This window comes from Mesorhizobium sp. B2-6-1 (assembly GCF_006440475.1).
Lineage (GTDB): Bacteria > Pseudomonadota > Alphaproteobacteria > Rhizobiales > Rhizobiaceae > Mesorhizobium.
On record NZ_VFUH01000005.1, the window covers coordinates 57,444 to 113,219 of the forward strand.

A 55,776-nucleotide genomic window follows, 5' to 3' on the forward strand; every position below is an offset into this window, starting at 1 on the left:
GCCGACCTGAAGACGGTCGAAGGGCTGCTTTCGGATGTTCCGGAAGCTTCGGTCACCATCTACCGACTGGCCTCCGGCCTGCGTGACGGCCAGCCGGGCGACGGCGAGTTCCGGCTCGCGCAGTCGATCAAGCCTGGCGCTGAGCCAGGCGCGCGCTGGTATCGCGCCCGCGCCCGCGCTTTCAGCGTGCCGGGCCAGCGGCCGCCGATGCTCGCCTGGCAACTTGCCGACATTTCGCAGGAACGCGCCGAGCAGGAGCGTTTCTTCCTGGACCTGCAGAAGGCGATCGATCATCTCGACCACGCGCCCGCCGGCTTCTTTTCCGCCGACCAGGAAGGCCGCGTCACCTATATCAACGCCACGCTCGCCGAATGGCTGGGCATCGACCTTGCCAGCTTCACGCCCGGCGCCGTCTCCCTGCCGGAGATCGTCGCCGGCGACGGCATGGCGCTGGTGCGCTCGGTCAAGGCCGACCCCGGTACGACGCGCAACGCGGTCATCGATCTCGACCTCACGACAATGACGGGCGAGGCGCTGCCGGTGCGCTTCATGCATCGCGTTTCAGCCAGCCGCGAAGGCCTCAACGGTCCGACGCGCACGATCGTGCTCAACCGCACGCAAGGCGAGGACGCCTCGGCGGACCTGCGCGCTTCGGAAGTGCGGTTCACCCGCTTCTTCAACTCGACGCCGATGGCGATCGCCGGCGTCGACGCCAGCGGGCGCATCCTGCGCACCAATGCGCCGTTCCTTTCGCTGTTTTCGTCGGTCGTAGACCGGGACGCCGTCGACCGCCGCATGCGGCTCGACACGGTCATCCACGAACGTGACCGCCCGGCCTTTGCCGCGGCCTTCGAAAAGGCACGGCAGCGGCAGGCCGATATCGAGCCGATCGATACGCTCCTGCCCGGCAATGAGGAGCGCCACATCCGTTTTTACGTCAATGCGGTCGCCGACGGTACAGGCGGCGAGGGGGCCGAGGAGTCGGCCATCGTCTACGCCGTCGAGACGACGGAGCAGAAGGCGCTCGAAGGGCAGATGGCGCAAAGCCAGAAGATGCAGGCGGTCGGCCAGCTTGCCGGCGGCATCGCGCACGACTTCAACAATGTGCTGACCGCCATCATCATGGCGTCTGATCTGCTTCTGACCAACCATCGGCCGTCGGACCCATCCTTCCCCGACATCATGAACATCAAGCAGAATGCCAACCGGGCAGCCTCGCTGGTGCGGCAGTTGCTGGCCTTTTCGCGCAAGCAGACGCTGCGGCCGGAAGTGCTGAACCTCACCGACGTGCTCGCCGATCTCAGGATGTTGCTCGCCCGTCTGGTCGGCAACGACATCAAGCTGAAGATCGATCACGGTCGCGATCTCTGGCCGGTCAAGGTCGATATCGGCCAGTTCGAGCAGGTGGTGGTCAACCTGGCGGTCAACGCGCGCGATGCAATGCCGGCGGGCGGCGACCTCACGGTGCGCACCCGCAATGTGACCGCCGAGGAGTGCAAGACCTTTCCCTACCGGGAACTCACTCCGGCGGACTATGTGGTGGCCGAGGTCGAGGACACCGGCAGCGGCATCGCGCCCGACGTGCTGAAGAAGATATTCGAACCGTTCTTCACCACCAAGGAAGTCGGCAAGGGCACCGGCCTTGGCCTGTCCATGGTCTACGGCATCATCAAGCAGACCGGCGGCTTTATCTTCTGCGATTCCGAGGTCGGCAAGGGTTCGGTCTTCCGCATCTTCCTGCCGCGCCACATCGCCGAGGCAAAGAAGGCAGGCGAACCCGGGGAAGCACCGGCAGCGGTGCCTGCCAAGTCGGCCGAGACAGGCAAGGATTTGTCCGGCTCGGCCACGGTGCTGCTGGTCGAGGACGAGGATGCGGTGCGCATGGGCGGCATGCGGGCACTGACCTCGCGCGGCTATACCGTGCACGAGGCGTCCTCCGGAGTCGAGGCGCTGGAAGTGTTCGAAGCGCTCGGCGGCAAGGTCGACATCGTGGTTTCGGATGTGGTGATGCCGGAGATGGACGGGCCGACGCTGCTCGGCGAACTGCGCAAGCGCCAGCCGGACATCAAGTTCGTCTTCGTGTCCGGCTATGCCGAGGATGCATTCGCCAGGAACCTGCCGGCGGACGCGCATTTCGGATTCCTGCCGAAACCGTTTTCGCTCAAGCAGTTGGCAACGATCGTCAAGGACATGCTGGAGTCTTAGGCCGTGAACCCATAAATCGGGAAATGGCCGAGATTGGTGGTTCCCGGAGGGCAGCTTAGGAGGCGGAATCGCCGAATAGCGGCCGTTCAGCAAATCCGAGCAGCAAGGTTTTTGCGATCTCTCGCGCCTTCGAGGCAAGCGCCTCATCCGGCAGTTCGCCGGCGGTCCAGAATGACAGGACCCCACGAAAGGCAAATGCGAGCTGCTCCGGCAAACTGCGCAGCGCCTCCTGCCTGCCGGCCGCGATCAAGCCTTCGCCCGCTCCAAGGGCCAGCGACCACAAGGTTGTGGAGTGCGCCAGGACCTTTCCGGGGGACGGGCCGGCCGTGCCGATCCATCCCATCACGGCCCGGTTTATCTCCGGCTCCTCCAACATCACCTCGACCGCGGTATCGATGGCCAACAGCACGCGGCCTGCGGCATCGGCAGGCGGTGACATCCCGGCAAAGCGCTGGGCCATCGTATCGATCCGCCGCCGCGAAAGGGCATGCATGATCGCGGCCTTGCTCCCGAACTGATTGAACGGCGTCGCGAAACTGACCCCAGCTTCGGTGGCGAGGTCGCGCATCGAGAAATCGGCCTTACCCTGTCGGAGCAACCGCTCCGCCGCATCGATCACACGCCGGCGAAGCGGCTCACCCCGCGTGGCGGTCGGAGCGACCTTGGTCTTGTTTGGTGTCATGCTGTGATCTATATCATGATATAATTCTAATCATAGCCCGGAGTGAACCATGACTTCCACCCCTAAGACATTCCTCATCACCGGTGTCAGCTCCGGGCTGGGGCGAGCATTTGCAAGAGGCGCGCTTGAAGCGGGCCATCGGGTGATCGGCACCGTGCGGCGGGAGGCCGATGCCGAGATTTTCGCCGCGCTCGCGCCCGATCGCGCCCACCCGCTCTTGCTGGACGTGACCGATTTCGAGACGGTCCCGGCGGCTGTCACCGCGGCCGAACGGCAGGCGGGTCCAATCGACGTGCTGGTGAACAACGCCGGTTACGGCCATGAGGGCGTGCTGGAGGAGTCCTCCATGGACGATCTCCAGCGCCAGTTCGCCGCCAACGTCTTCGGGCCCGTCGCGATGATCAAGGCGGTGCTGCCGGGCATGCGCGAGCGGCGTCGCGGCCATATCATCAACGTCACGTCCATGGGCGGCTTCATCACCATGCCCGGGATCACCTTCTATTGCGGAAGCAAATTCGCGCTCGAAGGCATTTCCGAAGCGCTCGGCAAGGAAGTAGCAGGCTTTGGAATTCGGGTGACGGCGCTCGCTCCCGGCCAATTCCGCACGGATTGGGCCGGACGCTCGATGGATCGCACGCCGCGCAGCATTGCCGACTATGACGCGGTCATGGACCCGATCCGCGCCGCGCGACAGGCCAAGAGCGGCAACCAACCGGGCGATCCGGCCAAGGCCGCGCAGGCGTTGCTCGTGCTGGTCGATGCCGCGAACCCGCCGGTACGGCTGTTCCTGGGCGACGACGCACTGGGGCTGGTCGACCAGAAGCTCGACGCGATGCGGAGCGAAATCAGCGCGTGGGAGGAGCTTTCGCGATCAACCAGCTTCGCATCATGAGCGCTTGGAGTGCGTCGGCTGATGAAGACGCGCCGCGCGTCTTCATCAGCCTGCAATTGGGGCGGCTCGGCCTGACCGCCGGCCGAACATCCCGCCGAAGAGCAACCAAGTGAAGCCTTGCTTCAGCGGCTCTATCGCGAGCGCAACCTGATCGAGCGGTTCTTCTCTGAGCTGAAGCACTTCTGGCGTGTCGCCACCCGCTACGACAAGCTCGCCGCCAACTTCCTCGCCATGGTCCAGCTCGCCTCAATGCGGCTGTGGCTCCGCGCTTGTGAGTCTACGTCCTAGAACAGTTCAGCTTTGATAGAGTCGCCGGCCGCTTTAACTCTTTGTTTTCGTGATATTGTCGTCCTGAAACGAAGTTTCCGTGTATTAGCGTTCCCGAATGCCTCTTGCGCAATACCGCGACAAGGCCATGATTGTGGATGAAACGGCAGGGACGAGCTGTTGACGCCACACATCGAAGCCAGCGAGGGTGACTACGCCGACATTGTGCTGTTGCCGGGCGACCCCCAGCGCGCCGAATGGATGGCCATGACATTCCTGGAGGCCCCGCGCTGCATCAACCGCCGGCGCGGGGCCCTTGGCTTCACTGGCCTGTTTCGTGGTCAGCCAATCAGCATCCAGGCGACCGGCATCGGCGGGTCCTCCTTTCTGATCTATGCGCATGAACTGCTGGACGGCTATGGCGTGCGGACCTTGATCCGTACTGGCACCTGCGGCGGGCTGACCGCTGACGTAAAACTGCGCAGCCTCGTCATCTCGCAATCGGTGCGGCCCGAAAGCGCCCGAAGCGGTCAGGTTTTCGGCCTCTATGACGCTGCAGCCGGGCCGGACCCGGCGCTGTTTGCTCGCGCATTGGCGAAGGCGGCCGAACTCGGCATCGACCATCGTGCCGGGCTGACGGCATGCAGCGACGTCTTCCACCATCCGCAGGGACGCGCCCGTTTTGCCGATGCGCAGGCAGCCGGCGCGCTGGCCGTGGACATGGAGACCAGTGCGCTCTATCGCATTTCCAGGCATTTCGGGGCCCGTGCGCTATCGATCTGCACGGTGGTCGACGATATCGACAGCGGCGAACAGACCCAATATGCAGAGCGCCAGGATCTTTTTACCGACATGACGCGGCTGGCGCTGGAAATCGCCGCCGCCGATCGGCCCGGTGCGTGATAGGCCCGCCGAGCCGCCCCAGTTCCTGATGCATTCCGAACACAAAGCCGGGGGGCACTTTTCTGGATTCTTCAGGCGGCTTCCCATTTCGGCGGCATCTGGTCTTCCATACCCGGCCGGTGGCTGCGCAGATAGAGCGCGCAGGTGGTGCGCAGCATGGAGGCGAAGTTGGGAATCTCGCCATTGATCTCGATGGCCTCGTCATAGAGTTTCGAGATGAATTTCGGCGTCGTCAGGTCCTGGCTTTCGGCGATTTCGTCGAGCAGTGCCCAAAACGTCGCCTCAAGCTGGATGCTGGTCGAATATCCGTCGATGCGGATCGACCGGTTGATCTGACGATAACCTTCGGGATCCTGGGCCGCAAATACCCTGCACATCCGACAACCTCCCACGTTCGTTGATTTTTGGCGTTGATTTTGGGTGGACAGATGCTTTTGCCGCCAGAGGCGACGCGGCCTTTGTCCCCAACAGCATTCTCCGGCAAAATCGGCTGAACAGCAATCGGACTTTCGTCCTTGCGATTGTCAGGCGAGTCGATCTTCGGAGCGTGGTAACCGGCTGCCACCATCTTTTGCCGTCGCCGCGCATAATCATCTTCGAAGCATCGAGTGGCGAGGACTGATTTGGCGAAGGCAATCCACACCATGATCCGGGTTCTCGACGAGACCCGCTCCGTCGATTTCTACAGAAATGCCTTCGGCCTCGATGTCGCCGAAAGGCTGGATTTCGACACGTTCACGCTCATCTACCTCAGCAATGCCGAGACGCAATTCGAAGTCGAACTGACCGTGAACAAGGGTCGGCAGGAGCCTTATGCGCTTGGCGATGGCTACGGCCATCTCGCGGTTTCGGTCGTCGATCTCGACGGCGAGCACGACCGGCTCGGCGCGCTCGGCCTCAACCCGAAGAAGATCGTCGAATTCAACCGTGACGGTTCGCTGATCGCACGCTTCTTCTTCATCGAGGATCCGGACGGCTACAGGATCGAGGTTCTGCAACGAGGAGGCAGGTTCCAGTAGAGATCGCGGCCGCGTGTGCGCGGCGCCAGCCAAGGCATCCCATGGATGCAACCAGCAAGCAGGGAGGAAAATATGGTCACGATCTATGAAAGCAGGCCCGGGCTTTCGCGGCGCGAGCTTCTGAAGCGCGGCGGCGTCGGAGCCTTGCTCGTCATTTCCGGCAGCGCGGTCATCAGCCCGGAACATGCCTGGGGCCTCGAAACGTCGGCGCTGAAGCCGGAGACGATGGCGACGCTGATCCAAATGGGGCGGGACGTCTACCCGCACGATCAGCTTCCCGACAAATATTACGCCATCGCGGTCAAGAGCCATGACGATCAGGCCGGCAAGGATGCCGCACATAGGGATCTCATCGAGAACGGCATCGCCGATCTCGACAAGAGGTCCGGCAAGGGCGGCTACCGGAACCTTGGTTGGGAGGATCAGCGCGTCGCAGTGCTGAAGCAGGTCGAAGCCACGCCTTTCTTCCAGGCGGTGCGCGGGGGCCTCGTCGTCAGCCTCTACAACCAGAAGGAGGTCTGGCCGGTCTTTGGCTATGAGGGCGAATCCTATTCCAAGGGCGGCTATATCGCGCGCGGCTTCGACGACATCGAGTGGCTCTGAGCCGCTCCTCTCGTCACCCAGCAAAATCGAAATCATGGGAGGAAACCATGGCAGCAGCATTTGATCTGAAAAACGACAATTTGGTCGTCATCATCGGCTCGGGAGCCGGCGGCGGCACACTCGGCAATGAACTCGCCCAGAAGGGCATCGACGTCGTGATCCTGGAGGCCGGCGCTCGCCACGAATTCGACGACTTCATCAATGACGAGTGGGACTCCTTTGCCCAACTCGCCTGGAAAGACAAGCGCACCACTTCGGGCGACTGGCGCGTAGCCAGGGATTTTCCGAACCTGCCGGCCTGGATCGTGAAATCGGTCGGCGGCTCGACCACGCACTGGGCCGGCGCTTCGCTGCGCTTCCAGGAGCATGAGTTCAAGACCGCCTCGACCTACGGCAAGGTGGAGGGCGCGAACCTGCTCGATTGGCCGGTGACACTGGCCGAGATGGAGCCTTATTACGCCAAGGCCGAAGCCAAGATGGGCGTCACCGGCACCAATGACTGGCCGAGGCTGCCGGGCAACAATAATTTCAAGCTGTTGAAGGCTGGCGCCGACAAGCTCGGCTACAAGGAATGCCACACCGGCAACATGGCGATCAATTCGGTCGAGCGTGACGACCGGATGTCCTGCCAGCAGACCGGCTTCTGCTTCCAGGGCTGCAAATGGGGCGCCAAATGGTCGACGCTCTACACCGAGATCCCGAAAGGCGAAGCGACAGGCCATCTCGAGGTGAGGCCGAACGCCATGGCCGTCAAGATCAACCATGACGCCTCGGGAAAGGTGACCGGCGTCGTCTATGCCGACAAGGACGGCAAGCTGCAGGAGCAGAAGGCCCGCATCGTCGCCGTCGCCGGCAATTCGATTGAAAGCCCGCGCCTGCTGCTCAATTCGGCTTCGAGCAAGTTCCCTGACGGCCTCGCCAATTCATCGGGGCAGGTGGGCAAGAACTACATGCGCCACACCACCGGCTCGGTTTATGCCATCTTCGACAAACCGGTGCACATGTATCGCGGCACCACGATGGCCGGCATCATCCGCGACGAGGCGCGGCATGATCCATCGCGCGGTTTCGTCGGCGGCTACGAATTCGAGACGCTTTCGCTCGGCCTGCCGTTTATGGCGGCCTTCCTCGATCCCGGCGCTTGGGGCCGCTCCTTCACCACCGCACTCGACCACTACGACCACATGGCAGGGCTGTGGATCGTCGGCGAGGACATGCCGCGCGAAGAAAACCGCATCACGCTGCATGCCGACGAAAAGGACGAGCACGGCATGCCGATCGCCGATGTGCATTTCGACGATCATCCCAACGATACGGCGATGCGCGATCATGCCTACAAACAGGCCACGGCGCTCTACGATGCGGTTGGAGCGACGCGTACTTTCCCGACGCCGCCTTATCCTTCCACCCATAATCTCGGCACAAACCGGATGAGCGAGAAGGCGGCCGAAGGCGTCGTCAACAAGCACGGCCAGACGCACGACATCAATAACCTGTTCGTTTCCGACGGCAGCCAGTTCACGACAGGCGCGGCCGAGAACCCGACGCTGACGATCGTCTCGCTGGCGATCCGGCAGGCCGATTACATCGCCAGCCAAATGTCAGCGAGAAGCATCTAGTTCCACCTCCCGACTGCCTGCTGGCGCGGAGCCCCGACCGGGGTTCCGCGCCATTTTTCTCGACTTTCAGCCCTTGGTGCAGGTCGAGGCGGTGAAGGCGCCGTCGGGCTGTCTCATGATGATGTCGAACGAGGGCGGGCCCTGACCATCCAGAGTTGCCTGAGTGAGGGACAACGAGTTGCCGCCGGCGGTGTAGCCGCCGAGCGGTCCCAGCCAGGAGATCACCCCATTTGCGTCCATCTGGTAATTGTAGCCCTGCTGGGCGGTCCCGAAGGTGACTGGGCCGGTATAGACGTTTCCCTTGATGGTGATGTCGCCGAGGTTGAGGAACATGCCGAGCAGGTAGACCTCGCAATGATAAATGCCGTCGGGCATCTTGCCGTCGCTGAAGTCGGCTCGCGCCGCCCCGGTCGCCGCCGCCAGAAACAATAGGCCGGTAGAGATGCGTGAAATTCCGGATGCCATGACGTCGCTCGGTTGAGGGGCGAACTTGCCCCATTTGTGTGCCGTACCGCAATATTTGTCGCGTGCGGCCCGCGTCCGGAGATCAAAATCTAGGCATTTGGAGAAATTGGACGAAAATTAGGCAAAAACCGTGTGCGCTGCGCAAATTTCTCTCAACCAATTTTTAACCGGCCCTCACGCTTTCTCTAAGCACGATATGTCAATCCACTGATAATATTGAGCATTAACTCCTTCCACGAAACCGCCTCGGCGATTGGCATGGGGGTTGCTTCGTAGTGTTGCGTTGCAATCAATCAGCTTGGGAGTGTCAGGCATGAGGGGTAATTTCTCGACAATAACAAAAATGTTTTCGGCGGGCGTGGTCGCTGCCGGCCTGTCGATGTCGGCGCCCGCGAAGGCGGCCGACGACACGATCAAGGTCGGCATCCTCCATTCGCTGTCCGGCACGATGGCGATTTCGGAGACGACGCTGAAGGATGCCATGCTGATGCTCATCGACGAGCAGAATGCCAAGGGCGGCCTGCTCGGCAAGAAGCTCGAAGCGGTCGTCGTCGATCCGGCGTCCAACTGGCCGCTCTTCGCCGAGAAAGCGCGCGAGCTGATCTCCAAAGACAAGGTCGCGGCGGTGTTCGGCTGCTGGACCTCGGTGTCGCGCAAATCGGTGCTGCCGGTGTTCTCGGAACTCGACAACATCCTGTTCTATCCCGTCCAGTATGAGGGCGAGGAGAGCGAGCGCAACGTGTTCTATACGGGCGCGGCGCCGAACCAGCAGGCCATTCCGGCCGTCGACTATCTGATGAGCGAGGATGGCGGCTCGGTGAAGCGATGGGTGCTGGAAGGCACCGACTATGTCTATCCCCGCACCACCAACAAGATCCTCGAGGCCTATCTGAAGGCCAAGGGCGTCGCGGCGGAAGACATCATGGTCAACTACACGCCGTTCGGTTTCTCGGACTGGCAGACCGAAGTCTCGGCAATCAAGAAGTTCGGTTCGGCCGGCAAGAAGACCGCCGTCGTCTCCACCGTCAACGGCGACGCCAACGTGCCGTTCTACAAGGAACTGGGCAACCAGGGCATCAAGGCCGAGGACATCCCGGTCATGGCCTTCTCGGTCGGCGAGGAGGAGCTTGCCGGTCTCGACACGGCGCCGCTGGTCGGCCATCTCGCCGCCTGGAACTACTTCGAGAGCGTCGACACGCCCGAGAACAAGAAGTTCATCGCCGACTGGCACAAGTTCATCAAGAACGACAAGCGCACCACCAACGACCCGATGGAGGCCCACTATATCGGCTTCAACATGTGGGTGAAGGCGGTCGAGAAGGCCGGCACCACCGATCCGGACAAGGTGATTGACGCCATGGTCGGCGTCTCGGTGCCGAACCTGACCGGCGGCTATTCGACGATGATGCCGAACCATCACATCACCAAGCCGGTGTTGATCGGTGAAATCCAGGCAGACGGCCAGTTCGAGACGGTCTCGCGCACGCCGGGTCTGGTGATGGGCGATGAGTGGTCGGATTACCTGCCCGATTCCAAGGACCTGATCTCCGATTGGCGGGCGCCTCTGTCCTGCGGCAACTTCAATGTCGCCACCGGCAAATGCGGCGGCAAGGGCACAAACTGATTCTCCCGGGCTGGACCTTCAGGTCCATGCCCATGACCGCGAGCGTCCGGACGGTTCCTTCGCCGTCCGGACGTCCAACTCAACCCTGAAGAGTCGCCTGACGCCGATGAACCTTTTCCGCGCACTTGGCCTGACACTGCTGTTCTTGCTGGCGACGCTGTCGTCATCGAGCGCCGGCGAAGCCGATCTGCGTGGCATCATCGCCAAGTTCGCCGCCGCCAAGGGTTTTTCGGAGACGGGAGCTGTCGTTCACGACCTGGCGGCGACCGGCGATCCGGCAGTGGAGCGGCCTCTTGCGGCACTCGCCGATGGCAATCTTTACATCCGCAAGATCGATTCCCTGGTCTTCGTCGGCAAGGAAGGCGGCGAACGGGTCCAGCTTTTCGACCCGCTGAGCGGTGAGCCATCCGGTGAAGCAGCCAAGGACGACATCACCAAGATCAAGGTCAACAACACGCTGCGCCGCACCATCCGCGATGCGCTGGGCACGCTGACGCTTGGCGCCAGGGATCCGGCCGTGCGGCTCGCCGCCGCCGACACCATGTTCAAGACGCCCGATTCCGCAAACATCGAGCCGCTCGACGCTGCGATCGCCAATGAGACGGTCGCCAGTGTCAAGACCTTGCTGGAACAGGCTCGTGCCGCGTCGATCCTGAGCTCGGATCGGCCGGATGCCGACAAGCTCGCGGCAATCGCCCTGATCGGCGCGCGCGGCGACCGCGATGCGGTATCGCTGCTCACCTCGGCAGAGGCCAATGCGTCGGGCGCAGTGAAGGAAGCGGCGACAGCGGCAATCGCCAACATCAATTCGACGCTGGCCCTGTGGGACGCCGGACAGAACATCTGGTACGGCATTTCGCTGGGCTCGGTGCTGCTGCTGGCGGCGATCGGGCTTGCCATCACCTTCGGCGTCATGGGCGTCATCAACATGGCGCATGGCGAGATGGTGATGCTCGGCGCCTACACGACCTTCGTCGTCCAGCAGGTGATCCGTACATCCTTTCCCGGCCTGTTCGACTGGTCGCTGGTGATCGCGCTGCCGCTCGCCTTCCTGGTCGCGGGGCTTGTCGGCCTTGCCATCGAGCGCGGCGTTATCCGCTTCCTCTACGGGCGGCCGCTGGAGACGCTGCTGGCGACATGGGGCGTTTCGCTGATCCTGCAGCAGGCAGTGCGCTCGATCTTCGGGCCAACCAACCAGGAGGTCGGCAATCCCTCCTGGATGTCGGGTTCGTTCGATGTCGGCCAGCTTGCCATCACCTGGAACCGGCTCTGGATCCTGGTCTTCGCGCTTAGCGTCTTTGCCGTGCTGCTCTATGTGATGAAGCGCACCCCCTGGGGCCTACAGATGCGCGCCGTCACCGCCAACCGCCGCATGGCCGCCTCCATGGGCATCAGGACGCCATGGGTCGACGCGCTGACCTTCGCGCTCGGCTCCGGCATTGCCGGCATTGCCGGCGTGGCGCTCAGCCAGATCGACAATGTCTCGCCCAATCTCGGCCGTGGCTACATCATCGACAGTTTCATGGTCGTCGTCTTCGGCGGCGTCGGCAATCTGTGGGGCACGCTGGTCGGCGCCTTTTCGCTGGGCATCGTCAACAAGTTCCTGGAACCCTATGCCGGCGCCGTGCTCGGCAAGATCGTCGTGCTGGTGCTGATCATCCTGTTCATCCAGAAGCGCCCGCGCGGCCTGTTCGCGCTCAAGGGCAGGGCGGTGGAAGCATGATGTCGGGACGCTTCTTCGCCGCGGGCGCGGACCGCCGCATCGCCATCACCATCCTCATTCTGCTGGCGGCGGCCATCATCGTGCCGCTGCTCAACCTGGTTGTTTCGCCTACGAGCGCATTCTACGTTCCACCCTATATCGTGGCGCTGACCGGCAAATATCTCTGCTACGCGCTGCTGGCACTCGCGCTTGATCTTGTCTGGGGCTATTGCGGCATACTCTCGCTCGGCCACGGCGCCTTCTTCGCGCTCGGCGGCTACGCGATGGGCATGTATCTGATGCGCCAGATCGGCTCGCGCGGCGTCTATGGCAACCCGGTCCTGCCTGATTTCATGGTGTTCCTGAACTACAAGGAACTGCCCTGGTTCTGGACCGGCTTCGACCATTTCTGGTTCGCCGGCCTCATGGTGCTTGCGGTACCCGGCCTGCTTGCCTTCGTCTTCGGCTGGTTCGCCTTCCGCAGCCGCGTCACAGGCGTCTATCTCTCCATCATCACACAGGCGATGACCTATGCACTGCTGCTCGCCTTCTTCCGCAACGACATGGGCTTCGGCGGCAACAACGGCCTGACCGATTTCAAGGACATTCTGGGCTTCAACATCCAGGCCGACGTGACCCGCTCGGCGCTGTTCGCGGCCAGCGCGGTGATGCTTGCGCTCGGCGTCTTCGTCACCTGGGCGATCGTCGGCTCCAAATACGGCAAGCTGCTGATGGCGGTGCGCGATGCCGAAAGCCGCACCCGCTTCCTCGGCTGGCGGGCTGAGAATGTGAAGTTGTTCGCCTTCACGGTTTCAGCTGTCATGGCCGGCGTCGCGGGCGCGCTTTACGTGCCGCAGGTCGGCATCATCAATCCGGGCGAATTCGAACCCTCCAATTCGATCGAGGTGGTGATCTGGGCCGCGGTCGGCGGGCGCGGCACCATCATCGGGCCGATCATCGGTGCGCTGCTGGTCAACACCGGAAAATCCTGGTTCACCGGCGTGCTGCCTGAACTGTGGCTGTTCGCACTCGGCGGCGTGTTCGTCGCCGTGACGCTGCTCTTGCCGAAAGGCATCATCGGCATGTGGGATAGCCGGCGCGGCAACGCCAAGGCGCTGCGTGCGGCATCGTTGGCCGAGGAGGCCGGCGCCGATGGTGAAATCGCGCCATCCAAAGTCGTGCAGTCGGCGGCCAGAACACCCGGCGAATGGTCCTCGTCCAGCCTCGAACCACAGCCGGCGGAGTAACGAGCGATGCCGAAGTCGAACACCATTCTCTATCTCGACGGCGTTTCGGTTTCCTTCGACGGCTTTCGCGCCATCAACAATCTGTCGCTGGTGCTCGACAAGGGCGAGATGCGCGCCATCATCGGCCCCAACGGCGCCGGCAAGACCACGATGATGGACATCGTCACCGGCAAGACACGGCCCGACGAGGGCGAGGTGTTCTTCGACGGCCAGGTCGATCTCACCTGCCATGACGAGGCCGAGATCGCCATGATGGGCATCGGCCGCAAATTCCAGAAGCCGACGGTTTTCGAAAGCCATACGATCGAGGAAAATTTGATGCTGGCGCTGAAGGGGCCGCGCTCGATCTTTCCGGCGCTGTTCCATCGACGCTCGCCCGCCGAGACGCGGCGGATCGATGACATCCTCGGGACCATCCGGCTCGGCGACAAACGCGACGAGCTCGCCGCCAATCTCAGCCATGGGCAGAAGCAGTGGCTGGAGATCGGCATGCTCCTGGCGCAGGACCCGAAGCTGCTGCTGGTCGACGAGCCGGTCGCCGGCATGACCGACGCCGAAACCGAGGAAACCGCGCGCCTGCTCAAGGAGATCGCCCGCGACCATTCAGTGATCGTCGTCGAGCACGACATGCATTTCGTGCGCGAGCTCGGCGTCAAGGTCACCTGCCTGCATGAGGGCTCGGTGCTTTCCGAAGGCACACTCGATTTCGTATCCGCCGATGAACGCGTCGTCGAAGTCTATCTGGGGAGATGAGCATGGTTTGGCGGGTGCAATTCCATCGCTTCGATCTTGCCTTCCTTCGGTTCTGGAGAAGGCGCTGACATGCTCGAAGTTTCCGATGCCACGCTCCACTACGGCGCCGCCCAGGCGCTGCGCGGCGTGTCGCTGAAGGCGGGCGCCGGCAAGATCACTTGCGTGCTCGGCCGCAATGGCGTCGGCAAGACCAGTTTGATGAGATCGATCGTCGGCCACCACAGGCTGACGAGCGGAAGCGTTGCCTTCGAGGGGAAGGCGCTCGACCGGAGCGCGGCGTATGACCGCGCCCGGTCGGGCATCGCATTCGTGCCGCAGGGCAGGGAGATCTTTCCGCTGCTCAGCGTGCGGGAAAACCTTGAATCGGGATTCTCGCCCCTGAAACGGGCCGACCGCAACGTGCCGGCGCATGTTTTCGAATTGTTTCCGGTGCTCAAGCAGATGCTTGGCCGCCGCGGCGGCGATCTCTCCGGCGGCCAGCAGCAGCAGCTCGCCATCGGCAGGGCGCTGGTGATGCGGCCCAAGCTTCTGGTGCTCGATGAGCCGACGGAAGGTATCCAGCCGTCCGTTATCAAGGACATCGGCCGCGCCATCCGCTATTTGCGCGACCAGGCCGGCATTGCGGTTCTTCTCGTGGAGCAATATCTCGACTTCTGCCGCGAACTCGCCGACGAGGTCAACATCATGGACCGCGGCCAGATCGTCCATACTGGTCCTGCGGAAGATCTCGACCGGGCGGATGTCAGGAAGTTCCTGACGGTGTAAATCCATCTCCTGATGAAAGATTGCTCAATCTTTCTTCAACACCCGCTGGCACGCTCAATACTACATGCTAGTCTTCTGATGGCTTTGTGAGTCGGCCGCTTCCGTATCAGTCTGGTTTGTCGCAGATCGAGGTGGGCGACGGGCAAGTTCCGCGCAAGCATGCGTTCCTAGCATCCTCCCTGCGATCTCTGTCGTTCAACGCGTTTGGGCATACAGGCCAAGGGGCAGCCATGGAACGTTACGTCGAGGACTACCAGAAGCGGCGGCTCACAGAGCGCGTCGACATCATCACAGCCATCAACATTCTGAAGTCCCAGGGCTATGACCACGACGAGCTGATCGAGGAGATCACCAAGGTCTTCTATGTCGACCTCGATGCCTTCAATGAAATTGTCATGGCGGCGTAAAAGCCGCATTCGGCCATTCAACAATGATGGGCACGGCATTGATGCGCTTGGTCAGCTAGCGCGCCGGAATGGAGAGGCGGTGACGCGGTTGCGGCCGCCGCGCTTGGCGGCATAGAGCGCCTTGTCGGCGGCGCTAAGCACCTTGTCGAAGCTCAGGCCCTCTTTGGTGCCGAAAGCAAAGCCGGCGCTGACGGTGCACGTCAGGGGACCGTTCTCGGTGTCGATGCGGCGCGCGGCGAACGAGGTCCGTATCGTCTCGGCCGTGTTTTCCACTGTTTCGGGCAAAGTCCGCTTTAGCACCACCGCGAACTCCTCGCCGCCCATGCGCGCGGCGACATCGGTCGGGCGAAGGTTGCCGGCAAGCTCCTTGGCGAACACTTTCAGTACCTCATCGCCCGTCGCGTGGCCGAACTCGTCATTGATGGCCTTGAAGCTATCGAGGTCGAACACGACCACGGCGGTAAAGGCGCCGACGGGAGAATCGCCAAAGAGGTCGAACAGCGCGCGGCGGTTGAGCAGGCCGGTCAGCTGATCCGTCAGCGCGTTGCGGCGGTGATGCCCCGCCAGACGCCCCTGGTTGAGGGCCAGCGACAAGGCGCCGATGCCGGTCATGCTGGCGATGACGACGATGAGGCTGAGATCCTCGGCCCAGTTCCTTGGCGCATGGCTCATGATCAGCTTGCCGTCCCATGCCAAAACCGTCGCGCAGAGCAGGAAGGACATGGCGGTCGCTGAATAGAGTGCGGCGGCGCCGATGGTAAGCGCTGGGGCCTCGGCGCGGCCCTTCCAGTATTCGGCGGCGGTTGCGAACAGGAGCAGGGCCGCGAACAGGTTCTCGAACATGAAGCCGAGCCCGTCATAGCCGAGAGCCATGGGCGGCAGCGCCACCGCCAGCGAAATGCCGCTGCCGATTAAAATCCTGGAGACCGGCGAGCCGCCGCTTCTGAATTGGTAGGCGGCGCCCAGCATCATGGAGAAGCCGACCAGCAGCAAGGTGAAGGTGGCGATGCCGAGGCCGCGCCTGGGCGCGTCGATATAGGCGTCATAGGTGAAGACCTCGCCCACCACCAGCAAGGCGCTGAGCGCCCAGGTGAGCAGGAACTTGTCGGTGCGGGCGGTGAGCCATGTGCCGAACAGCGTCAGGCTCAGGCAGGCAGCGGAGAAACCGACCGCCAGCAGAAGTGAGTTGTAGTCGAGCGACATGCCTCTCGTTCCTTGCCCGCGACGACCCTGCAGCCTGACGTTGCTGGAGTCATGACGCAAGGAAGTGTCGATAAGGTTACGATCGCGGCGAAAAAGCCAAGCTTGCACGGCGTTAGAGGACTACCGCCGACAGGAGCAGAACCGCACCGACCGCCATCATCAGCAGACCCGGCCAATTCTGTGACACGCCTAGGAAACCGAGGCCGCGCCGGCGTGGCTCAAGCGTCGGGGCCTGCGTTGCGAGATTGGGCATCCGTCGATCCGAAGCTGCAGGTGCCGGATCGCTGAGCCGTCCACGCCTGAGAGCTGCGCCCGCCATATACACAACGCCGGCGACGATGAGAAACGCACCGATAAGGATGACAGCCATCCTTCCTCGCTTTTCTGCTGGTTTTCCCGCGCGGGAACCCGCCACCAAGGCAAAACGACGATGACGCCTTGAGGTTCCGACAGAGGCTGTTGACGCCGGCAATTCATGCAAATGGAAATAGCCGCAGAGGCTTGCCGCTTAGCTGGTTTCTGTCACTCGCTTCATCAGCGCCATGGCGCCGAAGGGCGCGCGCACCTTGCCCTCGGTGATGAAGTAGACGAACACGTCGCGCGGTTGCACCGGCGCGTCGGTAGCAGGGTCGGCGCGCCGCAAATCGGCCGGCTGCTTGCCTTCCGCCCAGACCTTGGCCCGCGCCGCCCATTCATCGAGGCCTTTTGGCGTGTAGCAGTCGGGATTGTCATCCGAGCCGGTCTGCAGCCGCGCATAGATGAAATCGCCGGTGATATCGGCGATATCAGGATATTTTGCGTGATCGGCATAGACGATGGCCGCCTTGTATTTGCGCGCGAGCGCCGGGAATTCCGGCACGATGAAACTGTCGTTGCGAACTTCAAGCGCGTGGCGCAACGCGACACCGTCTTGGCTTTCCGGCAACAACTTCAGAAAAGCCTCGAAATCGTCGGGATCGAATTTCTTTGTCGGCGCGAACTGCCAAAGGATCGGCCCAAGCTTATCGCCGAGCGCGGCGACGCCGGAGCCAAGGAAACGCATCATCGATTCACCGGCTTCGCCCAGCACGCGGCGGTTGGTGACGAAGCGGTTGCCCTTCAGCGAGTAGACGAAACCGTCGGGGGCCTCATTGGCCCATTTGACGAAGGTCGGTTCCTTGAAGCTGGAATAGTAGGTGCCGTTGACCTCGATGCTCGGTACCTGCCGGCTGGCGTATTGCAACTGCTTGGCCTTGGGGAGTTTTTCCGGGTAGAAGGACGTGTCCCACGGCTCGAAGGTCCAGCCGCCCATGCCGGCGCGGATTGTTCCCGATTTGCTCATTGTCGTCCTCCCGTTTCAGAAATCTGGCCGCGTTCAGAAAAATCAGGCCGCCGTGACCTCGTCGACCGGCTTGGCCATGTCGACGAGCACCCATCCTGGCCGGTAGGGATTGGGCCGGCGACCCGTTTCGCGATAGCCGTAGGCCAAATAGAGCGCGATGTTGCGCTCCATTTTCGCATTGGTGTAGAGCCGCACCTCCGGCACGCCCCACAGGCGCGCCTGCTGATCCGCATGTTTCAACAATGCGATGCCGAAGCCCTTGCCCTGAAATCCTGGCGCCACCGCGACGGAGAAGATCATCGCGTGGTCTTCGTGCCGCTCCAGGACGATCAGCCCGGCCAGGTCGCCGCCGCTCTCCAGCAGCCAGGCCTCGCCGCGTTCGATGCGCGGCGCATAGTCTTCCGTGACCGGGATCGGCGGCGCGCCCAACAGCGCGGTGTAGGGCGCGTAGGCATCCGTGGTCAGAGTCATGACGGCGGTGACATCCGGGGCGAGGGCTTTCCTGATCTTCATTCCGGAGATTCCCAACGCCAGCCCGCCATCACTCCGCTGCTTCGCGCTTGCCTCCGGGGCGTCGCTCCAGCAATTCCTTGAGGAATTGGCCGGTGTAGCTGCGTTTTTCGCGCACGATCGCTTCCGGCGTGCCGGAGGCGACCAGCTCGCCGCCGCCATCGCCACCCTCGGGGCCGAGATCGAGCACCCAGTCGGCGGTCTTGATCACTTCGAGATTGTGCTCGATCACCACCACCGTGTTGCCCTGGTCGACCAGTTCGTGCAGCACTTCCAGCAGCTTGGCGACATCGTGAAAGTGCAGGCCAGTGGTCGGCTCGTCCAGGATATAGAGCGTCTTGCCGGTCGCCTTGCGCGACAGCTCCTTGGCGAGTTTTATCCGCTGCGCCTCGCCGCCCGACAGCGTCGTCGCCTGCTGGCCGATATGGATGTAGCCGAGGCCGACCTGCTTCAGCGTGTCGAGCTTGTCGCGCACGCCGGGCACGGCGGCGAAAAAATCGACGCCTTCCTCGACCGTCATGTCGAGCACGTCGGCGATCGACTTGCCCTTGAACAGCACGTCGAGCGTCTCTCTGTTATAGCGCTTGCCGTGGCAGACGTCGCAGGTGACGTAGACGTCGGGCAGGAAGTGCATCTCGATCTTGATAACGCCGTCGCCCTGGCAGGCCTCGCAGCGGCCGCCCTTGACGTTGAAGGAGAAGCGGCCCGGCTGGTAGCCGCGCGCCTTGGCCTCGGGCAGGCCCGCGAACCAATCGCGGATCGGCGTGAAGGCGCCGGTATAGGTGGCGGGGTTGGAGCGCGGGGTCCGTCCGATCGGCGACTGATCGATGTCGATGACCTTGTCGAGGAACTCCAAGCCCTCGATGCGGTCGTGCTCGGCCGGATGCTCGCGCGAGCCCATGATGCGGCGCGAGGCCGCCTTGAAAAGCGTTTCGATCAGGAAGGTCGATTTGCCGCCGCCCGATACGCCGGTGACGGCGGTGAAGGTGCCGAGCGGAATTTCGGCGGTGACGTTCTTCAGATTGTTGCCCCGCGCGCCGACGACTTTCAGGCGGCGGTTCTTCTTCGCCTCGCGGCGAACCGCTGGTGTCGCCACTTCGAGCTCGCCCGAAAGGTATTTGCCGGTGATCGAATTCGGGTTGGCCATCACCTGCTGAGGCGTGCCCTGGGCAATGATTTCGCCGCCATGGATGCCGGCGGCCGGGCCGATGTCGACGACGTAGTCGGCATGCAGGATGGCGTCCTCGTCATGCTCGACCACGATGACCGTGTTGCCGATGTCGCGCAGGTGCTTCAGCGTGTCGAGCAGGCGCGCATTGTCGCGCTGGTGCAGGCCGATCGACGGTTCGTCCAGCACGTAGAGCACGCCGGTGAGGCCGGAGCCGATCTGCGATGCCAGCCGGATGCGCTGGCTCTCGCCGCCCGACAGCGTGCCGGAATTGCGCGACAGGGTGAGATAGTCGAGGCCGACGTCGTTGAGGAAGCGCAGCCGCTCGCGGATTTCCTTGAGCACGCGCACGGCGATCTCGTTCTGCTTGTCGTTGAGCTGCGCCGGCAGGTCGGTGAACCACTGGTCGGCCTTGCGGATCGACTGTTCGGTCACTTCGCCGATGTGCTTGCCGGCGATCTTCACCGCCAGCGCTTCCGGCTTCAGCCTGTAGCCACGACAGGCCGGGCAGGGGGTGGCCGACATGAAGCGCTCGATTTCCTCGCGCATCCAGGCGGATTCGGTCTCTTTCCAGCGCCGCTCGAGGTTGGGGATGACGCCCTCGAAGGTCTTGGTCGTTTTGTAGGAGCGCAGGCCGTCATCATACTGGAAGGTGATCTCGCGCTCGCCTGTGCCGCGCAGGATGGCTTCCTGGGCTTCCCCGGTCAAATCCTTGAACTTGTCGCCGAGCTTGAAGCCGTAAGCCTTGCCGAGAGCCTCCAGCGTCTGCACGTAGTAGGGTGAAGTCGATTTCGCCCATGGGCTGACGGCGCCGTCGCGCAGCGAGACGTTCTCGTCGGGGACGACCAGATTGGGATCGATGGAGCGCTGGCTGCCCAGCCCGTCGCAGGTCGGGCAGGCGCCGAACGGGTTGTTGAACGAGAACAGCCTGGGCTCGATCTCGGGAATGGTGAAGCCGGAGACCGGACAGGCGAATTTTTCCGAGAACAGGATGCGCTCATGCGTCTCGTTCTTCGACTTGTTGACCGAATCCTTGCCCGTCTGACTGGCATCGAGCGGCTTATCGGCGAACTCCGCCACCGCCAGCCCCTCCGCGAGCTTCAGCGCGGTCTCCATGGAATCGGCAAGGCGCGTTGCGAGGTCGCCACGCACGACGATGCGATCCACGACCACGTCGATGTCGTGCTTGTATTTCTTGTCGAGTGGCGGCACATCAGCGATCTCATAGAAGACGCCGTCGACCTTGACGCGCTGAAATCCCTTTTTCTGCAGCTCGAGCAATTCCTTGCGGTACTCGCCTTTGCGGCCGCGCACGATCGGCGCCAGGATGAACAGGCGCGTGCCTTCCTCGACCGCCAGCACGCGATCGACCATCTGCGACACCGTCTGGCTCTCGATCGGCAGTCCGGTGGCGGGCGAATAGGGTACGCCGACACGCGCGAACAGAAGCCGCATGTAGTCGTATATCTCGGTGACGGTGCCGACCGTCGAGCGCGGGTTCTTCGAAGTGGTCTTCTGCTCGATGGAGATGGCCGGCGAAAGGCCGTCGATCTGGTCGACATCCGGCTTCTGCATCATTTCGAGGAATTGCCGCGCATAGGCCGACAGGCTCTCGACATAGCGGCGCTGGCCTTCGGCATAGATGGTGTCGAAGGCAAGCGACGATTTGCCGGAGCCCGACAGGCCCGTCATGACGATCAGGCTGTCACGCGGCAGGTCGAGATCGACATTCTTCAGATTGTGTTCGCGCGCCCCGCGAATGGAAAGATATTTATGGTCGGCCATTGCCGGTCGCCGCCTCAGATCTGGAATTTGTGGGATCGGCGGGTTTTCCCCGGCCGTCCCCTATGTAGGTATTTTTGCCGCCGCGTCGAGAGACGCCACAATTCTCGACCAAGTCGTTTAACCGTCTTTCGCACGAACGGGCAAGCGGAAAGAACAAAGACCGAACACGCTCCTGACAAAAGCGGTGGAGCAGGCGGCGTGGTTCCCATCAGGGGATATCTCGCTCGATCACATTTTTTCCGATCGGACATCGAGCGGTTGACGTCCCTGGCTGAGGGGAGCAGACTCCACACGTCAATGAAGCCGGCTGTCTTTCGATGGCCTCGCCGCCCAAAGGCGGTCTGCGAGACGCCGCGGGCTATTGCGATCAGTGCTTCTGACGACGATTGTCGCAATGGACACAGGAGTGGAGCATGACGCCACCGGACAGTCCCTTGAGGCTCCAGCAGTGACTGGAGCCGCGGCAGGCATGAATGCCAGGGAGACGCGAGCGCCTTCCGACGTGACCCTGCCGGATGCACCAAAATCAGAGACTACTGGTCGGATCGTCGGCTGAACGCCGCGAAGCATCCGAAATCGAAAGCCGGTAAAACATTCCCGGCGAAAGATTGGATTATAGATCCAGAAAAGCCCCGTCCGTTTGCTAAAAGCACGGCGGGGCTGCTCTTTTGGGGGAACGCGCAGGTACTGACGGCCCCGACATGTCAGCTACCGCGGCGGTTTGATCCCGCCGGCGCCGACATCGACCGTGATGCTGCCGGAAATCCTGACATCGGTATCGCCGATCTTGAACCGGCCGTTGCCGTTGGCGGGGAAGGCGTCATCGGGTTCGGGCTGCGGGGCCGGCTTGGCGATGCGATAATCGCCGGCCACACCGGGCAGGCTGCCTTTCTGGCTGTCGTTGGCAAAGGCGCCGCCGGCCAGCATGAGCGCACCGGCGAAAATAGTGACGGCAAGACGCCAAGGTTGGAATAAGCGGCTGTCGATCATCGGCCGGTTATAGCGCCGCCCCGCCGAGGTGGCCAGACCGGCGGTCATCAAATCGCCGGACGGCGGGGCCGTCGCAATTCATCGTGCTTGTGCCGGTCACGCCGCCTTTTTGCGGGTATCGTAGACATGATCGACGAGACCCCATGCCTTCGCTTCCTCGGCGGTCATGAAATAGTCCCGGTCGAGCGTGCGCTCGACCTCTTCATAGGTGCGGCCGCAATGGCGCGCATAGAGTTCGGTCATCTGCCGCTTGGTGCGCAGAATGCCTTCGGCGTGACGCTGGATGTCCGATGCCTGACCCTGGAAGCCGCCAAGCGGCTGGTGCAGGACGAGGCTGGCGTTGGGCAGCGCGATGCGCCGTCCCGGCGTGCCAGCCATCAGCAGGAACGAAGCCATCGAGGCGGCAAAGCCCATGCACACCGTCGACACCGGACAGCTGACATATTGCATCGTGTCGTAGATGGCGAAGCCGCTGGTCACCACGCCGCCAGGCGAGTTGATGTAAAGCGAGATCTCCTTGTCGGGATTATCCGATTCCAGCGACAGAAGCTGGGCGCAGACCAGCGCCGACATGCCGTCGTTGATCTCGCCGTTGATAAAGACGATGCGCTCGCGCAGCAGCCGCGAGAAAATGTCGAAGGCGCGCTCGCCGCGGCTCGACTGCTCGATCACCATCGGCACCAGATTGGCAAAACCGGTCATCGTCTCTCTCCGTTTTTCATGTGTCGGCCACTCAAGCGGCGCGCTGCAGAAGGCAAAATGAATTGGCGGCGGCCGTACGGCCGGAGGCGCTCGCAGCGAATGAAAGCCGGCAGCCGACACCTGCCATGGTCACCATGGGCCTGGCGGCGGATGTCGCCGCACGGGCAAAGCCTTCATGGATAATATGCAGATGCGTGCCGCCCGAAACGGTGCGGGCGAGCGTGAAGGTGACGATGCTGTCGAGCGGGTTCCGTTCCTCGTCGGGCCGCGGCTGTTCCCGCCAGGAATAGCGAAGCCTTTTTCCGGGCTCGGCATCGAGGATCTCGCATTCGATCGGCGCATCCGGCCCGGCAAAGGCGAAATTGCTGCCGATCTCAGGATTGATGTCGTTGGGCATCATCCAGGCCGCAAGCAATTCGGGCACGGTCAGCGCCCGCCATACCTTTTCCGGCGGCTCGGGAAGATCGCACTCGAACTCGATCGCGTCGGGGGCGGTCCGCGCATGGCTTTCGTCGGTCACTGGTGCGTGCGTCATTGGTCCATGTCCTTGAGAACCGCCTTCAGTCTTTCGATGCGCTCGGGCCAGAACGTCCGGTAGCGTTCGATCCAGCCGAGCAGCGGGTCGAGCCCTTGCGGATCGGCGCGGTAATAGGCGTTGCGGCCCGCCCGCCGCTCGACCACCAGGCCTGCGCTGCGCAGCACCGCCAGGTGCTGCGACACAGCTGGCTGCGATACCGTCATGCCGGTGCGCAGCTGCGACACCGTCATCTCGCTGGTGGCGAGGCGTTCATAGACGGCGCGTCGGGTGGGGTCGGCCAGCGCCCGGAAAATTTCCGCTTCGATCATGGCGAAAGCATAAGTCGATACTTATCGATTTGGCAAGCGATGTTTTACGGCCCATATGAAGGGAAGCTGGCGGCTCCGGCATTGCTGCCATTCCTTGACAATGAGCGGCGATGCGTATAGGAACGAAAAGAGAACAAAAACCTTGTGGGAAAAGGCAGCCACAGCAGGCAACGGGTGTGCGCAACCTGTAAGGTGCTGCGACAAAAATTTGTTTCGGACGAGCGCGGAGAAGTATCATGGCGGGTAGCGTCAACAAGGTCATTCTGGTCGGCAATCTCGGAGCGGACCCGGAGATCCGCCGCCTGAATTCTGGCGAGCCGGTCGTCAACATCCGCATCGCAACATCGGAAAGCTGGCGCGACAAGAATTCCGGCGAGCGCAAGGAAAAGACCGAGTGGCATAATGTCGTCATCTTCAATGAGGGCATCGCCAAGGTCGCCGAGCAGTATCTGAAGAAGGGCATGAAGGTTTATGTCGAGGGCCAGTTGCAGACACGCAAATGGCAAGACCAGACCGGTGCCGACAAATACACGACGGAAGTCGTGCTGCAGAGATTCCGCGGCGAGCTGCAGATGCTCGACGCGCGCGGCCAGGGCGAAGGCGGCCAGGTCGGCGGTTATTCCGGCGGCGGCAGCCGTGGTTCCGATTTCGGCCAGTCCGGCCCGAACGAAGGCTTCAATCGTGGCGGCGGTGCTCCCAAGGGCGGCGGCGGTTCGTCGCGCGAGCTGGACGACGAAATTCCGTTCTGAGCATCGACGCGGCGTGACGGGCATTTTAGGAGAGGGCACGATGTCGCTCGGACCGCTCCTATCGGCACGTTCTCCGATCCCATGGCATGCGTTCGCGGCCTTTGCCGCGCTGGCGATAGGCGGCGTGCAGCTGGCGCTGCCGAAAGGCACGCTGCGCCACCGCGCGATGGGCTATCTCTGGGCGGCGCTGATGCTGGCCGTCGCCATCTCGAGTTTCTGGATCCAGCAGATACGGCTCATTGGCCCTTTCAGCCCGATCCATCTCTTGTCGATCCTGGTGCTGGTCACGGTGCCGCTGGCGGTCTGGCATGCACGCAATCACCGCGTCGCCAAGCACCGCAAGGCGATGATTGCGCTGTATGTCTTTGCGTTGGTCGGCGCCGGCGTCTTCACGCTGTTGCCGGGCAGGGTCATGCACGATGTCGTCTTCGGCGTCGCGCAAGCCAGACCGTGATCCCGAGTGGAAGGAATATCAGTTGAAAGCACGCATCAAATGGGTCGAGGAACGCACCTTCGTCGGCGAGTCCGGCACAGGCCATAAGGTCGTACTGGGGACCGCGTTCGGCCCTGAAGTGAGAACGCCGGGGCCGAGCCCGATGGAACTGGTGCTGATCGGCACCGGCGGCTGCTCGGCCTATGATGTCGTCCATATCCTCGAAAAGGGGCGCGAGGCGATCGAGGACTGTGTGGTCGAGCTCGATTCCGACCGAGCCGAGACCGATCCCAAGGTGTTCACCCGCATTCATATGCATTTCATCGTCAAGGGCAGGGCGCTGTCGCCCGACAAGGTGAAGCGGGCGATCGATCTCTCGATCGAAAAATACTGTTCGGCTTCGGCCATGATGTCCAAGACCGCCGCCATTACCCACGATTTCGAAATTATCGACACGACGGCAAAATAAGCGGCCTATGAGGCCATCAGCGCCTTGATGCCGTCAGCCACGAACTGGACGGCAAGTGCCGCCAGGATAACGCCGAGCAGGCGGGTCAGGATCGAACGGCCGGTCTGGCCGAGGATGCGGTCTATGCGCTCCGACAGCACGAACACGAGATAGGTGATGGCGAGGCAGACGAAGATGATGCCGACCAGTGCCGCCTGGGCGCCAAAGCCCTGAAACGAGCCGGAGAGCAGCACAGTCGCCGAAATCGCGCCGGGGCCGGCGATCAGCGGGATCGCCAGCGGGAAGGCGGCGATGTTGTGGATCATGTCCTTGGTGATGGCGACGTCGCCGATCTTCTCCTTGCGGTCCTGCCGGCGCTCGAACACCATTTCGAAAGCGATGAAGAAGAGCAAAAAGCCGCCGGCGACCCGGAAGGCCGGCAGCGTGATGCCGAACACCGACAGGATCGACGCGCCGGCAACCGCGAACAGCGCCATCACAAGGAAGCCGATGACCGAAGCGCGGACCGAGACCTGCTGGCGCTCCTCGCGGTTCATGCCGCGCGTTATCGCCAGAAAGAGCGGCGCCAGCCCCGGCGGGTCGATGGTCACCAGAATGGTGACGAAGGCGTTGAACAGGCTGTCGAAACTCGGCATCTCTCACCCCTCCCGCCGGGCCGAGCCCGCATCCCGACATTGGTAGAGCAAAGCAGGGGCGGAGGAAACCGGCCGAGGGGAGACGGTTCGCGAACCCTGCGAAAGCCGGGCTGGGCCGAGGGAGACGCGAAGGAGAGCTAGGGAATGCTTGAATTTGCGTCGCGGGCTTGCTTGATCAGGTACGGTCAGAGCGCCGCGCCAGGAATTCCACTTCGAGCCGCCATGTCGCGCCATTGTCGTGCGAGCGCTCGCCGAGCCAGCGGAAGGAATTTTCCGTGATCCGTGAAAAGCTCCAACGTACGGAGGAACCGGTGCCGTCGGCGCCCACTTGGACAATCGTTTCGCCCTCGGCGCGGCCGAGTTGGCGGCTGTAGTATTGGTTTCGGGGATCGCTCCAAAAGATATGCCAGGCGTTTGCGCCGGGATCGTAGACGCGCAAGGTCGTGCCATAAAAGGTCCATTTGCCGAGAGAAGGCGAGGGGCCGGCATCGCGCGCGGGCAGGATCCAGACGTCCTGAATCGCGCGGCCTTCCAGCACCCAGCCGAAATGCACCTCGCCGCGTCCGGTCAGCACGGTGCCGTCCTCGAGATGACGGCTGGCATCGAAAGTCCAGGCGCCGACGAAGCGGCCGTAGAGATCCAAATTCTCGGCAAAGCCGGGGGCTGGCCCGTCGCTGTGCAGGGCTTCGGTAAAAGTGGGCTGGTTGGTCATGGCTGGTGCCTTCATGCTGTCAGGAGGCCGCAAGCGATAGGCCGGGGCAGGGTTCTGCGCTTGGGAAAAATTGCTATCTTTCAGGCTATGACGACGAGCCACAGGATCATTGCCTCGGGGCCAAGCTGGCAGGTGTCGGACGTGGTGTGCACGGCCGGCGCCGGCGACCGGCCGTTCGAGGAGGAGCACCGGACATTCTGCGTCGCCGCGGTGACCAGCGGCACCTTCCGCTATCGCGCCAGCCAGGGTACCGCGATGCTCGCGCCAGGCGCGGTGCTGCTCGGTAATCCCGGCACATGCTACGAATGCGGCCACGAGCACGGCGCCGGTGACCGCTGCCTCTCCTTCCATTTTGCTCCGGCCTATATGGAACGGATCGTGGAGGACGTACCGGGCGCCAGAATGCTGGCCTTCAAGACGCCGCGCTTGCCGCCCCTGCCGGCGCTGATGCCGCTGCTGGCCGAAGCGGAGGCCGCGCGCGATGTGGGCGAAACCGCTGCTTTCGAGGAACTCGGCTTGCGCATTGCCAGCGCAGCAGTCGCCGCAAGCTCAGGGCGCACCAAGATGGCGCGGACACCCAGCGGCCGCGACCAAAAACGGGTCGCGGAGGCGGTTCGGCGTATCGAGATCGATGCCGATCAGCCGCTTTCGCTGGCCGTGCTGGCCCGGGAGACGGCGACCAGTCCGTATCATTTCCTGCGCACATTCCGGCAGATTGCCGGAATGACCCCCTACCGGTTTCTGCTGAGGACCAGGCTGCACCGGGCAGCAGTGCGGCTCCACGCTTCGGACAAGGCGATCTCGACGATCGCCTTCGAGGCGGGCTTCAACGACCTGTCAACTTTCAATCGCCGCTTCCGGCGCGAAATGGGCGAGACGCCCGGCAGCTATCGCGCCCGCCGCGCGGGCCGCCGCTAACACGAGATGGCGGGCCTTTGCGTCGACGGCTCCGAAAAGCACATCGGCCATATCGTCGCAATCACCGGTATCCTTTTGAAATCACCGCCAAAATCGACACTGGAAAAGTGCCGTCGACATTGGAGTTTCGGCCCGGCTTCCTATATATACGGCAAGTGATTCCTGTTTAGATTGTGATCCGATTTGACCGACCAAAAAACACCGCGCGGCGCCGACGGCGGCCCCACCGGCATCGAGCCGATTTCGATCATCGAGGAGATGCAGCGATCCTATCTCGATTACGCCATGAGCGTGATCGTCAGCCGCGCGCTGCCCGACGTGCGCGACGGCCTGAAGCCGGTGCATCGCCGCATTCTCTTCGCCGCGCATGAGAGCGGCTATCACTGGAACCGCAAATATGTGAAGTCGGCGCGCCCGGTCGCCGACGTGATGGGTAAATACCATCCGCATGGCGACGCCTCTATCTATGACGCCCTGGTGCGCATGGCGCAGGACTGGTCGCTGCGCGTGCCGCTCATCGACGGGCAAGGCAATTTCGGCTCGATCGACGGCGATCCGCCGGCGGCCATGCGCTACACCGAGTCGCGGCTGACCAAGGTCGCGCATGAACTGCTGGAGGATATCGACAAGGATACGGTCGATTTCCAGGACACTTACGATGCTTCCGGCAGCGAGCCGAAGGTCCTGCCGGCGCGCTTTCCCAATCTGCTGGTCAATGGCTCGGGCGGCATCGCCGTCGGCATGGCCACCAACATCCCGCCGCACAATCTGGGCGAAGTCTGCAACGCCGCGATCGCGATCATCGACAATCCGGCCATCGACCTGCCGGCGCTGATGGAAATCATTCCGGGGCCGGATTTCCCGACCGGCGGCATCGTGCTCGGCCGCTCCGGCATCTACAGCGCCTATTCGACCGGCCGCGGCTCCATCGTCATGCGCGGTAAGGTCAACATCGAGGCCCGCGGCAATGACCGCGAATCGATCATCATCACCGAAGTTCCCTACCAGGTGAACAAGTCGTCGATGATCGAGAAGATGGCCGAACTGGTGCGCGACAAGCGCATCGAGGGCATTTCCGACATTCGCGACGAGAGCGACCGCCAGGGCTATAGAGTCGTCGTCGAGCTGAAGCGCGACGCCGTGGCCGACGTCATCCTCAACCAGCTCTATCGCTTCACGCCGCTGCAAACCTCTTTCGGCGCCAACATGGTGGCGCTCAATGGCGGCAAGCCCGAACTGCTGACGCTGACCGACATGCTGAGAGCATTCGTGTCCTTCCGCGAGGAGGTGGTCACCCGACGCACGAAGTTCCTGCTGCGCAAGGCGCGCGACCGGGCCCACGTGCTGGTCGGCCTCGCAATCGCAGTCGCCAACATCGATGAAGTGATAAAACTGATCCGCACCGCGCCGGACCCGCAGACCGCGCGCGAGCAGTTGATGGAGCGGCGCTGGCCGTCCGGCGACGTCGAATCGCTGATCCTCCTGATCGACGACCCGCGCCACCGCATCAACGAGGACGGCACCTACAATCTGTCCGAGGAACAGGCGCGCGCGATCCTGGAGTTGCGCCTGCAGCGCCTGACGGCACTCGGCCGCGACGAAATCGCCGACGAGTTGAACACGATTGGCGCCGAGATCGTCGATTATCTCGATATCCTGTCGTCCCGCGCCCGCGTCCAGCAGATCGTCAAGGACGAGCTCGCGGCCGTGCGCGACGAATTCGGCACGCCGCGCCGCACCGAACTGAGCGAAGGCGGCGCGGACATGGAAGACGAGGACCTGATCCAGCGCGAGGACATGGTCGTGACGGTGAGCCATTCCGGCTACATCAAGCGCGTGCCATTGTCGCTCTACCGGGCGCAACGCCGCGGCGGCAAGGGCCGCTCGGGCATGTCGACCAAGGAAGAGGATTTCGTCACCCGCCTGTTCGTGGCCAACACGCACACGCCGGTGCTGTTCTTCTCTTCGCGCGGCATCGTCTACAAGGAGAAGGTCTGGCGCCTGCCGATCGGCAATCCGCAGTCGCGCGGCAAGGCGCTGATCAACATGCTGCCGCTGGAGCAGGGCGAGCGCATCACCACAATCATGCCGTTGCCGGAAGATGAGACGAGCTGGGGCGAGCTCGACGTGATGTTCGCCACCACACGCGGCACGGTGCGCCGCAACAAGCTCTCCGACTTCGTCCAGGTCAACCGTAACGGCAAGATCGCCATGAAGCTGGAGGAGGAGGGCGACGAGATCCTCGGCGTCGAGACCTGCACCGACAATGACGACGTGCTTCTGACCGCCAGCTCCGGCCAATGCATCCGCTTTTCCGTCGGCGACGTGCGCGTCTTCCAGAGCCGCAACTCGGTCGGTGTGCGCGGCATCGCCATGGCCGAAACGGACCGCGTCATTTCGATGGCCGTCATCGAGCATGTCGATGCGCCGCCGGCCGAACGCGCCGCCTATCTGAAGCGCGTGGTGGCCGAACGGCGCCTGGCCGCCGGCATCCCGGCAGGCGAGGAGGAAGAGATCGCGTTGACCAACGAAGAGGTCGGCGAGGAGGCGGAGCTGTCGGACGAGCGCTATGAGTTCCTCAAGGCGCATGAGCAGTTCGTGCTGACGGTGACGGAATACGGCTACGGCAAGCGCTCATCGTCCTATGATTTCCGTCTGACCGGACGCGGCGGCAAGGGCATTCGGGCCACCGACGTGTCGAAGACGGCCGAGATCGGCAGGCTGGTGGCAACCTTCCCGGTCGGCAATGACGACCAGATCATGCTGGTGTCCGACGGCGGTACCGTTATCCGGGTGCCGGTCAATGGCATCCGCTTCGCCAGCCGCGCCACCAAGGGCGTGACCATTTTCAACACGGCGGAAGGCGAGAAGGTGGTTTCGGTCGAGCGGATTTCCGAGCCGCAATCGGACGAGGAAGAAATCGTCGAGGTTGGTGCCGAGATCGATCCGGCGGCCGATGCCGGCCCGGATGATGCGCAATAAGTCTGGCTTGGACAGACATGGCAACGCCGGCCAATCGGCCGGCGCGTCGCAACAAATTCAGGCTAGTTCAATAGTGACGGTGAGGCTTGCGGGGGCCGAACCCTTCGAAGCGTTTGGCGTTGGTCTTGATGCGGACGCGCTGGGCCTCCTGATGCAGCCCGAATACAGTGGCGATCAGCATGGCGACGGTCATTGCAGTGGCGAGCATGTAGATCAGCATGTGCGTGTTCTCCTGCGCTCTACAACGCTTACATGGGACTTTGGTTTCATCTTCTTAAAGGGGCAAGGTAGTGAACGCTGCGTGAAGCGTTCGTGATCGGCGCATTCATCTGTCGTTCATCCCTGCAAAAAGGTTCAAGGGGATCGCATCAATGAGATTTGCCTTCCGTCCGCGCGCCCGTTAGAAGCACCGGCATGACCGAGCGCATCGCCCTTTATGCCGGCTCCTTCGACCCGTTGACCAACGGTCATCTCGACGTGCTGAAGGCGTCGCTGGCCGTGGCGGACATCGTCTATGCGGCGATCGGTATCCATCCCGGCAAGAAGCCGCTGTTTTCCTTCGAGGAACGGGTCGAACTCATCGAGGCCGCGACCAAGGCCGAATTCGGCCGCGACGGCACACGCATCAAGGTGGTCGCCTTCGACGGGCTGGTCATCGATGCGGCCAGGAAACAGGGGGCCTCAATCATGATCCGCGGCCTGCGCGACGGCACTGATCTCGACTACGAGATGCAGATGGCCGGCATGAATGAAACCATGGCGCCCGAGCTGCAGACGGTTTTTCTGCCCGCCAGCCCCTCGGTCAGAACCATTACCGCCACACTTGTGCGCCAGATTGCCTCGATGGGCGGCGACATCCGCCCCTTCGTGCCGGCCGCGGTCGCCGGTGCGCTCACCGCTAAATTCGCAAAATAGGTTTCTCGGAGAAGACCATGCAGCTGAAAAAGCTCGCCTCGTTCCTCGTCGTGCTTGCCGGTCTCGTGACCGCATCGGTCTCAGCCTATGCCGCCGACCCGGAAAACACCATGATCATAACGTTGAAGGACGGCGATGTAACCATTGCGCTGCGTCCCGATCTCGCGCCCAAGCATGTCGCGCAGATCAAGAAGCTGGTGCGTGAGCATGCCTATGACAACGTCGCCTTCCACCGCGTCATCGACGGCTTCATGGCGCAGACAGGCGACGTCAAATTCGGCAACATGAACAAGGGCTTCAACGCCCAGGCTGTCGGTACCGGCGGCTCCGACCTGCCGGACCTGCCGGCGGAATTCTCGCAGACCGAGCACTACAAGCGCGGCGTGGTCGGCATGGCACGCTCGCAGGATCCGAACTCGGCAAACTCGCAGTTCTTTATCATGTTCGCGCCGGCGCCGCCGCTCGACGGCCAGTACACCATCGTGGGCAATGTCGTCAGCGGCATGGAACTCGTGGACCACATCAAGAAGGGCGACGAGGCCGACAACGGCACGGTCACCGATCCCGACCGGATGATCAAGGTGCGCATCGCCGCCGACAAATAGTTCTGTTTTTTGAAAAGGATATCAGACATGGCCGACATCAAGGATCGCGAAAACGCGCTCATCATGGAAACGACCAAGGGCAAGGTCGTCATCGAAATGCTTCCCGACCTGGCGCCCGGCCATGTCGCCCGCATCAAGGAACTGGCCCGCGAAGGCGCTTATGACGGCGTGGTCTTCCACCGCGTCATCGAGGGCTTCATGGCGCAGACCGGCGACGTCAAGTTCGGCAATTCGAGCAAGCCCTCTTTCGCGCCTTCCCGCGCTGGCATGGGCGGTTCCGACAAGCCGGATCTCAAGGCCGAATTCTCCAATGCCAACCACAGCCGCGGCACCTGCTCGATGGCGCGCTCGCAGAATCCGAACTCCGCCAATTCGCAGTTCTTCATCTGCTTCGACGATGCAGCCTTCCTCAATCGCCAGTACACGGTCTGGGGCCAGGTCATCGAAGGCATGGACAATGTCGACAAGATCAAGCGCGGCGAGCCGGTGCAGGATCCCGATAAGATCGTGTCGCTGAAGGTCGCGGCCGACGTCAAGTAAGGCGACAGGACAATGATGGGCGTCGTCTGGTCGCTTCTCGGCATCCTGTCCGGCGCCTTCATTGCCATTCAGGCGCCGATCAATTCGCAGTTGGCGCGCGGCCTGGGGCTCCCGGTCGCGGCGGCTGCGTTTTCGTTCCTGTCGGGCGCCATCGTGCTCGGCATCATTGCCGTCGCGGTGGTGAGGCTGCAAGGCATCTCGCTCGACTGGAAGGCGCCCGCGCCCTGGCTGTTCATCGCCGGCGGCATGCTGGGCGGCTTCTACGTCACACTGTCCACCATCCTGACGCCACGCATCGGCGCCGCCGCGCTGATGGCGTTCCTGGTGGCGGGCCAGTTGCTGGCGGGCATGCTGATCGACCGCGTCGGGTTCCTCGGCGTCGCGGTTCGTGAAATCTCGCTCGGCCGCGTGGCCGGCGCGGTGCTGCTTCTGGCCGGGGCGCTGCTTATCAGGCTCTTCTGATGCGTGTCGATCTGTTCGATTTCGACCTGCCGGAAGAGCGTATCGCGCTTCGCCCGGCAGAGCCGCGCGACAGCGCAAAGATGCTGGTGGTCAGGCCCGGCGAGGGGGTTTCGAACCGGGCGGTCAGCGACCTGCCTTCCCTGCTCCAGGCTGGTGACGTGCTGGTCTTCAACGATACCAAGGTCATCCCGGCGCAACTCAAAGGTATCAGGCGGCGCGGCGAGGCGGCGGCGCAGGTCGAAGCCACATTGCACATGCGGATGGCGCCGGACCGTTGGCTGGCCTTCATGCGGCCGGGCAAGCGCGTTGCCGTCGGCGACCGCATCCATTTCGGCCATGACGGCAATTCCTGCTTCCTCGGCCAGCTTGACGCCACGGTGATCGAAAAGGGCGAGGCGGGCGAGGCGCTGCTCGGCTTCGACCTGTCGGGCCCTTTCCTCGACGAGGCGCTTCATGCGGTCGGCCACATTCCACTGCCGCCCTATATCGCCTCGAAGCGCGACGACGACGAGCGCGACCGGGCCGACTACCAGACCATCTATGCCCGGGAGGAAGGCGCCGTCGCAGCACCCACGGCGGGCCTGCATTTCACGCCGGAGCTGTTTGCCGCGCTCGACGCCAAGGGCATCGAGCGCCGCTTCGTCACCTTGCATGTCGGCGCCGGCACGTTCCTGCCGGTGAAGGCGGACGACACCGCCGACCACAAGATGCATGCGGAGATGGGCTCGGTCAGCGAGGCAACTGCCGACGCGTTGAATGCGGCAAAGGCGAGGGGCGGGCGCGTCATTGCCGTCGGTACGACCTCGCTGCGCCTGCTGGAAAGTGCCGCGCGAGAGGATGGCGTGCTGGCTGCATGGTCCGGCCCGACCGACATCTTTATCACGCCCGGCTACCGTTTTCGCACCGCCGACATGCTGATGACCAATTTCCATCTGCCGCGTTCGACATTGTTCATGCTGGTTTCGGCCTTCAGCGGCCTCGAGACGATGCGCGCCGCCTATGCGCACGCCATTGAGCACCACTACAGATTTTACTCCTACGGAGATGCAAGCCTGCTGTATCGAGCGGAGATGAGCGATGGACGATGACCTCGACAGGCTGGACCGGGACAGTTTGATCGCCGAAGTCAAAAAATTGCGCGCCGGCATTCGCCAGCATCGCGATGCATCGGGGCACGATCTTTGCTGGCATCATCCCGATTTGTGGGACCTGCTGCCCGAGAAGATCGATCCGGCAATCGCCGTGCCGCCCTGGCCAAGATTCATGCGCGGCTGCATCCACTATCGCCAGTCGCTGGACGAACAGGCTCCGGGCGCACCGGCATACGACAAGGAATTCAATGGCTGAGACGTTCACCTTCAAGGTGCTGGCGACCGAAGGTAAGGCGCGGCGCGGTTTGATCAGCATGCCGCGCGGCGAAATCCGCACGCCCGCCTTCATGCCGGTCGGCACCGGCGGCACGGTCAAGACGATGTACATGGATCAGGTGCGCGGCGTCGGCGCCGATATCATCCTGGGCAATACCTACCATCTGATGCTGCGGCCCGGCGCCGAACGCGTGGCGAAGCTTGGCGGCCTGCACGAATTCGCCCGCTGGCCGCATCCGATCCTGACCGACAGCGGTGGCTTCCAGGTGATGTCGCTGTCGAAGCTTCGGAAATTGACCGAGAAGGGCGTCACCTTCCGCTCCCATATCGATGGCGCTGCATACGAAATGTCGCCGGAACGTTCGATCGAGATCCAGGGCCTGCTCGATTCAGACATCCAGATGCAGCTCGACGAATGCACGGCGCTGCCGGCCGCGCTCAAGGAGATCGAGCGCGCCATGGAATTGTCGCTGCGCTGGGCGGAGCGCTGCAAGACGGCGTTCGGCGACCAGCCCGGCAAGGCGATGTTCGGCATCGTGCAAGGCGGCGACAATGCGGATTTGCGCGTGCGTTCTGCGCAAGCGCTGAGCGCGATGGATCTGAAAGGCTATGCGGTCGGCGGCCTTGCCGTCGGTGAACCGCAGGCGGTCATGCTCGACATGCTCGACATCACCTGCCCGGAACTGCCTGATGACAAACCCCGCTATCTCATGGGGGTCGGCACGCCGGACGACATCTTGAAATCGGTGGCGCGCGGCATCGACATGTTCGACTGCGTGATGCCGACGCGGGCCGGCCGGCATGGGCTTGCCTATACAAGGCGCGGCAAGGTCAATCTGCGCAACGCCCGCCATGCCGACGATCCGCGCCCCCTCGATGAGGAAAGCGACTGCCCGGCGGCACGCGATTATTCCCGCGCCTATCTGCACCATCTCGTGCGCTCGCAAGAGGCACTCGGTGCGATGCTTCTGACCTGGAACAATCTGTCCTATTATCAGAAGCTGATGCAGGACATACGCGCCGCGATAGAGACCGGCACTTTCGAGGCACGCGCTGCCGAAATTACCGAGGGCTGGGCGAAGGGCGATATCCCGGCGCTGTGACGGTTCAGGTGCTCAGCGAGTTCGACGCGCGCAGGCTGCAGCCGGTGATTTGGAACGTGCCGTCGGGCTGTCGCTCCAACGTGTAGACAGCTTCATAGTCCTTGCCGTCAGGGCCGACGATCAGCACCTGCTGGATGATCGAGGTCGGACCCGTCTCCTCGACCTTGCCGAACGAGTAGCTCCGTGGGTTGCGCACCGGCGCGTAGCCGTTGGTCACCATGTTCATGAAGGTGTCGACGGTCGGGAAGATCCGCTTCACGTTCGGTGCGGCGAAGCTGTAGGCCGTGACGCCGTCATCGGCCAGGAACGCTCTCAGCTGGCCGTCAATGGCCGCTTGCGCCGCCTTGATCTCGGCCTCGCCGGCAAACGCCGACAAGGGCAGGAGGAGAGGAAGGAATGCGAATGCGAAAAGCGTGCGGCGCATAGCCTGTTTCCCTTGTCTTTCGAGAACTTGCCTTTCGAAAAATCCTGCCCGTGCAGGCATCCTAACATACGTTTGGTGGCGCTTCAGGGTTTCACCGGCGGCGAATATTCAGTGTTGTCGCGCGACGAAGTCCAGGCAGCCTTGGCGGAATTGCGGGAGGCGTGGCCAACGCTCGAACCGGCTAAGTACCGTTCCAGCGCTTGAAAGCCCGCCTCCAGTCTGCCAGAAGGGCCGCTTGGATTGGACGTTTAGCAGGGCGGAGCCATGAAGGCGTTTTTCGTGCAGATCAAATGCGAACTGGGCAAGTCGTATGAGGTTGCCAGCGCGCTCGCCGACGCCGAGATCGCCTCGGAAATCTACTCCACTGCCGGCAATTACGATCTGCTCGCCAAGTTCTATGTCGACGACGAGGAGGATGTCGGCCACTTCGTCAACGAGAAGGTGCAGATTCTTCCCGGCATCAAGGACACGTTCACCGTCGTCACTTTTCGCGCCTTCTAGCGTCGGAACCCATTGCCCGGGCATGAGGCAAAGCCTGACCAAGCTCATATTTCAGCTGCCTCAATTTTAGGCAGGGGCGACATACTGATCGTCCGCATCCCTCAAATCACCGATTACGCTTGATTTTCTCCAGCGGCGCCAGTGAAATGGCGTCACAGGGGAGTATGCGATTGGCAGCGTTCGATGAAATGCTTCCGGAGGTCTCCGGACTTAGAAGACCGTATTCGGCTTACGATCGCTGGCTGAAAGAGCAGGACCCGGCCAGGCTTACCGAGAAAATGCAGGACGCCGAACGCGTCTTCCGCAAAACCGGCATCACCTTCGCCGTCTATGGCGAGCAGGAAGCCTCCGAGCGGCTTATCCCCTTCGACATCGTTCCGCGCATCATTTCTGGCAATGAGTGGCGCCGCCTCACGCAAGGCATCGAGCAGCGCGTGCAGGCACTGAACGCCTTTCTCGACGACATCTATCACCGCCAGGAAATCCTGCGGGCCGGACGCGTTCCCCGCGACCTGATCGCCAGGAACGAAGCCTTCCTGCCCGAGATGATCGGGGTCAGGCCACCAGCCGGCGTCTACACCCACATCATCGGCGTCGACATCGTGCGCATCAGCGAAAACGAGTTCTACGTGCTGGAGGACAATGCGCGCACCCCATCGGGCGTTTCCTACATGCTGGAAAACCGCGAGACGATGATGCAGCTCTTCCCCGAGTTGTTCCAACAAATCAAGGTGCGGCCGGTGGAGAACTATCCGCAGCTTTTGCGCCAGTCGCTGGCGGCGGTGCGGCCGCAGAACGCCAAGTGCACGCCGACCATCGCCGTGCTGACGCCCGGCAGCTACAACTCCGCCTATTTCGAACATGCCTTCCTGGCCGATCAGATGGGGGTGCAACTGGTCGAGGGGCAGGATTTGCGCGTGGTGGACGGTCATGTCGCGATGCGCACGACCGAAGGCTACAAGCAGATCGACGTGCTCTATCGCCGGGTGGACGATGCCTTCCTCGATCCGCTGACTTTCCGGCCGGACTCCGCGCTCGGCGTGCCTGGCATCATGGATGTCTACCGGGCCGGCAACATTACGATCGCCAATGCGCCGGGAACCGGTATCGCCGACGACAAGGCGATCTATTCCTACATGCCCGAGATCGTCGAATTCTACACCGGCCGCAAGGCGATCCTCGGCAATATTCCGACCTGGCGCTGTTCGGAGCCGGACAGCCTGAAATATGTACTCGAACACATCGATGAGCTGGTGATCAAGGAAGTGCACGGTTCAGGCGGCTATGGCATGCTGGTCGGACCGGCGGCGACCAAGAACGAATGCCAGGATTTCGCCAAGAAGCTGCAGGCCAAGCCGTCCAATTACATCGCCCAGCCGACGTTGGCGCTCTCGACCTGTCCGATCCTGACCGAAAAGGGCCTGTCGCCGCGCCATGTCGATCTGAGACCCTATGTGCTGGTCTCCGACCGCATCCAGATCGTGCCGGGCGGGCTCACGCGCGTCGCGCTCAAGGAGGGCTCTCTGGTGGTCAATTCCTCGCAAGGCGGCGGCACGAAGGATACCTGGGTGCTGGATGATTGAGATGAGTAGTCAGTAGGCAGTAGGCAGTAGGCAGTAGTTGGTATCAGAGGGGACAGAACAATGCCGTATCCAATCGAAACTCGAACATTCCCTACTCGCTACTCACTATTCCCTACTCACTAGCCCGAAGGGCCACTCCATGCTTCTCGGCCGTACCGCCAACGGGCTCTACTGGATGAACCGCTATATCGAGCGTGCGGAAAACATGGCGCGCCTGGTCGATGCGGGCCTGCGCATGGCGCTGACGCGCACGCAGAGCGCGTCGGAAGAGTGGAATTCGGTGCTGCTCAGCGCCGGCTCCGACGTCGCCTACACGCAGAAGTATCAGGACTATACGGCGGCCGATGTAGCCGACTTCCTGTTGCGCGACACGTCGAACCCGTCGAGCACGATGTCGTCGATCGAGACGGCACGCCACAATGCCCGCATGGTGCGCACCGCGCTGACGCGGGAGACCTGGGAAAGCATTAACGAGGCCTGGATGGCGCTGAAGCGCATGCTGGCAAGGCCGATCGACGAGCGTGACCTGCCAAACGTGCTCGATGCGATTAAGCGCGAAACGGCGCTGATCCGCGGCTCGTTCTACGGCACCATGCTGCGCAATGAGATCTTCGATTTCTCGCAGCTCGGCACCTATGTCGAGCGCGCCGACAATACGGCGCGCATCCTCGACGTGAAGTACTACGTGCTCTTGCCGTCGATCTCCTGGGTCGGCTCGACGCTCGACAATTACCAGTGGGAATCGATCCTGCGCTCGGTATCGGCGCACCGCTCCTACCGCTGGGTCTACGACGCCGACTACAAGCCGACCAACATCGCCGACTATCTGATCCTCAATGTGCGCATGCCGCGATCGCTGACCTTCTGCTATCGCTTCCTGGCCGAGCACCTGAAGTTCCTCGGCGACGACTATGGCGGGCGCCATCCCTGCCATGCGACGGCGGAAAAGACCCAGGCCATGCTGCAGGCAGGCTCGATCAAGGATATTTTCGACGCCGGCCTGCATGAATTCCTTGCCGGCTTCATTCGCGACAACACCAGGCTCGGCGACGAGATCGCGCAGGATTACAGGTTCTATTGAGGAGGCCATGCGGCTCAAGATCACCCATCGGACCGAATACCGTTACGACGCACCGGTGCAGTACCTGCTGCAGCGGCTGCGGCTGCTTCCGGTGAGCGGGCGCACGCAGACCGTGCTGTCCTGGGCCCTGAAGGTAGAAGGCGCGCGCGAGGAAGTGCGATTTGCCGACCACTACGGCAATGACACCCGATTGTTGAGCGTCGAGGGTGACTATGATTTCATTACGGTCGAGGCGTCAGGCGAGGTGGTGACGCGCGATACATCGGGGGTTTGTGGGCCGCATCAGGGATTCGCGCCGCTCTGGCTGTTCGCACAGGAGACGCCTTTGACCATGATCGGCGATGGCATTCGCGCACTCGCCGAGGCAGCCGGCAAGGGCACCGATATCGAAAGACTGCACCGTCTGATGGCTATCATCTCCGAGCGGGTCGCCTATGCGCCGGGCACCACCAATGCGACGACCCCGGCTGAAGAGGCTCTCGCGCTGAAAACCGGGGTCTGCCAGGATCATAGCCATATCTTTGCCGCCACCGCCCGCGCCATGGGTTTCCCGGCACGCTATGTCAGCGGCTATCTGATGATGGACGCGGCCATCGAGCAGGCGGCAAGCCATGCCTGGGCCGAAGCGCATGTTCAGGGCCTCGGCTGGGTTGCCTTCGACCCCTCCAACGGTATCTCTCCTGATGAGCGCTATGTGAGAGTGGCGACGGGGCGCGACTATCGCGATGCGTCGCCGGTTTCGGGGATTCTGCTGGGAGAGGCGCAAGAGCGGCTTGCCGTCACCGTCACGGTGGAGCAGTAGTCACCCGATGCAGGTCGTCCAACGCCACCTTGGTTTGGGTGACGACATGCATGAAAACAAGGACCTGAGCGCGCCGCATGGATCCGTTCCGACGCGACGCGGTTTTTACGGTTCGCTGCCGGAAGAGTAAACCATGACCTATTGCGTCGGCCTCAAGATCGATCGCGGGCTCGTGTTCATGTCGGACACGCGCACCAATGCCGGCATGGACTCGATCTCCACCTTCAAGAAGATGCATGTCTGGGAAGATCCCGGTGAGCGCGTCATCGTGCTGATGTCGGCCGGCAATCTGGCGACGACGCAAGCCGTGATCAGCGTGCTCGACGAGCGCACCAAGGCGGTTGGCGACCGGCACGCGGCAGTGCTCGAAACGCCGTCCATGTACCAGACGGTGCGGCTGGTCGGCGAAACCGTCAAGGACGTCATCGCCCATTCCTCGCCCGCCGGCGACAAGGCCGATTCCTACTTCAACGCCTCCTTCATCCTGGGCGGCCAGATAAAGGGCAGCGCACCGCGCCTGTTCATGATCTATCCCGAGGGCAATTTCATCGAATCGACCGATGACACGCCCTTTTTCCAGATCGGCGAGACCAAATACGGCAAGCCGATCATCATTCGCGCTTATGACCGGTCGATGAGTCTCGCGGAGACCGTGAAGCTGCTTCTGGTATCGTTCGATTCCACGCTGAAGTCGAACCTGTCGGTCGGGCTGCCGCTGGATCTGCTTTTCCTGGAAAAGGATGCCTTCCAGGTCGGGTTGAAGAAACGGATCGGTCATGACGACCCGTACTACCGCACGATCTCCGAGGGATGGTCGAGCGCCTTGAAGACGGCGTTTGCCAGTCTGCCGGATTTCCCGGGATAAGGACGCGCCGGATTTCTCCGGTGGTTGCAAATGTTTAACAGTCGTTTTGAAAACCGGGCGAAGGGCGCCGGTGAAGCGATCATGTCGGGAGGACAGGATGAACAGTGATGATTTCCGGCAATGGTCGCGGCGGGCCGCTGACTGGGGCGCCGACTACCGCGAAACGCTGCGCCAGCGCCCGGTACGGCCGCGGATCGAGTCCGGCGACATATTCAGGAGCATAGAAGCCTCGCCGCCCGAAGACGCGGAGCCGATGGACAGGATCTTCGCCGACTTCGAGGAGAAGATCGTGCCGGGCATGACGCATTGGCAGCATCCTCGCTTCTTCGCCTATTTTCCGGCCAACGCGGCACCAGTTTCTGTGGTGGCTGAGTATCTGGTCTCGGCAATGGCCGCGCAGTGCATGCTGTGGCAGACCTCGCCGGCGGCGACAGAACTCGAAACTCGGACTGTCGATTGGATGCGCCAGGCGCTCGGCCTGCCGGAAGGTTTTTCCGGCGTCATCCAGGATTCTGCCTCCTCGGCGACGCTGGCGGCGGTGCTGACGATGCGCGAACGCGCGCTCGACTGGCAAGGCAACAAAAGGGGCCTGACGGGGCAGGCGCGGTTGCGCATCTATTCGTCGGATCAGGTGCATACTTCGATCGACCGGGCGATCTGGGTGGCCGGCATCGGCGAGGACAATCTCGTGCGCATTCCGGTCGCCGGCCGCTTTCGCGCCATGGACATAGCGGCCCTCGAGGCGGCGATCGTCGCCGACAAGAAGGCAGGCTTGCTGCCCGCGGGTATCATCGCCTGCGTCGGTGGCACCAGCACCGGTGGCACCGACGACATCGCCGGCGTCGCCGCGATCGCCAAACGCCACGGGGTCTATCTTCACGTGGATGCCGCCTGGGCGGGATCGGCGATGATCTGCCCGGAATACCGGCATTTCTGGGCCGGCGTGGAGCAGGCGGATTCTATCGTCTTCAACCCGCATAAATGGCTGGGCGCGCAGTTCGACTGCTCGATCCAGTTCCTGCGCGACCCCGAAAGCCATGTCAGGACGCTCGCCATCAAGCCGGATTATCTGAAGACGCACGGTCATGACGGCATCATCAACTATTCCGAATGGTCGGTGCCGCTCGGCCGCCGCTTCCGCGCGCTGAAACTGTGGTTCCTGCTGCGTGCCTATGGACTGGAAGGCCTGCGCACGATGATCCGCAACCACGTCGCCTGGAGCGAAGGCCTGGCAGCGCGCCTGGCCGACGAGCCGGATTTCGAGATCGTCACCGAGCCGATGCTGTCGCTGTTTTCGTTCCGGCACAAGGCGGAGGGAGCCGATGCCGACGAGCACAATCTCCGGCTTGTCAATGCGATCAATGATGACGGACGCATCTACCTGACACAGACCAGGGTGAACGGGCGCGTCGCCATCCGCTTCCAGGTCGGCCAGTTCGAGGCGACCGCGGCGGATGTCGATTCGGCTTTTGCCGCCATCACCGAAATCGCGCGCGGATTAACCTGAGGCTGCTGAGTCGGGACTGCGACGAAGTTTGCCTTTGCTATCATGTAGTTTCCATTAGCCGGCTTACGCCTTTTCATTGCTTTCGTTTTCGTCTATGGTCAAGAAAAACGAAAGCAGAAGGTTTTCAGATGTATCTGTCGCCGCGCCATGCCGAAATCGTCCAAATGGCCAAGGATCACGGCCGCGTTCTGGTCGACGATCTGGCCACCCACTTCAACGTCACGCCGCAGACCATCCGCAAGGACCTCAACGATCTTTGCGACCAGCGGTTGCTGTCGCGCATCCATGGCGGCGCCTTGTTTCCTTCCGGCATCGAGAACATGGAATACGAAGCCAGGCGCAAGATCGCCGCCGAGGAGAAGGAGGCGATCGGCAGCGCGGCCGCCAGGCTGATTCCGGACAACGCCTCGTTGTTCATCAATATCGGCACCACGACGGAGTCGGTCAGCAAGGCGCTGCTGGATCACAGCGGCCTCATGGTCATCACCAATAACATCAATGTTGCCAACAGGATGCGCATCTATCCTTCGATCGAGGTGGTGATCGCGGGCGGGGTGGTTCGCGGCTCGGATGGCGGCGTCGTCGGCGAGGCGGCGGTGGATTTCATCAGGCAGTTCAAAGTCGACTACGCCGTCATCGGCGCCTCGGCGATCGACCATGACGGCGCCTTGCTCGATTTCGATTTCCGCGAGGTCAAGGTCGCGCAAGCCATTATCGCCAATGCCAGGCACGTCATCCTGGTCTCCGACCGGACCAAATTCGAGCGCACGGCGCCGGTTCGCATCGGCCATCTGTCGCAGGTCAACACCTTCATCACCGACCGCTGCGATATCCCCTCGGTGCGCAAGATCTGCCAGGAGGCCGAGGTTCAACTGATCGAAACCTCGCTCGATTGAGGACGTTGCAGCGCTTTCACGAGCTTGTGATATTTCGTTTGACATTCGTTATGAGTTCGAAATAATTCCGCCACGGTTTCGCAAAAGAGCCAAATGGTGCAATGCGAAATCGCTGGAGGAATTGGTGGACGCATCTTCGATCCGTGACATTTTCGTCATAGGCGGTGGCATCAATGGCTGCGGCATTGCCCGTGATGCCGCCGGCCGCGGGTTTTCGGTATTTCTGGCCGAGATGGACGATCTCGCCAGCGGAACCTCCTCAGGCTCGACCAAGCTGATCCATGGTGGCCTGCGTTATCTCGAATTCTACGAATTCCGCCTGGTGCGCGAAGCGCTGATGGAACGGGAGGTACTGTGGAAGAACGCGCCGCACATCATCTGGCCGATGCGCTTCGTGCTGCCCTATGCCAAGGGCCTGCGTCCGGCCTGGCTGATCAGGCTCGGCCTTTTCCTTTACGATCATATTGGCGGGCGCAAATTGCTGCCGGCGACCAGGACCCTGGACATGGCCACCGACCCTGCCGGCAAGCCATTGAAACCATTGTTCAAGAAGGCCTTCGAATATTCCGACGGCTGGGTCAACGATGCGCGGCTGGTGACGCTGAACGCGCGTGACGCCGCCGACCGGGGCGCGACCATCCGCACCCGCACCAAGGTGGTCGGGGCGCGCCGCGAAGGCGGGCTGTGGACGATCAGGATCGAAAATCTGCGGACCGGCGAGACCGAAGAGGTCAAGGCGCGGCTGCTGGTCAATGCCGCCGGCCCCTGGGTCGATCATGTGCTTTCCGGCGTCGTCGGCCTCAACGATGTGCACAATGTCCGTCTCGTGCAGGGCAGTCACATCGTCATCGCGAAGAAATTCGACGATCCACGCGCCTATTTCTTCCAGAACAAGGATGGCCGCATCATCTTCGCCATTCCTTACGAGGACGAGTTCACGCTGATCGGCACCACCGACCAGGACTACCCCGGCGATCCGCACGACGTGAAGATCAGCGACACCGAGATCGACTATCTCTGCGCGGCGGCAAGCGAGTATTTCGCCCAACCCGTCAAGCGCTCGGATATCGTCTGGACCTATTCGGCCGTGCGTCCGCTCTATGACGATGGCGCTTCCAAGGCGCAGGAGGCGACACGCGACTATGTGCTGAAGGCCGATGGCGGCGAGGGCACAGCCCCGATCGTCAACACGTTCGGCGGCAAGATCACCACTTATCGCCGGCTGTCGGAATCTATGCTGGAGAAGATCGAAGGCTTTCTCGGCAGGCGCGGCAAGCCGTGGACGGCAAATGCGCCGCTGCCGGGCGGCGATTTCGCGGCGACCGGTTTTGATGCGCAAGTGGCGAGGCTGAAGAGCGCCTATCCCTTTCTCGACCAGCGTTTGGCACGTCGGCTCACGCGGCTCTACGGCACGCGCGCGCAGATGTTGCTTGGCCTTGCCAAATCAAATGCCGATCTCGGCCGCAATTTCGGCGCCGACCTTTACGAGGCCGAGGTGCGCTACCTCGTCGAGAACGAATGGGCCGTCACATCGCAAGATGTGCTGTGGCGCCGGACCAAGCGCGGCCTGCATTTCAGCCGCGAGCAGACGGCGGCGTTGGATGAATTCATGCGCGGCATAAGCCGCCGCCACGTCGCGGCCGCGGAATGAAGGGCTGCTGATGCACACGGCCTGGGAGGAGGCATCATGCTGGAACTGAGGAACGTCACCAAGACGGTCGGCGCGGTGGAGCATATCCGCGACGTGTCGCTGACGCTCCAGCATGGCTCGCTGAACGTGCTGCTCGGGCCGACGCTGTCCGGCAAGACCAGCCTGATGCGGCTGATGGCGGGCCTCGACGCGCCGACTTCCGGCTCGGTCTGGTTCGACGGCAAGGACGTCACCGGCCAGCCTGTTCAAAAGCGCAAGATCGCCATGGTCTACCAGCAGTTCATCAACTACCCCGCGATGAGCGTCTACGAAAACATCGCTTCGCCACTGCGGGTGGCGGGAGTCGAGAAGGCCAAGATCGACAGCCAGGTACGTGAAGCCGCTGCCCTGCTCAAGCTGACGCCCTATCTCGACCGCACGCCGCTCAGCCTATCCGGTGGCCAGCAACAGCGCACCGCACTGGCGCGCGCCATCGTCAAGAACGCAAGCCTGGTGCTGCTCGACGAGCCGCTCGCCAATCTCGACTACAAGCTGCGCGAGGAACTGCGCGCCGAACTGCCGAGGATTTTCGCCGCCGCCGGCACCATCTTCGTCTATGCCACGACCGAACCGCACGAGGCGCTGCTGCTCGGTGGCAATACGGCGACGCTGTCGCAAGGCCGCATCACCCAGTTCGGCCCGACCATCGAGGTGTTCCGCAAACCGGTCGACCTGGTGACGGCCAGGACCTTCGCCGATCCGCCGCTCAACACGATCGTGCTGGCCAAGAACGGGCCCGATTTCCTCCTGGAGGGCGGCGTCAAGCTGCCGGTGCCGGCTGAACTTGTCGGCATCGCCGACGGCAATTACACGATCGGCTTCCAGCCGCACCATCTGTCGCTCGAGCGGCCGGATGCGAGTGCCGTGCCGGTGCGGGCAAAGGTCACCATCACCGAGATCACCGGCTCGGAAAGTTTCATCCATCTTGATTTCGCCGACGCGCGCTGGGTGATGCTGACCCATGGCATCCGCGATTTCGAGACCGACGAAGTGGTCGAAGTGTTCATCGACCCGCGTCACATCATGGTTTTCGACCAACACGGCGTCGCCGTGGCCGCGGCAAAGCTGGCGGCCTGAGGAGAAAACGATGGCGCGCATCGACGTCAACCATGTCAGGCACTCATATCTGCCGAACCCGCGTACCGATGCGGATTTCGCACTGCGGGAGGTGCACCACACTTTCGAGGACGGTGGCGCCTATGCGCTGCTAGGCCCATCCGGCTGCGGCAAGACCACGCTGCTCAACATCATTTCCGGCCTGCTCCACCCCTCGCACGGCCAATTGCTGTTCAACGGCAGGGATGTCACGAGACTGTCGACGCAGGAGCGCAACATCGCGCAGGTGTTCCAGTTCCCTGTCATCTACGACACGATGACCGTCTACGACAACCTGGCTTTCCCGCTGCGCAACCGCGGCGTTCCGGAGGCCGACGTCGACCGCAAGGTGCGCGAGACGCTCGACATGATCGACCTGGCAGACTGGGCCAGGAAGAAGGCGAGGGGCCTGACCGCCGACCAGAAGCAGAAGATCTCGCTCGGCCGCGGACTGGTGCGCTCGGATGTCAATGCGATCCTGTTCGACGAGCCGCTGACCGTCATCGACCCGCACATGAAGTGGGTGCTGCGCTCGCAGTTGAAGCAGCTTCACCGCCGCTTCGGCTACACCATGGTCTATGTTACGCATGACCAGACAGAGGCGCTGACCTTCGCCGACCAGGTGGTGGTCATGTATGATGGCGGCATCGTGCAGATCGGCACGCCGGCCGCGCTGTTCGAGCGGCCGCGCCACACCTTCGTCGGCTACTTCATCGGCTCGCCCGGCATGAACGTCATGCCGGTAGCGATCGATGGCAAGACAGCGACGCTTGGTTCCCAGCGCATCCAATTGCCAGGCGCGCCGAAGGCCGGAAGCGGCGTCGTCGAACTCGGCATCCGTCCTGAATATGTCAGGCTCGGCCGCGATGGCATGGCCGTCCACGTCAGCAAGGTCGAGGATGTGGGCCGCCACAAGGTCGTGCGCGCCAGTCTGGAAGGCCGCGAGATCGCGGCCGTCATCGGCGAGGACGAAACCGTTCCCGCCGATCCAAAAGTGCGGTTCGACCCAGCCGGCATCAACATCTATGCCGATTCCTGGCGTGTCGAGATGGGGGCGTAAATGGAAAAGCCCTGGAACAACAAGGCCTGGTTCCTCGTGCTGCCGATGCTCGTGCTGGTGGCGTTCTCGGCCGTCATCCCGCTGATGACCGTCGTCAACTACTCGGTACAGGACACGTTCGGCAATAACGTCTTCTTCTGGGCGGGGACCGAATGGTTCGAAGAGTTGCTGCATTCCGATCGCTTCTGGGAAGCCATGGTGCGCAACCTGATCTTCTCCTTCATCATCCTGGCGATCGAAGTGCCGCTCGGCATCTTCATTGCCCTCAACATGCCCAAAAAGGGCTGGGGCGTGCCGGTCTGCCTGGTGCTGATGGCGCTGCCGCTCTTGATCCCGTGGAATGTCGTCGGCACGATCTGGCAGGTGTTCGGCCGCAACGATATCGGCCTGCTCGGCTACTACGTCAACGCGCTCGGCATCGACTACAATTACGTGCAGGATCCGTTCGACGCCTGGGTCACCGTCATCATCATGGACGTCTGGCACTGGACCAGCCTCGTCGTGCTGCTCTGCTATGCCGGCCTGGTCTCGATCCCCGACGCCTTCTACCAGGCGGCCAAGATCGATGGCGCCTCGCGCTGGGCGGTGTTCCGCTACATCCAGTTGCCGAAGATGAAGCGCGTGCTTCTGATCGCGGTGCTGCTGCGTTTCATGGACAGTTTCATGATCTACACCGAGCCCTTCGTCGTCACCGGCGGCGGTCCGGGCAATTCGACGACCTTCCTGTCGATCGACCTCGTCAAGACCGCGCTCGGACAGTTCGACCTCGGTCCGGCGGCGGCGATGTCGCTGGTCTACTTCCTGATCATCCTGTTGTTGTCGTGGGTGTTCTACACCGTGATGACCAACTACGACGCGGAACGCTGATATGGCCGGCGCCAACGAACGTACCGAGCGCAACCTGGTGAACGGGACCGCCGCTTCGGAAAGACTCGCCAGTTCGCTGTCGCAGAGCGAGCTGGACAGGCGCATGCGCCGCCGTGGCGAGGAATCGCGCTGGTGGTGGATCGTGCCGACGCTCTACATCATCGTCCTGCTGCTGCCGATCTACTGGCTCATCAATATGAGCTTCAAGACCAATGCGGAGATCGTCAATTCGCTGACGCTCTATCCGCATGCGCCGACGCTGCGCAACTACACCATCATCTTCACCGATGCGTCCTGGTATTCGGGCTACATCAATTCGATCACCTATGTGGTGATGAACATGGTGATCTCGGTCGCCGTGGCGCTTCCGGCGGCTTACGCCTTTTCGCGCTACCGGTTCCTCGGCGACAAGCATCTGTTCTTCTGGCTTTTGACCAACCGCATGGCACCGCCGGCGGTGTTCGCGCTGCCGTTCTTCCAGCTTTATTCGGCATTCGGCCTCATCGATACGCATATCGCGGTGGCGCTGGCGCACTGCCTGTTCAACGTGCCGCTGGCGGTGTGGATCCTTGAGGGCTTCATGTCCGGAGTGCCGAAGGAGATCGACGAAACGGCCTACATAGACGGCTATTCGTTTCCGCGTTTCTTCGTGAAGATATTCATGCCGCTGATCGCCAGCGGCATCGGCGTCGCCTGCTTCTTCTGCTTCATGTTCTCATGGGTGGAACTGCTCATCGCCCGCACGCTGACCACCACCGATGCCAAGCCGATCGCCGCTACCATGACCCGCACCGTGTCGGCGTCGGGAATGGACTGGGGGCTGCTGGCAGCCGCCGGGGTGCTGACGCTGATCCCCGGGGCGCTCGTCATCTGGTTCGTTCGCAACTACATCGCCAAGGGCTTCGCCCTGGGGAGGGTGTGACCATGAACCTCGACTTCTCCTGGATGGCGTGGACCTGGCCGACGGCCGCCTTCTTCGCCGTCATAGCGCTGCTGCTGGTCGGCATGGGTGTCTGGGAATATGCCTCGCCCGGCGGCGATCCGCGCATCGGCGTGCTGCGTTTCAAGACGACGCGCGGCGATCGTCTCTTCGTTTCGCTGCTTGGCAGCGCCTTCATCCATCTCGCTTGGCTGGGTCTTGTCGGACCCAGCCTGTGGTGGGCTCTCGCTCTCTCCGTGGTCTACGCCATCGGCGTCTTCCGCTACGTATAGAGGGGGAAACTGTTGGAGCGGCCGCTTGTTGGCGGCCTCTCCAGATCGCACTTGAAGTCTTTTCAAACGTGGAGGAAACACGATGCGACGGCAATTATTGACATCTACGACCGCCCTTGTCCTCTTGCTCGGCGTGGGCAACGCCTATGCCGGCATGGACGAGGCAAAAGCCTTTCTTGACAAGGAGATAGGCGATCTGTCGACGCTTTCGCGCGCCGATCAGGAAAAGGAAATGCAGTGGTTCGTCGACGCCGCCAAGCCGTTCGCCGGCATGGATATCAAGGTCGTGTCGGAAACGCTGACGACGCATCAATACGAGTCGCAGGTTCTGGCTCCGGCCTTCACCGCCATCACCGGCATCAAGGTCACGCACGACGTCATCCAGGAAGGCGACGTCGTTGAAAAGATCCAGACCCAGATGCAGACTGGCCAGAACCTCTATGACGGCTGGGTCAACGATTCCGACCTGATCGGCACCCACTGGCGTTACCAGCAGGTGCGCAACCTGACCGACTGGATGGCGGGCGAAGGCAAGGATGTCACCAATCCGAACCTCGATGTGAAGGATTTCATCGGCACCTCCTTCACCACCGCTCCGGACAAGAAGCTCTATCAGCTTCCCGACCAGCAGTTCGCCAACCTCTACTGGTTCCGCTACGACTGGTTCAACGACGAGAAGAACAAGGCCGACTTCAAGGCCAAGTACGGCTACGATCTCGGCGTTCCCGTCAATTGGTCGGCCTATGAGGACATTGCCGAGTTCTTCACCGGCCGCGACGTCGACGGCAAGAAGGTCTACGGCCATATGGACTATGGCAAGAAGGACCCGTCGCTCGGCTGGCGCTTTACCGATGCCTGGCTATCGATGGCCGGCAATGGCGACAAGGGTATCCCGAACGGCCTGCCGGTCGACGAATGGGGCATCAAGGTCAACGAGAAATCGCAGCCGGTCGGCTCCTGCACGGCGCGGGGCGGCGACACCAACGGCCCGGCTGCCGTCTACTCGATCCAGAAATATCTCGATTGGCTGAAGGCCTACGCACCGCAGGAAGCGCAGGGCATGACCTTCTCGGAATCCGGTCCGGTTCCCGCGCAGGGCAATGTCGCCCAGCAGATCTTCTGGTACACGGCGTTCACCGCCGACATGGTCAAGCCCGGCCTGCCCGTCATGAACGACGACGGCACGCCGAAATGGCGCATGGCTCCGTCGCCGCACGGTGTCTACTGGAAGGACGGCATGAAGCTCGGCTACCAGGATGTCGGTTCGTGGACGCTGATGAAGTCGACCCCGACCGACCGTGCCAAGGCCGCCTGGCTCTACGCCCAGTTCGTCACCTCGAAGACGGTGGACGTGAAGAAGAGCCATGTCGGCCTCACCTTCATCCGCGACTCCACCATTCACGACAAGAGCTTCACGGAGCGCGCGCCGAAGCTCGGCGGCCTGATCGAGTTCTATCGCTCGCCGGCCCGCGTGCAATGGTCGCCGACCGGCACCAACGTGCCGGACTATCCGAAGCTGGCACAGCTGTGGTGGCAGGCGATCGGCGATGCCTCGTCGGGCGCAAAGAGTGCGCAGGAAGCGATGGATTCGCTTTGCGCCGAGCAGGAGAAGGTCATGGGCCGCATCGAGAGGTCCGGCGTCCAGGGCGATATCGGGCCGAAGCTCGCCGAGGAACATGATCTCGCCTACTGGAATGCCGACGCGGTCAAGGCCGGCAATCTCGCTCCCCAGCTCAAGATCGAGAACGAGAAGGAGAAGCCCCAGACCATCAACTATGACGAGCTGGTCAAGAGCTGGCAGAAGTAGGACTGACCTATGCGGGCGTTCGCGCCCGTGTAAAATTCAGGGAGGCGGCACGTTGCCGTCTCCCTTCTTTGTGTCGTGACGGAGGAAGTGCGAATGAATGGCTTTGTCCTGGCAATCGACCAAGGCACCACGTCGAGCCGGTCGATTCTGTTCGACGGCGACATGAAAGTCGTCGGCAGCAGCCAGCAAGAATTCACCCACCACTATCCTGCTTCCGGCTGGGTCGAGCATGACCCGGAAGATATCTGGGCCAGCGTCGTGGCGACCGTCAAGGGCGCATTGAAGAATGCCGGGCGGGAGGCATCGGACGTCGCCGCGCTCGGCATCACCAACCAGCGCGAGACCGTCGTCATCTGGGACAGGGCGACCGGCAAGCCGATCCACAACGCGATCGTCTGGCAAGACCGGCGCACCGCGCCGCTGTGCCGGAAGCTGAAGAAGCAGGGATTGGAAAAGACCTTCACCAGGAAGACCGGCCTGCTGCTCGATCCGTATTTCTCCGGCACGAAGATAGCCTGGATGCTGGACAAGGTGAAAGGCGCCAGGAGACGCGCCGAGAAAGGCGAATTGCTGGCCGGCACCATCGACAGTTTCCTGATCTGGCGCCTGACCGGCGGCAGGGTGCATGCCACCGACGCCACAAACGCCTCCCGCACGCTAGTCTACAACATCGAGAAGAATGCCTGGGACGACGAGCTGCTGGCCATCCTGAACATTCCGGCAAGGATGCTCCCCGAGGTGAAGGACTGCGCCGATGATTTTGGGATCACGCAGAAAAATCTCTTTGGCGCCGAGATAAGGATCCTCGGCGTTGCCGGCGACCAGCATGCCGCGACCATCGGCCAGGCCTGTTTCGAGCCCGGCATGATGAAATCGACCTACGGCACCGGCTGTTTCGCGCTGCTCAACACCGGCACCGACCTGGTGCGCTCGAAGAACCGGCTGTTGACCACGATTGCCTATCGGCTGAACGGCAAGACCACCTATGCGCTGGAAGGATCGATCTTCATCGCCGGCGCCGCCGTGCAGTGGTTGCGCGACGGCATCAAGGTGATCGGCAAGGCCGAACAGAGCGGCAAGCTGGCGGCCGAGGCCGATCCGACCCAGGACGTGTATCTGGTGCCGGCCTTTGTCGGGCTCGGCGCGCCCCACTGGGATGCCGAGGCGCGGGGCGCGATCTTCGGCCTGACCCGCAATTCGGGGCCGCCGGAGTTTGCCCGCGCCGCGCTCGAATCCGTGGCCTACCAGACGCGCGACCTGCTCGATGCCATGCGCAAGGATTGGAAGGGTACGGCGGCCAAGACGGTGCTTCGGGTCGATGGTGGCATGGTGGCATCCGACTGGACCATGCAACGACTGGCCGACATTCTCGACGCCCCGGTCGACCGTCCGACCATTCTGGAGACAACCGCGCTCGGTGCCGCCTGGCTCGCCGGCTCGAAGGCGGGCGTGTGGCCGAAGGCGCGGGAATTCGCCAAGACATGGGCGCTCGACCGGCGCTTCAGACCGGACATGGAACCAGCGGTACGCTCGGCCAAGCTGGCGGGGTGGCGCGATGCTGTTCGCAGGACGCTGAGCGTGCCATAACCAACAGTCGGATCGGGCGAGGGGGAAATGAAGCCAAACTGGTACTCTGCTTGGCGCGCCGAGGCTATCAAACAACTTGAGGCCAAGAATAAGCGCTTGGAGGAAGAATTCCGCATCGGCCACTGGTCGCGCTATGACTTGAGCAACGGAAAGCTCTTGTTCTCCAAGGACGGAGCGATCAAGGTGATCACCGAAATCCAGATCGCCGGTTCCACGAATGTCAAGGCACAGAACTGGCTCTGGGCGTGGGCAAATTCAAATCTGCCCGATAGTCTTCTTAGAGATGCAAAGCTGGTTCGGTTCTTCGGCGAGAAGAACGGCATTGACGAACTGGCTCAGGCTTACGTGATAGATGGGGATCAGCTGGAAGTGCTGGGTTGGGAATTGGCGGCCGTCACGGTTCGAATTTGCGATGCCGTCGGAGCGTACCGATCACCCCGTGGTGAAGGTGGCGCACTTTATTATATCTTCAAGACCATTAATTGGGCCAGCTGATCACAGCCTGCCCGGGGACCGTCCTCGCACGACAGAAAGCCCGCGCCATTTCCGGCACGGGCTTTGACTTTCTATCCCTCTGACGAACACTGTCGCCCATCAGTAGGGTGAAATGCACTGCTGGCGCGGGCCGTTATACGGCTGGAACGTGTTGTCGGATGCGCGGTAGGAACGGTAACGGTCATAGCACCACTGCACATGCGAATTGCCTTCATAGACGCGGTTCCGGTTGTTGGCGATCGCGCCGGTTATCAGCGCGCCAGTGGCGAAAGCAGCCAGCGGGAACCAGAAATCGCCGTGACGGCGATAGCCCGGGCGATATTCACGGTAGCCGCGATGGCCGTTCCAGTAGGCTCCGCGGTTGTCGCGGTAGAAGTTGCGGTTGCCGCGAAACTCGCCGCGGAAGTTACGGCGCCGCTCCCAGGGCCTGTACTGCACGGTCTGGACATCGGACGAGACCGATGCAGGCTGCGGCACATAGGCCGGTGCGGCTTCGACCGGCATGGCCGCCGCCACTGCGAACGAAGCTGACAGTGTGGTCGCCAGCAAACCCGACAGGACTTTGTTCATGATCTTCTCCTTGAGAGGTTGACGTCCCTTGTGGCGGAGGAAACGGACACGCTCGCGAATTGTTCCTGGAAAAAAAGGCAAGTTGCTGATTTGTAATGTTTCTCCGGTTTGGGATCGATGGAGGCCACAGGGTCTTCGCCTGGCTGGCAAAGGTTCGGCATGTCCTTGCCGAAACGGTCGGCCGGGAGAGCCGGCACGGCGGGAACGCATGGCTTGGTGGCCCCGTTTTTTCCGGTTGACCGGTCGAGGCACTCTCCCTATGTTCCGCGCAATTTCGAGGGCGCCGTTTCCAGCCCACGGGAGCGCGTAGCTCAGCCGGTAGAGCAACTGACTTTTAATCAGTAGGTCTCGGGTTCGAACCCCGACGCGCTCACCACTCAGTCCCGTGACAAATGCACGTTCAGGACAGCGGCTTTTTTGGCGATCAGTCCTTCCAGATCCGCGTCCGATCGGGTGGTGCCGGTGCGTTGGCGCAGCAGGGAGATCATCGCGCTCATCGAAAGCGGGGCGGTTTTTTGCTGAATCAGGATCGCGTCCACCGCGCCGGCAACGTCGGGGCCTTCCGCTGGTGCTCTCATGGTCGGATCCTTTCTGTCCAGCTCCGCCTCGGTGCCGCCGACCGATCCTCTGATGCCGCGGTCAAAGACGACGGCCAACCCGTTCTTGACGGCGAGGGCCGCGACCATGTCGTCGAGTTCGTGGTCCGAAAAGCTGCGGTCGGAAGGCGTGGGTTTCAGGATTCTGTGAATCACCCTGGCGGCCTGGTCCGTCGAAACATAGCCGAAGCGCTGTTTTCTAGCTTCGACATATTGTTCGATGATCATGTCAAGCCGGCGGGCTGCAATGTCCTTTGATTGCTGCATCGGAACCTCCTCGGGTCGTCATGGCGCGCAGGAGCAGCACCTAAAGAGATAGGGCCGCCCGGAAGAACATCAAACATGAGAAATGACGCATCTGCCGATGGCGGAGGAACGATCGCGCCGCTGATGCATTTTTGCCTTTGACCAGCTTATTGAGGGAACGCAGGCCAATGAAGATCGCCCATATCGCGCCGCTGTATGAATCCGTGCCGCCAAGGCTCTATGGAGGCACCGAACGCATCATCTCCTATCTCACCGAAGCTCTGGTCGGGCTCGGCCACGATGTAACGTTGTTTGCCAGCGGCGATACCAGGACCTCCGCCCGGCTGGTCGCGTGCCGGGAACGGGCGCTGCGCCTCGATCCCCGGCCGTTGAAGTCGGAGATCGCGGCGCATCTTTCGATGCTCGAGGAAGTCAGGAGACAGGCCGACGATTTCGACATTCTTCACTTCCATCTCAGCCACTTCCTGCATTTCCCGTTTTTCCGCCATATGCCGGAGCGCACGGTGACGACGCCGCATGGCAGGCTGGACTATGTGGATCTGGCACAGGCCTATGAGCGGTTCCCGCGTTTTCCGATGATTTCCATTTCACGCAGCCAGAGGACGAGGCTCGCGTCCGCCAACTGGTTGGCGACCATCCATCATGGGCTGCCGCTCGATCTCTATAGGCCGGATTTTGAAGCCGGCTCCGACGGCACATATCTGGCGTTCCTCGGCAGGATGTCGCGCGACAAGCGGCCGGACCGGGCGATCGAGATTGCCAGGCGCACGGGCCTGAGGCTCAAGCTCGCGGCCAAGGTGGGCGACGGCGACCGGGCCTATTTCGAGGAGGTCGTCCAGCCGCTGATCGATGGCGATCGCGTCGAATATGTCGGCGAGATCAGCGAGGACCAGAAGAGCAGGTTTCTCGGCAATGCCGCTGCCTTGCTGTTCCCCATCGACTGGCCCGAGCCTTTTGGTCTGGCGGTAATCGAGGCGATGGCCTGCGGAACCCCTGTCATGGCTTGGAGCTGCGGCGCCATGCCCGAGATCATCGATCACGGTGTGACCGGCTTCGTCGTCGAAACCCTCGAGGATGCCGTCGCCACCATGCCGGCCCTGCTTCAGCTCGACAGGCGCCGGATAAGGGCCGTTTTCGAAGGACGGTTCTCGGCCGACCGCATGGCGCGCGACTATGTCGCCACCTATTCACAGGCGATCGACACTCAACAAATCAGGGCTTCCTAGTACAGTGCCCCGTTCAGAAACAAGCACGGGACAGTCTTCTTGACCATCACCCAACTTGACGAGCGCAAGCTTGATCC

Annotated in this window: 60 protein-coding genes, 1 tRNA gene and 1 pseudogene (2 of these 62 running past the window's edge); 44 read left to right on the top strand and 18 right to left on the bottom strand. The window is 62.4% G+C overall.

The features are described 5' to 3' along the window. On the top strand, nt 1-2,205 hold the 3' portion of the coding sequence (locus FJ443_RS12725) for a response regulator (RefSeq protein WP_140515292.1). It extends 372 nt beyond the left edge of the window; only the last 2,205 of its 2,577 coding nucleotides appear in the window; its start codon lies off the left edge, out of view; the stop codon is at nt 2,203-2,205. 55 nt (nt 2,206-2,260) lie between these two features. Here the strand turns inward: FJ443_RS12725 and FJ443_RS12730 are convergent, their stop codons facing one another. Next, nucleotides 2,261-2,887 carry a TetR/AcrR family transcriptional regulator gene (locus FJ443_RS12730; protein ID WP_140498884.1) on the bottom strand — a complete coding sequence of 209 codons (627 nt, stop codon included), beginning with the start codon at nt 2,885-2,887 and terminating at the stop codon, nt 2,261-2,263. Between the two features lie 49 nt (nt 2,888-2,936). Here FJ443_RS12730 and FJ443_RS12735 point away from each other — a divergent pair, with 49 nt between their 5' ends. The 3 genes and pseudogenes from FJ443_RS12735 (at nt 2,937) to FJ443_RS12745 (ending at nt 4,949) form a co-directional block, all read left to right on the top strand. Beyond that, a complete protein-coding gene (locus FJ443_RS12735) occupies nt 2,937-3,779 on the top strand; it encodes an oxidoreductase (RefSeq protein ID WP_140515294.1) in 843 nt (280 codons plus the stop codon). A gap of 129 nt (nt 3,780-3,908) precedes the next feature. Next, a pseudogene (locus FJ443_RS12740) lies at nt 3,909-4,067 on the top strand (transposase); the annotation flags it as partial. A gap of 159 nt (nt 4,068-4,226) precedes the next feature. Then, entirely contained in the window at nt 4,227-4,949 is a 723-nt protein-coding gene (locus tag FJ443_RS12745; RefSeq protein ID WP_140664305.1) for a DeoD-type purine-nucleoside phosphorylase, read from the top strand. Nucleotides 4,950-5,020: 71 nt separating this feature from the next. On the opposite strand, the gene FJ443_RS12750 is transcribed toward FJ443_RS12745, so the two are convergent. Then, entirely contained in the window at nt 5,021-5,326 is a 306-nt protein-coding gene (locus tag FJ443_RS12750) for a ribbon-helix-helix domain-containing protein (RefSeq protein WP_140498878.1), read from the bottom strand. A 246-nt stretch (nt 5,327-5,572) separates the two neighbouring features. Here FJ443_RS12750 and FJ443_RS12755 point away from each other — a divergent pair, with 246 nt between their 5' ends. The 3 genes from FJ443_RS12755 to FJ443_RS12765 all read left to right on the top strand — a co-directional run bounded on the left by FJ443_RS12755 (nt 5,573) and on the right by FJ443_RS12765 (nt 8,190). After that, entirely contained in the window at nt 5,573-5,968 is a 396-nt protein-coding gene (locus FJ443_RS12755; protein ID WP_140498876.1) for a VOC family protein, read from the top strand. A 72-nt stretch (nt 5,969-6,040) separates the two neighbouring features. Then, nucleotides 6,041-6,571, top strand: a complete 531-nt coding sequence (locus FJ443_RS12760) for a gluconate 2-dehydrogenase subunit 3 family protein (protein WP_140515296.1) — start codon at nt 6,041-6,043, stop codon at nt 6,569-6,571. Nucleotides 6,572-6,618: 47 nt separating this feature from the next. Continuing rightward, on the top strand, nt 6,619-8,190 hold the full coding sequence (locus tag FJ443_RS12765) for a GMC family oxidoreductase (RefSeq protein ID WP_140498874.1): 1,572 nt from the start codon (nt 6,619-6,621) through the stop codon (nt 8,188-8,190). 66 nt (nt 8,191-8,256) lie between these two features. On the opposite strand, the gene FJ443_RS12770 is transcribed toward FJ443_RS12765, so the two are convergent. Beyond that, nucleotides 8,257-8,655 carry a hypothetical protein gene (locus FJ443_RS12770; RefSeq protein ID WP_140498872.1) on the bottom strand — a complete coding sequence of 133 codons (399 nt, stop codon included), beginning with the start codon at nt 8,653-8,655 and terminating at the stop codon, nt 8,257-8,259. Nucleotides 8,656-8,968: 313 nt separating this feature from the next. On the opposite strand from FJ443_RS12770, the gene urtA reads away from it, so the two are divergent. The 6 genes from urtA (at nt 8,969) to FJ443_RS12800 (ending at nt 15,153) form a co-directional block, all read left to right on the top strand. Then, nucleotides 8,969-10,279 (top strand): urea ABC transporter substrate-binding protein, encoded by a 1,311-nt coding sequence (urtA, locus tag FJ443_RS12775; RefSeq protein WP_140498870.1) that lies wholly within the window; start codon nt 8,969-8,971, stop codon nt 10,277-10,279. Nucleotides 10,280-10,385: 106 nt separating this feature from the next. Next, entirely contained in the window at nt 10,386-12,002 is a 1,617-nt protein-coding gene (urtB, locus tag FJ443_RS12780) for an urea ABC transporter permease subunit UrtB (protein WP_140664308.1), read from the top strand. Further along, nucleotides 11,999-13,228, top strand: coding sequence for an urea ABC transporter permease subunit UrtC (gene urtC, locus FJ443_RS12785; RefSeq protein ID WP_140664310.1), 1,230 nt, complete (start codon nt 11,999-12,001; stop codon nt 13,226-13,228). Before urtB ends, urtC begins: the two co-directional genes overlap by 4 nt. A 6-nt stretch (nt 13,229-13,234) precedes the next feature. Further along, nucleotides 13,235-13,981 (top strand): urea ABC transporter ATP-binding protein UrtD, encoded by a 747-nt coding sequence (gene urtD, locus FJ443_RS12790; RefSeq protein WP_140664313.1) that lies wholly within the window; start codon nt 13,235-13,237, stop codon nt 13,979-13,981. Nucleotides 13,982-14,050: 69 nt separating this feature from the next. Continuing rightward, the gene (gene urtE, locus FJ443_RS12795) at nt 14,051-14,746 is read left to right on the top strand and encodes an urea ABC transporter ATP-binding subunit UrtE (RefSeq protein WP_140557767.1); all 696 of its coding nucleotides are present in this window, start codon (nt 14,051-14,053) and stop codon (nt 14,744-14,746) included. A 230-nt stretch (nt 14,747-14,976) separates the two neighbouring features. Next, nucleotides 14,977-15,153 (top strand): hypothetical protein, encoded by a 177-nt coding sequence (locus tag FJ443_RS12800; RefSeq protein ID WP_140498860.1) that lies wholly within the window; start codon nt 14,977-14,979, stop codon nt 15,151-15,153. A 51-nt stretch (nt 15,154-15,204) separates the two neighbouring features. Here FJ443_RS12800 and FJ443_RS12805 read toward each other — a convergent pair whose 3' ends face one another. From FJ443_RS12805 to FJ443_RS12845, 9 genes are all read right to left on the bottom strand, one after another. Beyond that, complete coding sequence (locus FJ443_RS12805; RefSeq protein ID WP_140664316.1) at nt 15,205-16,356, bottom strand: GGDEF domain-containing protein; 1,152 nt, start codon at nt 16,354-16,356, stop codon at nt 15,205-15,207. 112 nt (nt 16,357-16,468) lie between these two features. Then, a complete protein-coding gene (locus FJ443_RS31655; protein ID WP_140564488.1) occupies nt 16,469-16,726 on the bottom strand; it encodes a hypothetical protein in 258 nt (85 codons plus the stop codon). 138 nt (nt 16,727-16,864) lie between these two features. Then, on the bottom strand, nt 16,865-17,677 hold the full coding sequence (locus FJ443_RS12815) for a DUF72 domain-containing protein (protein ID WP_140515303.1): 813 nt from the start codon (nt 17,675-17,677) through the stop codon (nt 16,865-16,867). A 42-nt stretch (nt 17,678-17,719) separates the two neighbouring features. Continuing rightward, on the bottom strand, nt 17,720-18,190 hold the full coding sequence (locus FJ443_RS12820; RefSeq protein ID WP_140498852.1) for a GNAT family N-acetyltransferase: 471 nt from the start codon (nt 18,188-18,190) through the stop codon (nt 17,720-17,722). A gap of 28 nt (nt 18,191-18,218) precedes the next feature. After that, nucleotides 18,219-21,140, bottom strand: a complete 2,922-nt coding sequence (uvrA, locus tag FJ443_RS12825) for an excinuclease ABC subunit UvrA (protein WP_140664320.1) — start codon at nt 21,138-21,140, stop codon at nt 18,219-18,221. A 708-nt stretch (nt 21,141-21,848) separates the two neighbouring features. Next, nucleotides 21,849-22,130 carry a hypothetical protein gene (locus tag FJ443_RS12830; RefSeq protein WP_140560963.1) on the bottom strand — a complete coding sequence of 94 codons (282 nt, stop codon included), beginning with the start codon at nt 22,128-22,130 and terminating at the stop codon, nt 21,849-21,851. Between the two features lie 96 nt (nt 22,131-22,226). Beyond that, nucleotides 22,227-22,832 carry an ATP-dependent Clp protease proteolytic subunit gene (locus tag FJ443_RS12835; RefSeq protein WP_140498846.1) on the bottom strand — a complete coding sequence of 202 codons (606 nt, stop codon included), beginning with the start codon at nt 22,830-22,832 and terminating at the stop codon, nt 22,227-22,229. 31 nt (nt 22,833-22,863) lie between these two features. Beyond that, nucleotides 22,864-23,367 carry an SRPBCC domain-containing protein gene (locus FJ443_RS12840; protein WP_140664323.1) on the bottom strand — a complete coding sequence of 168 codons (504 nt, stop codon included), beginning with the start codon at nt 23,365-23,367 and terminating at the stop codon, nt 22,864-22,866. Then, nucleotides 23,364-23,678 (bottom strand): metalloregulator ArsR/SmtB family transcription factor, encoded by a 315-nt coding sequence (locus FJ443_RS12845; protein WP_140664325.1) that lies wholly within the window; start codon nt 23,676-23,678, stop codon nt 23,364-23,366. Before FJ443_RS12845 ends, FJ443_RS12840 begins: the two co-directional genes overlap by 4 nt. Before the next feature lie 236 nt (nt 23,679-23,914). On the opposite strand from FJ443_RS12845, the gene FJ443_RS12850 reads away from it, so the two are divergent. From FJ443_RS12850 to FJ443_RS12860, 3 genes are read left to right on the top strand one after another with little or no spacing between them, the layout of a single operon-like run. Next, entirely contained in the window at nt 23,915-24,427 is a 513-nt protein-coding gene (locus FJ443_RS12850; protein ID WP_140498840.1) for a single-stranded DNA-binding protein, read from the top strand. Nucleotides 24,428-24,467: 40 nt separating this feature from the next. Further along, a complete protein-coding gene (locus FJ443_RS12855; RefSeq protein WP_140664327.1) occupies nt 24,468-24,881 on the top strand; it encodes a DUF2306 domain-containing protein in 414 nt (137 codons plus the stop codon). A 22-nt stretch (nt 24,882-24,903) separates the two neighbouring features. Further along, nucleotides 24,904-25,329, top strand: a complete 426-nt coding sequence (locus tag FJ443_RS12860) for an OsmC family protein (protein ID WP_140664330.1) — start codon at nt 24,904-24,906, stop codon at nt 25,327-25,329. A gap of 5 nt (nt 25,330-25,334) precedes the next feature. On the opposite strand, the gene FJ443_RS12865 is transcribed toward FJ443_RS12860, so the two are convergent. Together FJ443_RS12865 and FJ443_RS12870 are read right to left on the bottom strand one after the other, a co-directional pair. Beyond that, nucleotides 25,335-25,964: a MarC family protein gene (locus FJ443_RS12865; RefSeq protein WP_140498833.1), complete on the bottom strand. Its 630-nt coding sequence runs from the start codon at nt 25,962-25,964 to the stop codon at nt 25,335-25,337. Between the two features lie 175 nt (nt 25,965-26,139). Further along, entirely contained in the window at nt 26,140-26,676 is a 537-nt protein-coding gene (locus FJ443_RS12870) for a hypothetical protein (RefSeq protein WP_140515310.1), read from the bottom strand. 87 nt (nt 26,677-26,763) lie between these two features. Between FJ443_RS12870 and FJ443_RS12875 the strand changes: the two genes are divergently transcribed. Both FJ443_RS12875 and gyrA read left to right on the top strand, forming a co-directional pair. Continuing rightward, a complete protein-coding gene (locus FJ443_RS12875; protein ID WP_140664507.1) occupies nt 26,764-27,594 on the top strand; it encodes an AraC family transcriptional regulator in 831 nt (276 codons plus the stop codon). A gap of 183 nt (nt 27,595-27,777) precedes the next feature. Next, a complete protein-coding gene (gyrA, locus tag FJ443_RS12880) occupies nt 27,778-30,576 on the top strand; it encodes a DNA gyrase subunit A (RefSeq protein ID WP_140498829.1) in 2,799 nt (932 codons plus the stop codon). A 67-nt stretch (nt 30,577-30,643) separates the two neighbouring features. Here gyrA and FJ443_RS12885 read toward each other — a convergent pair whose 3' ends face one another. Next, nucleotides 30,644-30,796, bottom strand: a complete 153-nt coding sequence (locus FJ443_RS12885; RefSeq protein WP_140498827.1) for a hypothetical protein — start codon at nt 30,794-30,796, stop codon at nt 30,644-30,646. Between the two features lie 194 nt (nt 30,797-30,990). Between FJ443_RS12885 and coaD the strand changes: the two genes are divergently transcribed. The 7 genes from coaD (at nt 30,991) to tgt (ending at nt 35,568) form a co-directional block, all read left to right on the top strand. After that, the gene (coaD, locus tag FJ443_RS12890; protein ID WP_140498825.1) at nt 30,991-31,491 is read left to right on the top strand and encodes a pantetheine-phosphate adenylyltransferase; all 501 of its coding nucleotides are present in this window, start codon (nt 30,991-30,993) and stop codon (nt 31,489-31,491) included. A gap of 110 nt (nt 31,492-31,601) precedes the next feature. Next, complete coding sequence (locus tag FJ443_RS12895) at nt 31,602-32,096, top strand: peptidylprolyl isomerase (RefSeq protein WP_224518951.1); 495 nt, start codon at nt 31,602-31,604, stop codon at nt 32,094-32,096. A gap of 27 nt (nt 32,097-32,123) precedes the next feature. Beyond that, on the top strand, nt 32,124-32,636 hold the full coding sequence (locus FJ443_RS12900; RefSeq protein ID WP_140498821.1) for a peptidylprolyl isomerase: 513 nt from the start codon (nt 32,124-32,126) through the stop codon (nt 32,634-32,636). A 12-nt stretch (nt 32,637-32,648) separates the two neighbouring features. After that, nucleotides 32,649-33,098: a DMT family transporter gene (locus FJ443_RS12905; protein ID WP_140515312.1), complete on the top strand. Its 450-nt coding sequence runs from the start codon at nt 32,649-32,651 to the stop codon at nt 33,096-33,098. After that, nucleotides 33,098-34,186, top strand: coding sequence for a tRNA preQ1(34) S-adenosylmethionine ribosyltransferase-isomerase QueA (queA, locus tag FJ443_RS12910; protein ID WP_140515313.1), 1,089 nt, complete (start codon nt 33,098-33,100; stop codon nt 34,184-34,186). Before FJ443_RS12905 ends, queA begins: the two co-directional genes overlap by 1 nt. Then, nucleotides 34,176-34,445 (top strand): hypothetical protein, encoded by a 270-nt coding sequence (locus tag FJ443_RS12915; RefSeq protein WP_140515314.1) that lies wholly within the window; start codon nt 34,176-34,178, stop codon nt 34,443-34,445. The genes queA and FJ443_RS12915 overlap by 11 nt, the downstream gene beginning before the upstream one ends. After that, entirely contained in the window at nt 34,438-35,568 is a 1,131-nt protein-coding gene (gene tgt / locus FJ443_RS12920) for a tRNA guanosine(34) transglycosylase Tgt (protein WP_140664333.1), read from the top strand. Before FJ443_RS12915 ends, tgt begins: the two co-directional genes overlap by 8 nt. Nucleotides 35,569-35,572: 4 nt before the next feature. On the opposite strand, the gene FJ443_RS12925 is transcribed toward tgt, so the two are convergent. Continuing rightward, complete coding sequence (locus FJ443_RS12925; protein ID WP_140498811.1) at nt 35,573-35,992, bottom strand: DUF4864 domain-containing protein; 420 nt, start codon at nt 35,990-35,992, stop codon at nt 35,573-35,575. A gap of 264 nt (nt 35,993-36,256) precedes the next feature. Between FJ443_RS12925 and FJ443_RS12930 the strand changes: the two genes are divergently transcribed. From FJ443_RS12930 to FJ443_RS13005, 16 genes are all read left to right on the top strand, one after another. Further along, entirely contained in the window at nt 36,257-36,493 is a 237-nt protein-coding gene (locus tag FJ443_RS12930) for an Lrp/AsnC family transcriptional regulator (RefSeq protein WP_010909609.1), read from the top strand. 170 nt (nt 36,494-36,663) lie between these two features. Further along, nucleotides 36,664-38,076, top strand: a complete 1,413-nt coding sequence (locus FJ443_RS12935) for a circularly permuted type 2 ATP-grasp protein (RefSeq protein ID WP_181175099.1) — start codon at nt 36,664-36,666, stop codon at nt 38,074-38,076. 139 nt (nt 38,077-38,215) lie between these two features. Continuing rightward, nucleotides 38,216-39,157 carry an alpha-E domain-containing protein gene (locus FJ443_RS12940; RefSeq protein WP_140525347.1) on the top strand — a complete coding sequence of 314 codons (942 nt, stop codon included), beginning with the start codon at nt 38,216-38,218 and terminating at the stop codon, nt 39,155-39,157. A 7-nt stretch (nt 39,158-39,164) separates the two neighbouring features. Then, a complete protein-coding gene (locus FJ443_RS12945) occupies nt 39,165-39,959 on the top strand; it encodes a transglutaminase family protein (RefSeq protein WP_140664340.1) in 795 nt (264 codons plus the stop codon). Nucleotides 39,960-40,092: 133 nt separating this feature from the next. Beyond that, entirely contained in the window at nt 40,093-40,824 is a 732-nt protein-coding gene (locus FJ443_RS12950) for a peptidase (protein ID WP_140498804.1), read from the top strand. 97 nt (nt 40,825-40,921) lie between these two features. Then, nucleotides 40,922-42,331: an aspartate aminotransferase family protein gene (locus FJ443_RS12955; protein ID WP_140664342.1), complete on the top strand. Its 1,410-nt coding sequence runs from the start codon at nt 40,922-40,924 to the stop codon at nt 42,329-42,331. Nucleotides 42,332-42,459: 128 nt separating this feature from the next. After that, nucleotides 42,460-43,227 (top strand): DeoR/GlpR family DNA-binding transcription regulator, encoded by a 768-nt coding sequence (locus FJ443_RS12960; protein ID WP_140515319.1) that lies wholly within the window; start codon nt 42,460-42,462, stop codon nt 43,225-43,227. Between the two features lie 124 nt (nt 43,228-43,351). Next, nucleotides 43,352-44,878, top strand: a complete 1,527-nt coding sequence (glpD, locus tag FJ443_RS12965; RefSeq protein ID WP_140498798.1) for a glycerol-3-phosphate dehydrogenase — start codon at nt 43,352-43,354, stop codon at nt 44,876-44,878. Nucleotides 44,879-44,914: 36 nt separating this feature from the next. After that, on the top strand, nt 44,915-45,994 hold the full coding sequence (locus FJ443_RS12970; protein WP_140664345.1) for an ABC transporter ATP-binding protein: 1,080 nt from the start codon (nt 44,915-44,917) through the stop codon (nt 45,992-45,994). Between the two features lie 10 nt (nt 45,995-46,004). Beyond that, a complete protein-coding gene (locus FJ443_RS12975; protein WP_140664348.1) occupies nt 46,005-47,072 on the top strand; it encodes an ABC transporter ATP-binding protein in 1,068 nt (355 codons plus the stop codon). Then, on the top strand, nt 47,073-47,939 hold the full coding sequence (locus tag FJ443_RS12980; RefSeq protein WP_140498792.1) for a sugar ABC transporter permease: 867 nt from the start codon (nt 47,073-47,075) through the stop codon (nt 47,937-47,939). It abuts the gene before it with no gap. Between the two features lies 1 nt (nt 47,940). Continuing rightward, on the top strand, nt 47,941-48,861 hold the full coding sequence (locus tag FJ443_RS12985; protein ID WP_140498790.1) for a carbohydrate ABC transporter permease: 921 nt from the start codon (nt 47,941-47,943) through the stop codon (nt 48,859-48,861). A 2-nt stretch (nt 48,862-48,863) separates the two neighbouring features. After that, a complete protein-coding gene (locus FJ443_RS12990; protein WP_140498788.1) occupies nt 48,864-49,151 on the top strand; it encodes a DUF2160 domain-containing protein in 288 nt (95 codons plus the stop codon). Between the two features lie 82 nt (nt 49,152-49,233). Beyond that, entirely contained in the window at nt 49,234-50,958 is a 1,725-nt protein-coding gene (locus tag FJ443_RS12995) for an ABC transporter substrate-binding protein (protein WP_140498786.1), read from the top strand. A gap of 93 nt (nt 50,959-51,051) precedes the next feature. Further along, entirely contained in the window at nt 51,052-52,545 is a 1,494-nt protein-coding gene (gene glpK, locus FJ443_RS13000; RefSeq protein ID WP_140664351.1) for a glycerol kinase GlpK, read from the top strand. Between the two features lie 27 nt (nt 52,546-52,572). Next, nucleotides 52,573-53,040, top strand: coding sequence for a DUF6882 domain-containing protein (locus FJ443_RS13005; RefSeq protein WP_140525344.1), 468 nt, complete (start codon nt 52,573-52,575; stop codon nt 53,038-53,040). A 99-nt stretch (nt 53,041-53,139) separates the two neighbouring features. On the opposite strand, the gene FJ443_RS13010 is transcribed toward FJ443_RS13005, so the two are convergent. After that, nucleotides 53,140-53,610, bottom strand: coding sequence for a BA14K family protein (locus tag FJ443_RS13010; RefSeq protein WP_140669967.1), 471 nt, complete (start codon nt 53,608-53,610; stop codon nt 53,140-53,142). 300 nt (nt 53,611-53,910) lie between these two features. Here FJ443_RS13010 and FJ443_RS13015 point away from each other — a divergent pair. Next, nucleotides 53,911-53,986: transfer RNA gene (locus FJ443_RS13015), tRNA-Lys, on the top strand. A 1-nt stretch (nt 53,987) separates the two neighbouring features. Here the strand turns inward: FJ443_RS13015 and FJ443_RS13020 are convergent. Continuing rightward, a complete protein-coding gene (locus FJ443_RS13020; protein ID WP_140525342.1) occupies nt 53,988-54,473 on the bottom strand; it encodes a hypothetical protein in 486 nt (161 codons plus the stop codon). A 167-nt stretch (nt 54,474-54,640) separates the two neighbouring features. On the opposite strand from FJ443_RS13020, the gene FJ443_RS13025 reads away from it, so the two are divergent. Both FJ443_RS13025 and FJ443_RS13030 read left to right on the top strand, forming a co-directional pair. After that, nucleotides 54,641-55,699, top strand: a complete 1,059-nt coding sequence (locus FJ443_RS13025) for a glycosyltransferase family 4 protein (RefSeq protein WP_140564501.1) — start codon at nt 54,641-54,643, stop codon at nt 55,697-55,699. 45 nt (nt 55,700-55,744) lie between these two features. After that, nucleotides 55,745-55,776: the 5' portion of an amylo-alpha-1,6-glucosidase gene (locus tag FJ443_RS13030; protein ID WP_140525405.1), read on the top strand. 2,131 nt of this gene lie beyond the right edge of the window; 32 of the gene's 2,163 nt are visible here — the first part of the coding sequence; the start codon lies at nt 55,745-55,747; its stop codon lies off the right edge, out of view.

Coding starts and splice junctions, on each gene's coding strand:
- FJ443_RS12730 (WP_140498884.1), bottom strand. CDS start 2,887: ATGACACCAAACAAGACCAAGGTCGCTCCGACCGCCACGCGGGGTGAG.
- FJ443_RS12735 (WP_140515294.1), top strand. CDS start 2,937: ATGACTTCCACCCCTAAGACATTCCTCATCACCGGTGTCAGCTCCGGG.
- FJ443_RS12750 (WP_140498878.1), bottom strand. CDS start 5,326: ATGTGCAGGGTATTTGCGGCCCAGGATCCCGAAGGTTATCGTCAGATC.
- FJ443_RS12760 (WP_140515296.1), top strand. CDS start 6,041: ATGGTCACGATCTATGAAAGCAGGCCCGGGCTTTCGCGGCGCGAGCTT.
- FJ443_RS12765 (WP_140498874.1), top strand. CDS start 6,619: ATGGCAGCAGCATTTGATCTGAAAAACGACAATTTGGTCGTCATCATC.
- FJ443_RS12770 (WP_140498872.1), bottom strand. CDS start 8,655: ATGGCATCCGGAATTTCACGCATCTCTACCGGCCTATTGTTTCTGGCG.
- urtA (WP_140498870.1), top strand. CDS start 8,969: ATGAGGGGTAATTTCTCGACAATAACAAAAATGTTTTCGGCGGGCGTG.
- urtB (WP_140664308.1), top strand. CDS start 10,386: ATGAACCTTTTCCGCGCACTTGGCCTGACACTGCTGTTCTTGCTGGCG.
- urtC (WP_140664310.1), top strand. CDS start 11,999: ATGATGTCGGGACGCTTCTTCGCCGCGGGCGCGGACCGCCGCATCGCC.
- urtD (WP_140664313.1), top strand. CDS start 13,235: ATGCCGAAGTCGAACACCATTCTCTATCTCGACGGCGTTTCGGTTTCC.
- urtE (WP_140557767.1), top strand. CDS start 14,051: ATGCTCGAAGTTTCCGATGCCACGCTCCACTACGGCGCCGCCCAGGCG.
- FJ443_RS12800 (WP_140498860.1), top strand. CDS start 14,977: ATGGAACGTTACGTCGAGGACTACCAGAAGCGGCGGCTCACAGAGCGC.
- FJ443_RS12805 (WP_140664316.1), bottom strand. CDS start 16,356: ATGTCGCTCGACTACAACTCACTTCTGCTGGCGGTCGGTTTCTCCGCT.
- FJ443_RS31655 (WP_140564488.1), bottom strand. CDS start 16,726: ATGGCTGTCATCCTTATCGGTGCGTTTCTCATCGTCGCCGGCGTTGTG.
- FJ443_RS12815 (WP_140515303.1), bottom strand. CDS start 17,677: ATGAGCAAATCGGGAACAATCCGCGCCGGCATGGGCGGCTGGACCTTC.
- FJ443_RS12820 (WP_140498852.1), bottom strand. CDS start 18,190: ATGAAGATCAGGAAAGCCCTCGCCCCGGATGTCACCGCCGTCATGACT.
- uvrA (WP_140664320.1), bottom strand. CDS start 21,140: ATGGCCGACCATAAATATCTTTCCATTCGCGGGGCGCGCGAACACAAT.
- FJ443_RS12830 (WP_140560963.1), bottom strand. CDS start 22,130: ATGATCGACAGCCGCTTATTCCAACCTTGGCGTCTTGCCGTCACTATT.
- FJ443_RS12835 (WP_140498846.1), bottom strand. CDS start 22,832: ATGACCGGTTTTGCCAATCTGGTGCCGATGGTGATCGAGCAGTCGAGC.
- FJ443_RS12840 (WP_140664323.1), bottom strand. CDS start 23,367: ATGACGCACGCACCAGTGACCGACGAAAGCCATGCGCGGACCGCCCCC.
- FJ443_RS12845 (WP_140664325.1), bottom strand. CDS start 23,678: ATGATCGAAGCGGAAATTTTCCGGGCGCTGGCCGACCCCACCCGACGC.
- FJ443_RS12850 (WP_140498840.1), top strand. CDS start 23,915: ATGGCGGGTAGCGTCAACAAGGTCATTCTGGTCGGCAATCTCGGAGCG.
- FJ443_RS12855 (WP_140664327.1), top strand. CDS start 24,468: ATGTCGCTCGGACCGCTCCTATCGGCACGTTCTCCGATCCCATGGCAT.
- FJ443_RS12865 (WP_140498833.1), bottom strand. CDS start 25,964: ATGCCGAGTTTCGACAGCCTGTTCAACGCCTTCGTCACCATTCTGGTG.
- FJ443_RS12870 (WP_140515310.1), bottom strand. CDS start 26,676: ATGACCAACCAGCCCACTTTTACCGAAGCCCTGCACAGCGACGGGCCA.
- FJ443_RS12875 (WP_140664507.1), top strand. CDS start 26,764: ATGACGACGAGCCACAGGATCATTGCCTCGGGGCCAAGCTGGCAGGTG.
- FJ443_RS12885 (WP_140498827.1), bottom strand. CDS start 30,796: ATGCTGATCTACATGCTCGCCACTGCAATGACCGTCGCCATGCTGATC.
- coaD (WP_140498825.1), top strand. CDS start 30,991: ATGACCGAGCGCATCGCCCTTTATGCCGGCTCCTTCGACCCGTTGACC.
- FJ443_RS12895 (WP_224518951.1), top strand. CDS start 31,602: ATGATCATAACGTTGAAGGACGGCGATGTAACCATTGCGCTGCGTCCC.
- FJ443_RS12900 (WP_140498821.1), top strand. CDS start 32,124: ATGGCCGACATCAAGGATCGCGAAAACGCGCTCATCATGGAAACGACC.
- FJ443_RS12905 (WP_140515312.1), top strand. CDS start 32,649: ATGATGGGCGTCGTCTGGTCGCTTCTCGGCATCCTGTCCGGCGCCTTC.
- queA (WP_140515313.1), top strand. CDS start 33,098: ATGCGTGTCGATCTGTTCGATTTCGACCTGCCGGAAGAGCGTATCGCG.
- FJ443_RS12915 (WP_140515314.1), top strand. CDS start 34,176: ATGGACGATGACCTCGACAGGCTGGACCGGGACAGTTTGATCGCCGAA.
- tgt (WP_140664333.1), top strand. CDS start 34,438: ATGGCTGAGACGTTCACCTTCAAGGTGCTGGCGACCGAAGGTAAGGCG.
- FJ443_RS12925 (WP_140498811.1), bottom strand. CDS start 35,992: ATGCGCCGCACGCTTTTCGCATTCGCATTCCTTCCTCTCCTCCTGCCC.
- FJ443_RS12930 (WP_010909609.1), top strand. CDS start 36,257: ATGAAGGCGTTTTTCGTGCAGATCAAATGCGAACTGGGCAAGTCGTAT.
- FJ443_RS12940 (WP_140525347.1), top strand. CDS start 38,216: ATGCTTCTCGGCCGTACCGCCAACGGGCTCTACTGGATGAACCGCTAT.
- FJ443_RS12945 (WP_140664340.1), top strand. CDS start 39,165: ATGCGGCTCAAGATCACCCATCGGACCGAATACCGTTACGACGCACCG.
- FJ443_RS12950 (WP_140498804.1), top strand. CDS start 40,093: ATGACCTATTGCGTCGGCCTCAAGATCGATCGCGGGCTCGTGTTCATG.
- FJ443_RS12955 (WP_140664342.1), top strand. CDS start 40,922: ATGAACAGTGATGATTTCCGGCAATGGTCGCGGCGGGCCGCTGACTGG.
- FJ443_RS12960 (WP_140515319.1), top strand. CDS start 42,460: ATGTATCTGTCGCCGCGCCATGCCGAAATCGTCCAAATGGCCAAGGAT.
- FJ443_RS12970 (WP_140664345.1), top strand. CDS start 44,915: ATGCTGGAACTGAGGAACGTCACCAAGACGGTCGGCGCGGTGGAGCAT.
- FJ443_RS12975 (WP_140664348.1), top strand. CDS start 46,005: ATGGCGCGCATCGACGTCAACCATGTCAGGCACTCATATCTGCCGAAC.
- FJ443_RS12980 (WP_140498792.1), top strand. CDS start 47,073: ATGGAAAAGCCCTGGAACAACAAGGCCTGGTTCCTCGTGCTGCCGATG.
- FJ443_RS12985 (WP_140498790.1), top strand. CDS start 47,941: ATGGCCGGCGCCAACGAACGTACCGAGCGCAACCTGGTGAACGGGACC.
- FJ443_RS12990 (WP_140498788.1), top strand. CDS start 48,864: ATGAACCTCGACTTCTCCTGGATGGCGTGGACCTGGCCGACGGCCGCC.
- FJ443_RS12995 (WP_140498786.1), top strand. CDS start 49,234: ATGCGACGGCAATTATTGACATCTACGACCGCCCTTGTCCTCTTGCTC.
- glpK (WP_140664351.1), top strand. CDS start 51,052: ATGAATGGCTTTGTCCTGGCAATCGACCAAGGCACCACGTCGAGCCGG.
- FJ443_RS13005 (WP_140525344.1), top strand. CDS start 52,573: ATGAAGCCAAACTGGTACTCTGCTTGGCGCGCCGAGGCTATCAAACAA.
- FJ443_RS13010 (WP_140669967.1), bottom strand. CDS start 53,610: ATGAACAAAGTCCTGTCGGGTTTGCTGGCGACCACACTGTCAGCTTCG.
- FJ443_RS13020 (WP_140525342.1), bottom strand. CDS start 54,473: ATGCAGCAATCAAAGGACATTGCAGCCCGCCGGCTTGACATGATCATC.
- FJ443_RS13025 (WP_140564501.1), top strand. CDS start 54,641: ATGAAGATCGCCCATATCGCGCCGCTGTATGAATCCGTGCCGCCAAGG.